The 57,328-nt window shown below is 59.3% G+C and carries 53 protein-coding genes and 3 tRNA genes (1 of these 56 cut by a window edge); 29 read left to right on the top strand and 27 right to left on the bottom strand.

Annotation, left to right across the window (positions count from 1 at the left end):
* The 3 genes in view from EII30_RS06365 to tagD are tightly spaced (at most 1 nt apart) and all read left to right on the top strand, a layout consistent with a single transcriptional unit that may run on beyond the window.
* Positions 1–607: the 3' portion of an HAD hydrolase-like protein gene (locus EII30_RS06365; RefSeq protein WP_124886497.1), read on the top strand. Its footprint begins 47 nt before the window's first position; the window shows 607 of its 654 coding nt (coding positions 48–654); the start codon falls outside the window, past its left edge; the stop codon is at positions 605–607.
* Entirely contained in the window at positions 604–828 is a 225-nt protein-coding gene (locus EII30_RS06360) for an SCO4848 family membrane protein (protein WP_124886496.1), read from the top strand. The genes EII30_RS06365 and EII30_RS06360 overlap by 4 nt, the downstream gene beginning before the upstream one ends.
* Before the next feature lies 1 nt (position 829).
* A complete protein-coding gene (tagD, locus tag EII30_RS06355; RefSeq protein WP_124886495.1) occupies positions 830–1,222 on the top strand; it encodes a glycerol-3-phosphate cytidylyltransferase in 393 nt (130 codons plus the stop codon).
* Positions 1,223–1,364: 142 nt separating this feature from the next.
* Here the strand turns inward: tagD and EII30_RS06350 are convergent, their stop codons facing one another.
* The 4 genes from EII30_RS06350 to EII30_RS06335 all read right to left on the bottom strand — a co-directional run bounded on the left by EII30_RS06350 (position 1,365) and on the right by EII30_RS06335 (position 5,246).
* The gene (locus EII30_RS06350) at positions 1,365–2,120 is read right to left on the bottom strand and encodes an amino acid ABC transporter ATP-binding protein (protein WP_124886518.1); all 756 of its coding nucleotides are present in this window, start codon (positions 2,118–2,120) and stop codon (positions 1,365–1,367) included.
* Positions 2,121–2,140: 20 nt separating this feature from the next.
* A complete protein-coding gene (locus EII30_RS06345; protein ID WP_124886494.1) occupies positions 2,141–3,151 on the bottom strand; it encodes an amino acid ABC transporter permease in 1,011 nt (336 codons plus the stop codon).
* 37 nt (positions 3,152–3,188) lie between these two features.
* Positions 3,189–4,088: an ABC transporter substrate-binding protein gene (locus tag EII30_RS06340; protein WP_124886493.1), complete on the bottom strand. Its 900-nt coding sequence runs from the start codon at positions 4,086–4,088 to the stop codon at positions 3,189–3,191.
* A gap of 411 nt (positions 4,089–4,499) precedes the next feature.
* Positions 4,500–5,246 (bottom strand): YggS family pyridoxal phosphate-dependent enzyme, encoded by a 747-nt coding sequence (locus EII30_RS06335; RefSeq protein WP_124886492.1) that lies wholly within the window; start codon positions 5,244–5,246, stop codon positions 4,500–4,502.
* A 161-nt stretch (positions 5,247–5,407) separates the two neighbouring features.
* On the opposite strand from EII30_RS06335, the gene EII30_RS06330 reads away from it, so the two are divergent.
* The gene (locus tag EII30_RS06330) at positions 5,408–7,165 is read left to right on the top strand and encodes an AMP-binding protein (RefSeq protein ID WP_124886491.1); all 1,758 of its coding nucleotides are present in this window, start codon (positions 5,408–5,410) and stop codon (positions 7,163–7,165) included.
* A gap of 143 nt (positions 7,166–7,308) precedes the next feature.
* Here the strand turns inward: EII30_RS06330 and EII30_RS06325 are convergent, their stop codons facing one another.
* The 9 genes from EII30_RS06325 to rpmH all read right to left on the bottom strand — a co-directional run bounded on the left by EII30_RS06325 (position 7,309) and on the right by rpmH (position 12,932).
* A complete protein-coding gene (locus EII30_RS06325; protein ID WP_124886490.1) occupies positions 7,309–7,548 on the bottom strand; it encodes an LPXTG cell wall anchor domain-containing protein in 240 nt (79 codons plus the stop codon).
* 40 nt (positions 7,549–7,588) lie between these two features.
* Positions 7,589–8,668 carry a ParB/RepB/Spo0J family partition protein gene (locus EII30_RS06320; protein ID WP_124886489.1) on the bottom strand — a complete coding sequence of 360 codons (1,080 nt, stop codon included), beginning with the start codon at positions 8,666–8,668 and terminating at the stop codon, positions 7,589–7,591.
* Positions 8,668–9,558 carry a ParA family protein gene (locus EII30_RS06315; RefSeq protein ID WP_124886488.1) on the bottom strand — a complete coding sequence of 297 codons (891 nt, stop codon included), beginning with the start codon at positions 9,556–9,558 and terminating at the stop codon, positions 8,668–8,670. The genes EII30_RS06320 and EII30_RS06315 overlap by 1 nt, the downstream gene beginning before the upstream one ends.
* Before the next feature lie 182 nt (positions 9,559–9,740).
* Positions 9,741–10,400, bottom strand: coding sequence for a 16S rRNA (guanine(527)-N(7))-methyltransferase RsmG (gene rsmG, locus EII30_RS06310; RefSeq protein WP_233569332.1), 660 nt, complete (start codon positions 10,398–10,400; stop codon positions 9,741–9,743).
* Positions 10,401–10,522: 122 nt separating this feature from the next.
* Positions 10,523–11,026, bottom strand: a complete 504-nt coding sequence (locus EII30_RS06305; RefSeq protein WP_124886486.1) for a R3H domain-containing nucleic acid-binding protein — start codon at positions 11,024–11,026, stop codon at positions 10,523–10,525.
* The gene (yidC, locus tag EII30_RS06300) at positions 11,026–11,985 is read right to left on the bottom strand and encodes a membrane protein insertase YidC (RefSeq protein WP_124886485.1); all 960 of its coding nucleotides are present in this window, start codon (positions 11,983–11,985) and stop codon (positions 11,026–11,028) included. The genes EII30_RS06305 and yidC overlap by 1 nt, the downstream gene beginning before the upstream one ends.
* Complete coding sequence (gene yidD, locus EII30_RS06295) at positions 11,985–12,296, bottom strand: membrane protein insertion efficiency factor YidD (RefSeq protein ID WP_124886484.1); 312 nt, start codon at positions 12,294–12,296, stop codon at positions 11,985–11,987. The genes yidC and yidD overlap by 1 nt, the downstream gene beginning before the upstream one ends.
* Positions 12,293–12,769 (bottom strand): ribonuclease P protein component, encoded by a 477-nt coding sequence (gene rnpA, locus EII30_RS06290; protein ID WP_255409819.1) that lies wholly within the window; start codon positions 12,767–12,769, stop codon positions 12,293–12,295. Before rnpA ends, yidD begins: the two co-directional genes overlap by 4 nt.
* 25 nt (positions 12,770–12,794) lie before the next feature.
* On the bottom strand, positions 12,795–12,932 hold the full coding sequence (gene rpmH / locus EII30_RS06285; protein ID WP_124886483.1) for a 50S ribosomal protein L34: 138 nt from the start codon (positions 12,930–12,932) through the stop codon (positions 12,795–12,797).
* A 358-nt stretch (positions 12,933–13,290) separates the two neighbouring features.
* Here rpmH and dnaA point away from each other — a divergent pair, with 358 nt between their 5' ends.
* The 9 genes from dnaA (at position 13,291) to EII30_RS06240 (ending at position 24,331) form a co-directional block, all read left to right on the top strand.
* Positions 13,291–15,036, top strand: a complete 1,746-nt coding sequence (gene dnaA / locus EII30_RS06280) for a chromosomal replication initiator protein DnaA (protein WP_124886482.1) — start codon at positions 13,291–13,293, stop codon at positions 15,034–15,036.
* 537 nt (positions 15,037–15,573) lie between these two features.
* Positions 15,574–16,716, top strand: coding sequence for a DNA polymerase III subunit beta (dnaN, locus tag EII30_RS06275; protein ID WP_124886481.1), 1,143 nt, complete (start codon positions 15,574–15,576; stop codon positions 16,714–16,716).
* A gap of 12 nt (positions 16,717–16,728) precedes the next feature.
* Positions 16,729–17,946, top strand: a complete 1,218-nt coding sequence (gene recF / locus EII30_RS06270; RefSeq protein ID WP_124886480.1) for a DNA replication/repair protein RecF — start codon at positions 16,729–16,731, stop codon at positions 17,944–17,946.
* Positions 17,943–18,623: a DUF721 domain-containing protein gene (locus tag EII30_RS06265; protein WP_124886479.1), complete on the top strand. Its 681-nt coding sequence runs from the start codon at positions 17,943–17,945 to the stop codon at positions 18,621–18,623. The genes recF and EII30_RS06265 overlap by 4 nt, the downstream gene beginning before the upstream one ends.
* Positions 18,624–18,801: 178 nt before the next feature.
* A complete protein-coding gene (gyrB, locus tag EII30_RS06260; RefSeq protein WP_124886478.1) occupies positions 18,802–20,787 on the top strand; it encodes a DNA topoisomerase (ATP-hydrolyzing) subunit B in 1,986 nt (661 codons plus the stop codon).
* The gene (gene gyrA / locus EII30_RS06255) at positions 20,765–23,416 is read left to right on the top strand and encodes a DNA gyrase subunit A (protein ID WP_124886477.1); all 2,652 of its coding nucleotides are present in this window, start codon (positions 20,765–20,767) and stop codon (positions 23,414–23,416) included. The genes gyrB and gyrA overlap by 23 nt, the downstream gene beginning before the upstream one ends.
* Positions 23,416–23,823 (top strand): DUF3566 domain-containing protein, encoded by a 408-nt coding sequence (locus EII30_RS06250; protein ID WP_124886476.1) that lies wholly within the window; start codon positions 23,416–23,418, stop codon positions 23,821–23,823. Before gyrA ends, EII30_RS06250 begins: the two co-directional genes overlap by 1 nt.
* A 292-nt stretch (positions 23,824–24,115) precedes the next feature.
* Positions 24,116–24,189: transfer RNA gene (locus EII30_RS06245), tRNA-Ile, on the top strand.
* A 69-nt stretch (positions 24,190–24,258) separates the two neighbouring features.
* Positions 24,259–24,331: transfer RNA gene (locus tag EII30_RS06240), tRNA-Ala, on the top strand.
* 202 nt (positions 24,332–24,533) lie between these two features.
* Here the strand turns inward: EII30_RS06240 and EII30_RS06235 are convergent.
* A complete protein-coding gene (locus EII30_RS06235; protein ID WP_124886475.1) occupies positions 24,534–24,896 on the bottom strand; it encodes a zinc ribbon domain-containing protein YjdM in 363 nt (120 codons plus the stop codon).
* 178 nt (positions 24,897–25,074) lie between these two features.
* On the opposite strand from EII30_RS06235, the gene EII30_RS06230 reads away from it, so the two are divergent.
* Positions 25,075–26,499 (top strand): deoxyribodipyrimidine photo-lyase, encoded by a 1,425-nt coding sequence (locus EII30_RS06230; RefSeq protein WP_124886474.1) that lies wholly within the window; start codon positions 25,075–25,077, stop codon positions 26,497–26,499.
* A 12-nt stretch (positions 26,500–26,511) separates the two neighbouring features.
* Positions 26,512–27,510: a TIGR01777 family oxidoreductase gene (locus EII30_RS06225; protein ID WP_124886473.1), complete on the top strand. Its 999-nt coding sequence runs from the start codon at positions 26,512–26,514 to the stop codon at positions 27,508–27,510.
* A 130-nt stretch (positions 27,511–27,640) separates the two neighbouring features.
* Here the strand turns inward: EII30_RS06225 and EII30_RS06220 are convergent, their stop codons facing one another.
* Positions 27,641–29,131, bottom strand: a complete 1,491-nt coding sequence (locus tag EII30_RS06220; protein ID WP_124886472.1) for a CdaR family transcriptional regulator — start codon at positions 29,129–29,131, stop codon at positions 27,641–27,643.
* A gap of 140 nt (positions 29,132–29,271) precedes the next feature.
* Here EII30_RS06220 and EII30_RS06215 point away from each other — a divergent pair, with 140 nt between their 5' ends.
* The 6 genes from EII30_RS06215 (at position 29,272) to EII30_RS06190 (ending at position 38,777) form a co-directional block, all read left to right on the top strand.
* Complete coding sequence (locus EII30_RS06215; protein WP_124886471.1) at positions 29,272–31,311, top strand: hydantoinase/oxoprolinase family protein; 2,040 nt, start codon at positions 29,272–29,274, stop codon at positions 31,309–31,311.
* A complete protein-coding gene (locus EII30_RS06210) occupies positions 31,308–33,275 on the top strand; it encodes a hydantoinase B/oxoprolinase family protein (RefSeq protein WP_124886470.1) in 1,968 nt (655 codons plus the stop codon). The genes EII30_RS06215 and EII30_RS06210 overlap by 4 nt, the downstream gene beginning before the upstream one ends.
* Before the next feature lie 201 nt (positions 33,276–33,476).
* The gene (locus EII30_RS06205; protein WP_124886469.1) at positions 33,477–34,850 is read left to right on the top strand and encodes a cytosine permease; all 1,374 of its coding nucleotides are present in this window, start codon (positions 33,477–33,479) and stop codon (positions 34,848–34,850) included.
* A gap of 83 nt (positions 34,851–34,933) precedes the next feature.
* The gene (locus tag EII30_RS06200; RefSeq protein WP_158608674.1) at positions 34,934–35,500 is read left to right on the top strand and encodes an exonuclease domain-containing protein; all 567 of its coding nucleotides are present in this window, start codon (positions 34,934–34,936) and stop codon (positions 35,498–35,500) included.
* Positions 35,501–35,820: 320 nt separating this feature from the next.
* The gene (locus EII30_RS06195) at positions 35,821–37,281 is read left to right on the top strand and encodes an aldehyde dehydrogenase (protein ID WP_199731589.1); all 1,461 of its coding nucleotides are present in this window, start codon (positions 35,821–35,823) and stop codon (positions 37,279–37,281) included.
* Positions 37,282–37,313: 32 nt separating this feature from the next.
* Entirely contained in the window at positions 37,314–38,777 is a 1,464-nt protein-coding gene (locus EII30_RS06190) for an FAD-binding oxidoreductase (RefSeq protein ID WP_124886515.1), read from the top strand.
* Positions 38,778–38,798: 21 nt separating this feature from the next.
* Here EII30_RS06190 and EII30_RS06185 read toward each other — a convergent pair whose 3' ends face one another.
* From EII30_RS06185 to EII30_RS06175, 3 genes are all read right to left on the bottom strand, one after another.
* Positions 38,799–39,797 (bottom strand): LacI family DNA-binding transcriptional regulator, encoded by a 999-nt coding sequence (locus EII30_RS06185; protein ID WP_124886467.1) that lies wholly within the window; start codon positions 39,795–39,797, stop codon positions 38,799–38,801.
* Between the two features lie 255 nt (positions 39,798–40,052).
* A complete protein-coding gene (locus EII30_RS06180; RefSeq protein WP_124886466.1) occupies positions 40,053–40,331 on the bottom strand; it encodes a helix-turn-helix domain-containing protein in 279 nt (92 codons plus the stop codon).
* A gap of 164 nt (positions 40,332–40,495) precedes the next feature.
* On the bottom strand, positions 40,496–41,368 hold the full coding sequence (locus tag EII30_RS06175; protein WP_124886465.1) for a cyclase family protein: 873 nt from the start codon (positions 41,366–41,368) through the stop codon (positions 40,496–40,498).
* 61 nt (positions 41,369–41,429) lie between these two features.
* Here EII30_RS06175 and EII30_RS09115 point away from each other — a divergent pair, with 61 nt between their 5' ends.
* Positions 41,430–42,182 carry an NUDIX hydrolase gene (locus tag EII30_RS09115; RefSeq protein ID WP_305029040.1) on the top strand — a complete coding sequence of 251 codons (753 nt, stop codon included), beginning with the start codon at positions 41,430–41,432 and terminating at the stop codon, positions 42,180–42,182.
* Between the two features lie 164 nt (positions 42,183–42,346).
* Here the strand turns inward: EII30_RS09115 and EII30_RS06165 are convergent, their stop codons facing one another.
* Positions 42,347–42,853, bottom strand: coding sequence for a DNA/RNA helicase (locus EII30_RS06165; protein ID WP_124886464.1), 507 nt, complete (start codon positions 42,851–42,853; stop codon positions 42,347–42,349).
* Positions 42,854–43,042: 189 nt separating this feature from the next.
* On the opposite strand from EII30_RS06165, the gene EII30_RS06160 reads away from it, so the two are divergent.
* The gene (locus tag EII30_RS06160) at positions 43,043–43,552 is read left to right on the top strand and encodes a peptidylprolyl isomerase (protein WP_124886463.1); all 510 of its coding nucleotides are present in this window, start codon (positions 43,043–43,045) and stop codon (positions 43,550–43,552) included.
* Positions 43,553–43,560: 8 nt separating this feature from the next.
* On the top strand, positions 43,561–44,460 hold the full coding sequence (locus tag EII30_RS06155; protein ID WP_124886462.1) for a rhomboid family intramembrane serine protease: 900 nt from the start codon (positions 43,561–43,563) through the stop codon (positions 44,458–44,460).
* A gap of 81 nt (positions 44,461–44,541) precedes the next feature.
* On the opposite strand, the gene EII30_RS06150 is transcribed toward EII30_RS06155, so the two are convergent.
* Positions 44,542–44,835, bottom strand: a complete 294-nt coding sequence (locus tag EII30_RS06150) for a cell division protein CrgA (RefSeq protein WP_124886461.1) — start codon at positions 44,833–44,835, stop codon at positions 44,542–44,544.
* A gap of 163 nt (positions 44,836–44,998) precedes the next feature.
* On the opposite strand from EII30_RS06150, the gene EII30_RS06145 reads away from it, so the two are divergent.
* Genes EII30_RS06145 through EII30_RS06135 form a run of 3 tightly spaced genes read left to right on the top strand, consistent with a single transcriptional unit; the run spans position 44,999 to position 46,676 of the window.
* Complete coding sequence (locus tag EII30_RS06145) at positions 44,999–45,796, top strand: class E sortase (protein WP_124886460.1); 798 nt, start codon at positions 44,999–45,001, stop codon at positions 45,794–45,796.
* Complete coding sequence (locus EII30_RS06140; RefSeq protein WP_124886459.1) at positions 45,796–46,023, top strand: hypothetical protein; 228 nt, start codon at positions 45,796–45,798, stop codon at positions 46,021–46,023. Before EII30_RS06145 ends, EII30_RS06140 begins: the two co-directional genes overlap by 1 nt.
* The gene (locus EII30_RS06135) at positions 46,020–46,676 is read left to right on the top strand and encodes an aminodeoxychorismate/anthranilate synthase component II (protein ID WP_124886458.1); all 657 of its coding nucleotides are present in this window, start codon (positions 46,020–46,022) and stop codon (positions 46,674–46,676) included. The genes EII30_RS06140 and EII30_RS06135 overlap by 4 nt, the downstream gene beginning before the upstream one ends.
* 70 nt (positions 46,677–46,746) lie before the next feature.
* On the opposite strand, the gene pknB is transcribed toward EII30_RS06135, so the two are convergent.
* Genes pknB through EII30_RS06100 form a run of 7 tightly spaced genes read right to left on the bottom strand, consistent with a single transcriptional unit; the run spans position 46,747 to position 55,932 of the window.
* Positions 46,747–48,492 carry a Stk1 family PASTA domain-containing Ser/Thr kinase gene (pknB, locus tag EII30_RS06130; RefSeq protein WP_124886457.1) on the bottom strand — a complete coding sequence of 582 codons (1,746 nt, stop codon included), beginning with the start codon at positions 48,490–48,492 and terminating at the stop codon, positions 46,747–46,749.
* 57 nt (positions 48,493–48,549) lie between these two features.
* On the bottom strand, positions 48,550–50,457 hold the full coding sequence (locus EII30_RS06125; protein ID WP_124886456.1) for a serine/threonine-protein kinase: 1,908 nt from the start codon (positions 50,455–50,457) through the stop codon (positions 48,550–48,552).
* Positions 50,454–51,935 (bottom strand): penicillin-binding protein 2, encoded by a 1,482-nt coding sequence (locus EII30_RS06120; RefSeq protein ID WP_124886455.1) that lies wholly within the window; start codon positions 51,933–51,935, stop codon positions 50,454–50,456. The genes EII30_RS06125 and EII30_RS06120 overlap by 4 nt, the downstream gene beginning before the upstream one ends.
* Positions 51,932–53,323, bottom strand: coding sequence for an FtsW/RodA/SpoVE family cell cycle protein (locus EII30_RS06115; RefSeq protein WP_124886454.1), 1,392 nt, complete (start codon positions 53,321–53,323; stop codon positions 51,932–51,934). The genes EII30_RS06120 and EII30_RS06115 overlap by 4 nt, the downstream gene beginning before the upstream one ends.
* A complete protein-coding gene (locus EII30_RS06110; protein WP_124886453.1) occupies positions 53,320–54,597 on the bottom strand; it encodes a PP2C family serine/threonine-protein phosphatase in 1,278 nt (425 codons plus the stop codon). The genes EII30_RS06115 and EII30_RS06110 overlap by 4 nt, the downstream gene beginning before the upstream one ends.
* Position 54,598: 1 nt before the next feature.
* Positions 54,599–55,225, bottom strand: coding sequence for an FHA domain-containing protein (locus tag EII30_RS06105; protein ID WP_124886452.1), 627 nt, complete (start codon positions 55,223–55,225; stop codon positions 54,599–54,601).
* Positions 55,222–55,932 carry a DUF3662 and FHA domain-containing protein gene (locus tag EII30_RS06100; RefSeq protein WP_124886451.1) on the bottom strand — a complete coding sequence of 237 codons (711 nt, stop codon included), beginning with the start codon at positions 55,930–55,932 and terminating at the stop codon, positions 55,222–55,224. Before EII30_RS06100 ends, EII30_RS06105 begins: the two co-directional genes overlap by 4 nt.
* 282 nt (positions 55,933–56,214) lie before the next feature.
* On the opposite strand from EII30_RS06100, the gene EII30_RS06095 reads away from it, so the two are divergent.
* Positions 56,215–56,298, top strand: a tRNA-Leu gene (locus EII30_RS06095).
* Positions 56,299–56,356: 58 nt separating this feature from the next.
* Positions 56,357–56,821 (top strand): hypothetical protein, encoded by a 465-nt coding sequence (locus EII30_RS06090; RefSeq protein ID WP_148090562.1) that lies wholly within the window; start codon positions 56,357–56,359, stop codon positions 56,819–56,821.
* The last annotated feature ends 507 nt before the right edge of the window (positions 56,822–57,328 follow it).

Raw genomic sequence — 57,328 nt, 5'->3', positions numbered from 1 at the left:
CTCCGGCGCCGAAATCTTTGAGCGGGTCACCCGGGTCGTTGAACTCCTCAAATATCCCGCGCTCGACCAGGCGCAGCTGCGGCGCTTTATCGGTCCGCCGCTAATCGAGAGCTTCGAGAAAATCGCGGGCATGTCCCCCGCCGACGCCAAGCTCGCAACCCAGCACACCCGCGCAATGGCGGAGGACCTGCCGCCCGACTACCTCGTCAGCCTCTACCCCGGCGTCGCTGAACTGATCCAGCAGCTGCACAGCCTCGGCGTGCCGCAGGCGGTTGCCAGCTCGAAGGCGCAGTGGCAGGTTGAGCGCGGGCTCGAACACTTCGGGCTCGCAGACTGCTTCGTGTCGCTGTGGGGTGCCGATATTCCGGCTGGGCGGATCCACAAACACGAGATGATCGCCGGCGCGGTCGCCGATTTAACCGCCGCCGGATTCGACGCCGCAGGCGGGGTGATGATCGGTGACCGGATCCACGACCTTGAGGGCGCTGCGCGGTGTGGGCTGCCAACCATCATCGTCGAGTGGGGATTCGGCGACGGTGAGAAAACCCCGGGAGCATACGGCAGAGCTAGCACCGCGGCAGAGCTTCAGCGTATGCTTGAACTATGACTATTTTGCTCGCTGTTTTGCTGCTCGTTAACGCCGTCTTCAACTTCGTTATCTGGCCGCCGTTCCTGCGCCGCGTGCGCAAAGACCAGCGCGCCTACGACGCCGAGGGCCGCGCAACAAGCTTCCTGAAGGTGCACGTCATCCTGATCGGCACCGCGTTCGCGATCGCGGGCGCCTCACTCGTTGGCGGCATTGCAGGCCTGTTAATCGAGAACCAGTAGCATGCGGCGGATCCTCACCTACGGCACCTTCGACCTCCTCCACTGGGGTCACATCAGGCTGCTGCAGCGCGCCCGCGCCTGCGGCGACTACCTTATTGTCGCCGTCTCAACCGAGGAGTTTAACCGCGGTAAGGGCAAAAAAACGTACCACGATTTTGAGACCCGCAAGAAGATGCTGGAGGCGGTGCGGTACGTCGACCTGGTGATCCCCGAGGAGAACTGGGAGCAGAAGATCGCGGACGTCAAAAAATACGAGGTTGACTCGGTTGTGATGGGTAGCGACTGGGCCGGGAACCCCAACTTTGAGGTGCTGCGCCCGCACTGCGAGGTTATCTACCTCGACCGCACAGAGGGGATCTCAACAACCAAGATTAAAGAGGAGCTTGGGCAGTAGCGAACCGCTGCCCCGCCGGCTAGTTACCGGTGAAGCAGCGGTTCTTGCGAGTGTGTGACGGTTAGCCCCGCGGGAAGCCAAGAAAGGGGGGAAAACAACTCCCCTCAGGGACTAACCGGCACAGTCTACTGCAGCACGCTAGTTACTTCAGCACCTTGCGCAGGAACGCCTTGGTGCGCTCCCGCTGCGGGTTGGTGAGCACCTGGGTTGGGTCACCAGCCTCAACCACAACGCCGCCGTCCATGAACACGAGCTTGTCGGCGACCTCGCGAGCGAAGCCCATCTCGTGGGTCACAACCACCATCGTCATGCCGGAGCGCGCGAGCTCCTTCATAACCTCTAGCACCTCACCCACAAGCTCCGGGTCGAGCGCGCTGGTTGGCTCATCAAACAGCATCAGCTTTGGTTTCATGGCGAGCGCCCGCGCGATCGCAACACGCTGCTGCTGACCGCCCGAGAGCTGTGACGGGTAGTAGTCGTGCCTGTCGGCGAGACCAACCTTCGCGAGCAGATCCATCGCCTCCGCTTTTAGCACGGTCTTTTCAGCCTTTTTGTGTAGCTGCGGCGCGATCATCACGTTCTCGAGCGCGGTCATGTGCGGGAACAGGTTGAAGCGCTGGAACACCATGCCGATGTCCTTACGCTGCGCAGCCGCCTCGCGCGGGTGTAGCTCATACAGTTTGCCGTTCTTTTCGCGGTAGCCAACCAGCTCACCGTCAACGAACAGCCTGCCAGCGTTAACCTCCTCCAGGTGGTTGATGCAGCGCAGGAAGGTTGACTTGCCGGAGCCAGACGGCCCCACCAGACACAGCACCTCGCCCGGCATAACCTCCAGGGAGATAGAGCGCAAAACCAGGTTTGATCCGTAGCTTTTCGAGACGCCCTCAGCTTTTACCATCGGGGTTACGGTTGTCACGGTTAACGCTCCTGTCCTGTTGCACCCGGTGCTGCAACACTGTCTGCGGTGTTGGTGGATCCGCCCGCCCCATCAAGCTCGGCAGCCTCGGGGAGCGTAATTACCCCCGTCGCAACCGTTGGCTTCATAACCTTTGGACGGTCGTTTGCGCCCTTTGCGAAGTGGCGCTCCAGGTAGTACTGACCGACCATCAGGATCGAGGTGACGGCGAGGTACCAAATGGAGGCGACGATCAGCATCGGCACCGGTTTGTAGGTGACCGCTGAAATATCGCGGGTTCTCGTGTATAGCTCGAGTGTGAACGGCACCGCGGTCACCAGCGATGTGGTTTTCAGCAGCGAGATGAATTCGTTGCCGGTTGGCGGGATGATAACGCGCATTGCCTGTGGCAGGACGATGCGGCTCATCGTGTGCCACCAGCCCAGACCGAGCGCGGTTGCGGCCTCGTTCTGTCCCTTATCAACCGAGATCAGACCGGCGCGAACAATCTCAGCCATGTAGGCTGACTCGTTCAAACCGAGACCCAGAATACAGAGAATGAACGCGTTCTTTAGAACCCCAGACACCTCGATCGACGCGAGCGGATCCAGTCCCGGGATGCCGAAATCGACGCTCTTGTAGATGGTTGCGAGCAGGCCCCAAAACACCAGCTGCACGTAAACCGGGGTGCCGCGGAACAGCCACAGGTAAACCCAGGCGACCGATCGCACAACCGTGTTTGGGGACATTCGCATAATCGCGAGGGTGACACCGACCGCGACCGCCAGGATCATTGACAGCACGGTGAGGACCAGGGTTACCCCAACGGCCTCCACAATGCGGCGATCAAACAGGTATTTGCCGACCTCTGGCCAGTCGTATGCCTGCCGCACAACGGCTGCGTCCCAGACGAACAGCACGGTCAGGATGACCAGCACAACCGCGAACACAATGCGGCCGGGTCGCTTTAGTTTAATCGCCTCAATCGGCTCAGTGTCGTAAAAAGGGGTTTTCTCGCCCGTTTTTTCACTCATCAGCTAATACACCTCTGCGGTTTTCACCTCTCGCGGTTTACTTGCCCGCGTTGATTGTTACCTTCTCGATTGCTCCGTCCTCAACACCGTGATCGCTGAGGATCTGCTCGTAGGTGCCGTCATCGAACAGGGACTGCAGAGCCAGTCGCACAGCCTCGGTCAGTTCGGTGTTCTTGTCGGTGACCAGACCGTAAGGTGCTGAGTCAAAGACGTCGCCGAGCTGCTCCAGCTTGCCACCGGTTTTTGCGATCGCGTCGAGCACAATCGGTGAGTCAGCGGTCATCACGTCAACATTGCCGAGCACGAGAGCCTGGGTTGCGTCCTCCTGTGCGTCAAACACCTTCATGTCAACGGCTGGTTTACCGGCTGCCTCACACTCCTCGGTGATTGCTGGAACCACGTCGGTGTGAGCGGTTGTACCGGTCTGCACAGAAATCTTCAGACCACACAGGTCGTCAGCCTTGAGGCCAGCGCCGCTGCTCTGTGCGTGCAGAATACCTGCCTCATAGTAGTCAACAAAGTCAACGGACTTCTGACGCTCAGCGTTGTCGGTGAATGATGATGATCCGAGGTGGTAGGTGCCGCCGGTGATCTGCGGGATGATCTGGTCAAACGCCGCAACCTCCCAGCGCACAGTCAAGCCGAGCTTCGCGCCAACAGCCTCAACCAGGTCAACCGCCCAACCCGCTGGCTTGTTGTTTGCGTCCTTGTACTCGTTTGGTGGGTAACCAAGGTCTGATCCGACAATCAGCTCACCGCCGTCACGAATATCCGCCGGCAGAGCAGCGCGTGCTGCCTCATCCACCTTCACGGACGCGACGGCATCGGTGCTGGTTTTCCCCTCACCCTCAGACGCGCTGTTGTCTGCGCAGGCGGTAATGCCGAACGCCAACGCCGCAGCCGCAATGAGCGCAGGTGCCTTGTATCGTAGTTTCATCTGATATCACTTCCTTGTGCTGTGCCCTATCTAAGAGCACCGCTCCGATTACCAACTTTTAAAAGAGCATCAAAACACTCTCATCAGCTACTTTAACTAAAAAGTGCGGCGGCTCGCCGGGTTTTTTCGGGCGGGGCGGGTGGATCCCCCATCAACCCCCTTGAAATTATTGATTTTTCGGGGATTTAGTCACCATTGCTAAAACATAACAATCGGATTACAAACACACCAGCAGGGATGTTCTCTATATCTAGTTACATAGAGTCTATATAACCAGGCTGGCGGGGCGGGCGGATCCGGGCAGCCCGGCATCGGGGCGCCCCGGCATCGAGGCACCCCAAGGAAACCCGGGCAGCCCGGCGCGGATCCAGCTGCTTAGCAAGCCCCCTGAGGCGGGGTGGGTGGATCCGCCTAGGAAACCCCTGGCCACCAGGTTGCGTCTGAGACGTTGCGCTTGCCGAAGATCGCGGTGCCGACGCGCACACAGTTCGCGCCCTCCTCGATCGCGACCTCGTAGTCGCCGGACATGCCCATCGACAGTTCGGCGGGGCCCAGCAGGTCCGCGTCGATGTCGCGCACCCGGTCGCGCACCGTGCGCAGCACCCGGAAACACTCGCGCACCCGCTCGGTGTCGCTGCTGAAGATTGCGAGCGTCATCAGGCCGCGAACCCGCAGCGCGCTGTACTGCGGCAGGGTTTTGATGAAGTCGACAGCGGCGTCGGGGGTAAGCCCGAACTTTGATTCCTCACCGCTGGTGTTAACCTGCACATAAACGTCGAGGCTGCGGCCGAGGCTCTGCAGGCGACGGTCGAGGGTTTCGGCGAGCCGGTCGCTGTCAAGCGCCTGGAACTCGCTGGCGAACTCGGCAACGTCCTTCGCCTTGTTGCGCTGCAGGTGGCCGATAACCGCCCACTCAACCTCAAGATCGGCGAGGTTTTGCCACTTGCGTTTCGCCTCCTGCACCTTGTTTTCGCCGAGCCGGTGCATACCCGCGGCGATGGCGTTGCGCAGCCCCTCCTCTGGAATCGTTTTGCTCACCGGCAGCAGCCGGATCTCGCTGAGGTCGCGGCCAGCACGCTCGGCCGCCGCCGCAATGTTTGCGTTCACCGCGGCAAGGTTTGCTCTGTACTCTTCAACACTCTTAACAGCTGATTCCATGCAGCTATTCTAGCGGCTGTTGGGCGGATCCCTAACCCAGGCGCTCACAGGTGGCTTGCTCGCGCCTCCACGCGCGGCTCGTTGGCCCGGATCCACTCCCCCTTCCTGGGGATTATCGACAAAACCGCCTGTTTCCGCCGGTGCTGTGAGACAATCTATATATGAATAGCAACGCATCAAACGCTTTCCGTGTCGCCCGCGATGAGCTGCTCGCGCTGTCTCCCGCCGAGCAGCGCACCAGTTTTGAGTTCCCGCGTGATCTTGAGGATTTCAACTGGGCGCACGACTGGTTTGACGTGATTGCGAAGGACAACGACCGGGTTGCGCTGCGCATCGCCGAGGTGGGAGGGGCCGACAACTCTTACACCTTTGCTGAGCTGTCTCGCCGCTCTAACCAGGTTGCGAACTGGCTGCTCGACCAGGGCGTGAAGCCCGGAGCCGTACTGATGCTGATGCTCGATAACCAGATTGAGCTGTGGGAGTTGATGCTCGCCGCCCTGAAAATCGGTGCAGTTATTTTGCCCACCTCGGTTGTGCTCGGCGAGCATGAGCTGGCGGATCGCGTCTCCCGCGGCAAGGTCAGCTGGGTTTTCGCGAGCCACGTCAACGCCGTAAAGTTCAACGATATTGCTGGCGACTGGCGCGGTGTGCTCGTCCACTCGGCGGCCGCTGACACCCTCTCCCCCGCCGCAAAAAAGGCGGCGAACGCCGATTTTTCTGAGTGGCTGCAGTATGACGATGCCGGATCCGCTAAGGACACCCCGGTTGCGAAGCTCGCCGCGGGCAAAGATCACGCGCTGCAGTATTTCACGTCAGGCACAACCAGCCTGCCGAAGATTGTTGTTCACGACCATATTTCTTACCCGGTCGGCCACCTCAGCACAATGGCTTGGATCGGCGTGAAACCGGGCGATGTGCACATGGTGATTAGCGCGCCCGGCTGGGGCAAACACGCCTGGTCCAGCTTCTTTGCACCGTGGCACGCGGAGGCGACAATCTACGTGCTCAACTATGCTCGCTTCGATGTTGATGAGCTGGTGGATCGCCTCGACAGCGCCGGAGTTAACACCTTCTGTGCTCCCCCAACGGTGTGGCGGATGCTGATCCAGCACGAGCTGCGCGTTAAACCACACGCCCTGCGTGAGGTTATTTCTGCCGGTGAGCCGCTTAATTCTGAGGTGATTTCGCAGATTAAACGCTGGTGGGGGCTGGAGATTCGCGACGGCTACGGCCAGACCGAAACGACCGCGCTGATCGGTAACCTGCCAGGCGACCGGATTGTTGCCGGCGCGATGGGCAGGCCGCTGCCCGGTAACAGCGTTATTTTGGCGGACCCGGTTACCGGCGATCCGCTCCCGGAATCCGGTGAGGTTGAGGGCGAGATCTGTCTGCCGCTGACCAGCCACCCGGTTAATCTGATGCCCGGTTATCTCGACAATCCTGAGGCGACCGCGAAGGCCACCCGCGGCGGGCTCTATCACACCGGCGATGTTGCTTCTCGTGGCGCAGACGGGCTGCTCACCTTTGTTGGCCGTACCGATGATGTTTTCAAGTCGAGCGATTTTAAGGTTTCACCGTTTGAGGTTGAGTCTGTGCTGCTGGAGCATCCAGCGGTTGCGGAGGCCGCTGTTGTTGGAGCACCTGACGAGACTCGCTTGAACATCACGAAAGCGTATGTTGCCGTCACAGCCGGGTTTGCGGAGGACGCTGACACTGCCCGCGCGATTCTCGCGCACGCCCGTGAGGCACTGCCACCCTACATGCGTGTGCGCCGTGTCGAGTTTTTTGTGCTGCCCAAGACCACCTCGGGCAAGATCCGCCGTGTTGAGCTGAGGCAGCGCGAAGAGGCTGCTTACAGCGCGGGCGAGCGGATCCGCACCGAGTGGCGCGAGAGCGACTTCCCCAACCTGAAGGGCTAGGCCCGGTACGGGGCGTATGCCCACGCAGGGATTTGGTCTCGGCGAGGCTACCTCACGGTGAGCTTAGCTCACCGCGAGGCTAGTTTAGCCGGGGTACCCGCTTAACCGGAGCTCCCCGCGCGTGCTAGGCTCGCGGTGCAAGATTAGACGGTTGTGTCTGGTCCGCCCGCTGCGCCGCCCTGCTCGGTTTCGGCTGCTGCTGCGGCCTGGGCTGCTTTGCGCTTCTTGCTGTTTCTCACACCGAAGAAGATCACGAGTGCCGCCAATACCAGCAGCACGATACCGGCGATGACGATGCCGGCGATCTGTGAACCGGTGTTTGCGAGGGTTCCGCCCGCGTTAAGCAGCTGGCTGACAAACTGTGTGCTGTTGAGTGTGTTCACGTTGTTCCTTCGTTTCGGGGGTTTTGTTCATTTTGCTGGACTATGACAGCCCCGGATCATCCAATTCTCGCAGAATCCGGTTGAGATCACCAGGGGTTGCAAAGTCGATCACGATCTGACCTTTTTTGGCGCCGAGTTTCACGGTTACTCGGGTGTTGAGCCGGTCACCCAGTCGCTCCCCCACTTCCGCGAGTGCGTGCTGTCTGCCACCCGCGCGAACACGCGCTTTCTTCTTTTTCGGTTCAGCGTTGGCCGCGTTCTCTGCCTCACGCACAGACAGGGACTCGTTAATGATCTTGTCTGCGAGTTTCTGCATCGCCTCCGGGTCACCGTCGAGCGATAGGATCGCGCGAGCGTGCCCTGCGGAGAGAACCCCGGCAGCAACCTTCGCCTGCACCGGCTCTGGCAACCGCAGCAGTCGGATCGTGTTGCTGATCTGCGGACGTGACCGCCCGATTTTCTTAGACAGCTCCTCCTGCGTGATACTAAAATCGGCCATCAGCTGCTGGTAGGCGGACGCCTCTTCTAGCGGGTTAAGTTCGGCGCGGTGCAGGTTCTCGAGCAGCGCGTCACGCAGCATGTTCTCGTCGCTGGTTTCACGGATCAGCGCAGGAATTGTGGTTTTCCCGGCTCTGCCGCTCGCCCGGAAGCGACGCTCACCCATAATCAGCTCAAACCCGGGCTCCCCCGCGGCCGGTTCTGGCGTGATCCGCCGCACAACAACCGGCTGGAAAACACCGAACTCTTTAATGCTGTGCGTCAGCTCGGCGAGCGCGGTCTCTTCAAACTCAGTGCGCGGCTGGACGCGGTTTGGCACAATGTCGGTCAGTTCCAGCTCGGTCAGTGTCGCGCCCGGCACCTCGCGCAGTGTCGAGTCTGCTGCCTCGCTGTTTTTCACAGCCGCTGCCGCCTTAGACGCGGCAATCACAGCCGCCGGCTGCGGGGTTTCGCGCTTTTTGTCGGCGGATCCGCCAGCGCCGCCTGCAGTGCCCGCTGCCTTATCTGCCTCGATTGTCTGACCCGGGAAGAACACATCTACGGGCCTGGTTGCACCGTTCGGTGCCTGCGGGATTAGCGCGCCAATGCCGCGCCCGAGCCCACCACGTTTTTTGCTTGCCATTAGTTGTCTCCTTCTGCTGGAATACCGCGGCTTGCAAACTCGTGCGCGGCTTCAAGGTATGCGATTGAACCAATATTTGTTGCGTCGTGCGCGAGCACTGTTTTGCCGAAGCTCGGTGCCTCACTAACCCGCACGGATCGCGGAATCTCAACGCGCAGTGTTTGCGCTGGGAAGTGCGTGCGCACCTCGTTCGCAACCTCGTGCGAGAGATTGGTGCGGCTGTCGAACATGGTTAAGAGGATTGTGCTGAGCGTCAGCCTCGGGTTCAGGTGCTGCTGAATCAGTTTAATGTTGTTGAGCAGTTGTGATAGCCCCTCCAGCGCGTAATACTCGCACTGGATCGGGATCAGCACCTCACCCGCGGCGGTGAAGGCGTTAATCGTGAGGAGGCCAAGGCTCGGCGGGCAGTCGATTAAAACATATTGGAACTGTTTTTCGGCGTCGCGCAGGAACTGCTCAATCGCCTCCTTCAACCTCACCTCACGACGGTCAAGCCCAACCAGCTCAATCTCTGCGCCAGCCAGGTGAATCGTTGACGGCACGCAGAACACATCCTCAGAATCTGAGCTGTTCTGCACAACATCCGCGAGTGACTTCTCGCCAATCAGCACCTCGTAGATGCTCGGTATTTCGGCGTGGTGGGGCACACCAAGAGCGGTTGAGGCGTTGCCCTGCGGATCCAAATCAATCACCAAAACTCTCGCACCCCGTCGTGCGAGCGCAGCAGCGAGGTTTACGGTTGTGGTTGTTTTACCGACCCCGCCCTTCTGGTTAGAAACCGAAATTACCCGTGTTTCTGCAGGGAGCGGAGTCTCAACACCCTGCAACCGTTTACGCCTGCGGATTTTATCTGCGATAGCGGATGCGAGTGGTGCACTGTTATCGTTCATAACTCCCCTAACTTTCTTTCAAGCATATTTAAACCTGCGGACATTTTATAACCAACGCTGACTGTTTAACCCGTTATCCACAGCCTCTAAACAGCGGTTTAGCTGGGCGGGTGACTGTTAACAACGGATCCCACACCGAGGCGCTGGGCTGCTGGGATCCACGAGCGCGGCACGCGACCGAGTTAGTCACTGTTCCTCTGCACTGTCGCACGAAACAGCCTGGTTTCCTCGGTGACGCCGGTTCCGAGCACCTCTATACCGCAGTCAACCAGCCGGTGTTTTCTGATCACCTTTTGGGCGTTATCAACCTCTGCGGCAACGTTCATACCCTTCAGGAACAGCAGTTCTCCCCCGTCCTTTGCGAGCGGTGCGGTCAGCGGAATGAGATTTTTTAGCGCGGTTACAGCGCGGGCTGTCACCTGATCCACCTCCCAAGCGCCGTGAAACTCCTCGGCTCGGCCGCGATAGACTGCGGCGTTGTCAAGTTCGAGGTTGACCAGCTGCTCGCTCAGCCAGGCGCAGCGGCGCTCCATCGGTTCAACGAGCCGCACCTCAACATCCGGGCGAATAATAGCGAGCACCAGACCGGGGAATCCACCGCCGGACCCAACGTCAGCGATCCTGCCGCCCGACTTTAGCTGCGGTGCGAGCAGAGCAGAATTGAGCAGGTGCCGAGTCCAGAGACGTGGTAGCTCCTGCGGACCGATCAGTCCAAGCTGCTCTCCCCGTTCAATCAGATCGGTCGCAAACGCCCGGAGTTTATCGATTCCCGCGCCCGCTAGTTCAACGGCGCAGTCTGGTTCAAGCTCTGGGCTGGTCTGCTTATGCTCTGAATGTTTCACGTGAAACATTTTACATTTCAGAACTGAGTTCCACCCAACATCACAGAAAACAGGTGACGAAAGCAGCGGCGGGAAGGGTTTATCACCCTCCCCGCCGAACAGCTAACTGTCTACGGATAGCATTAAGCGGATGTGATTACCAGCCTGCGATCACGGCCCTCACCGTGAGATTCTGAGTGGTAGCCGCGCTCCGCCACATAATCGTGCACAACCTTGCGCTCGTATGAGGACATTGCCGGCAGCTTAACCTCGGCCTTGCCCGCTGCGAGCTGCGCAATCGCCGCATCGACCTCGCGGTGGAGCTCCGCCTCACGGGCGGCGCGTGATCCACCAATGTCAAGAATCAGGCGGCTGAACTCACCGGTCTGCTGCTGCACAGCGAGCCGTGTGAGATCCTGCAGTGCCTGCACAACATCCGGGGTTGCGAACTGGATAAGCTCCTCTCCCCCGCCGGTGACAGAGATGGTTGCCCTGCCGTTTGCGACAGCGAGATCGAGGTCGCCATCAAAATCGGCAATGTCGAGCAGCGGCTCTAGGAAGTCTGCCGCCAAATCACCCTCGCGCTCAAGCGCCTCAAGTGACTGGTCCTGCTCGTCCGGTGCTGCTGCGGTTGTCTCGTTAGACACTATTTATTACCGCCCTTTCTCTTTGCACGCTTTGCGCTCATTGGCTGCTGACGCTGGCCCTGACGCTCCTGGCTAGCCTGTGCGCTCTCAACAGCGCGTGCCTCGTCCTCTGACAGTTTACCCTTTGCGAGCAGACGAGCCTGACGTGCACGCCATGCCTCACTGCCCGGGGTTGGCATTTTGTTGATAACAATCGCCTGCTGACCCATTGTCCAGAGGTTAGACGCGAACCAGTAGAGGTTCAGCGCGAGCGGGAACACAAAGCCGGAGAACAGGAACGCAAACGGAATGATGTAGAGCAGAATCTGCTGCTGACGGTACATCGGCGACGCCTTTGTCTCGTCAGAAACGTTCTTTGACATGATCTGCTTCTGGGTGAAGAACTGTGAGGCGACCATCAGGATCATAATCGCGCCGAGGAAGGCGGTAACCGCCCAGTTCTGCGACTCCCAGCCCTCACCGAAGTTCATGCGGATCGGCGCACCAAACAGCACCGCGTTGTTAAAGCTGTTTGTCAGGCGCTCTGTCATCAGGCCGACGCCGACGCTGCCCTCAGCTGCGGCGCGGAGCACGAAGTACATGGAGAAGAAGATCGGCATCTGCACGAGGATTGGCAGACACGACGCGAACGGGCTGGTGCCGTGCTTCTTGTAGAGACCCATCATCTCGCGCTGCATTGCCTCACGGGAGAACTGGTCGTTCTTGCCCTTGTACTTTGCCTGGATTTTGCGCATCTCCGGCGCAACTTCCATCATTTTGCGCTGTGATTTAATCTGGCGCACGGTCAGCGGAATAATCGCGGAACGAACCACGATCACAACGCCGATAATTGCAAGCAGCCAGGTTAAACCACTGTCGGGGTCCATGCCCAGGAACTCAAACAGGTTATGCCAGAGAGCTAAAACAGCCTCCACCAGCCACCTGAGCGGCCAGAAGATCGTCTGGAAAAACTCGTACATTAATGAATTTCCTTCCGGTTGCGCGGCCTTCTAAAGCCGTGCTTGGTTACTGTGTAAGTTTCGTTGGTTGCACGCGGCACATCGTCCACTCCCCCGCTGCTCCAGGGATTGCACCTGAGCAGACGCCACACAGTTAACCTGGTGGCTTGAAAGAACCCGCGATACTGGTATGCCTCTAAAGCGTATCGTGAACAGCTCGGATAATACCTACAAACTTGCCCATAAAGCGGAGAAATTAGTCTGCGATAAGCGATCATAAACGCAATTACCAGGTTGCTGGGAATCACCAACAGCCAGCGAAGCGTGGTCATACTGTCTCCCCCGCCGCTGTTGCCTGGTTGCTGCCACGACCGTCGCTGCCTGGCATGTCGTGCGTGGATCCACTGGTCGCCGTTTTTGGTGATCGGAACGGCCTAACGCGGTTCAGCTGCTTTAGCACAGAGTGCCTCAGCTCCTGATAGTCAACGGTTGCTGCCTGTGGAAAAACGCGGAATACCACGGTTGCACCGCTAAATCCCTCGCGCACCGCCTCGTCACAGATCGACTGCATTCTGCGCCTTACCAGATTGCGGGTTACCGCTTTACCAACGGCTTTTGTGATGATGAATCCAAAGCGCGGAGTGAGATCCACTGCCAATGTTTCACGTGAAACATTTTCGTTTTGATCACTCTCCGGGTACAACAAAACCGCGTGAGCTAGGCAGTGCTTGCCTCCCACGCGGTAACCGGTACGCACAACAGCGCGATAATCGGCGCCTCGCCTAATGCGATGCTTAGCCGCCACAGCGCATACCTGTTTGCTGCTTTAATTAGGCGCTGAGCTTAGCGCGACCCTTGCGGCGACGTGCAGCAAGGATTGCACGGCCGGCGCGGGTGCGCATACGCAGACGGAAGCCGTGCTTCTTAGCGCGACGGCGGTTATTTGGTTGGAAAGTACGCTTGCTCATAATTTCTCCGTAGAGTTACGAATTGAAGTTCACCAGTTTTTAGGCATGTCTAAATGAAACGTTGCCGTTACAGACATTCAACTCTATGCCAAAAGCCCCTCGCAAGTCAAACTGAAACAGCTATTTTTTGCGCCCTTTGCCGAGTTTTCCACAGTTATCCACAGATATTCGCAGTTTTCCACATTTTGTGGATATAAATTACAACATTGTTATTTACTTTTGGGATAAAGACCTAATATTACGCCAGCTTGCAAAGCTGTGGATAACTCTACTAGTCTATAAAAAGTTATCCACTTTTCGAGATAACTAGCAGCTAATGCTGGGGCAACTGACGTTATACGGCAGGTATTACATGACAATGGACAAGCAAATCTGGGATCGCACGATTGAGCTCGTGCGACAGAATCCCAGTGTTAATGCTGCCACCAGAACCCAGCTGTCAGTTGCTATCCCCCGCGGTATGGGCGGCGGCGCTCTCTACTTGGAGGTACCGCTCGAGTTCACAAAAACGATTATTGAGACGGTGCTGCGGGATCCGATTCTGCAGGCCTTCCAGGAGATCCCCGAGGCGCAAGACCTCAGCCACGTGCTTGTTCTCGTTAATCCCGCGTTAAATACCCAGTCAGGATCCGTTTCTGCGGGCAGTAACCAGGCTCAGGCGACACAGCCGCAGCCACCGCCGCCAGCGGATCCGCACCCCGCAGCCCCCACAACCCCCGCAAGCGCGCAGGCGCAACAACCCGCCGCAACCTACTGGTCAGGGGCCCAGAACGCTGCAGGCCAGAGTGGCGATTTGCCGCAAACCCGGCTAAAACCCGGGGATGAGGGCTCACTAGAAAGCTCAAACAACGGCCACAACGCACAGACGACAGATTTTTCAGACCCCCTCTCAGGCAGTGAGCTGCCCGGATCCACCGCGGCACAGACCACACAGTCACAGCAGCGTGGCGTGACAGAATCACCGATCAGTGAGCTTAAACCGGCAGGTGTCACAGTTTCTGCGACAAGGGATAACCATCAGGCGATTAGCACCAGGCCGGTAAACCCGAGCAAACCGCTGCTGAACCCGAACTACACCTTTGAGACCTTTGTGCCCGGCGACTCTAACCGTTTTGCCCGAGCAGCGGCGATGGCGGTGACGGAATCACCCGGTGACTCGTACAATCCGCTGTTTATTTACGGCTCTAGCGGGCTGGGTAAAACCCACCTGATGCACGCGATCGGCCATCAGGCGCTTGATTTGAACCCGGATTTGCGCGTGAAATACGTTGCAACCGAGGAGCTGGTTAACGACTTTATCAACTCAATCCACTCCACCGGCACCGAGTCGAACATTGAGGCGAGCAACGATTTTCAGGAGCGGTACCGCAATCTTGATATTTTGATGGTTGATGACGTGCAGTTCCTTGACGGGCGCACGGAGACGATTGAGGCTGTTTTCCACATCTTCAACCACCTGCACACGCACAATAAACAGGTTGTTTTCACGAGTGACGTGCACCCGAGTAAGCTGAGCGGTATTCCTGAGCGGTTGATTACCCGTTTTGAGTGGGGTTTGACGACGGATATTCAGGCGCCGAACCTCGAGACGCGCATTGTGATTCTGCAGAAAAAGGCAGAGCGCGAGAACATGTACATCCAGGATGACGCGGTTTTCGAGTTCATTGCCAGACACTTCACCTCCAGTGTTCGCGAGCTTGAGGGGCGCCTCACCAGGATCACCGCCTGGGCTGAGATTAACAACAAGGCGATCGATATCGACCTGGTGACAACCGTTTTGAAGGACGAGATTCCGCTCGAGCTGGTGCAGTCGATCCACCCGAAAGACATCATAAAAATCACGGCTGACCGCTTCAAAATCTCCGTTGATGACATGTGCGGTAAGTCTCGCGCACAGCAGATCACACTCCCCCGGCAAATCTCCATGTACCTCTGCCGCGACCTAACGGACCTGTCGCTGCCGAAGATCGGCCAGCTGTACGGCGGTCGCGACCACACAACGGTTATGCACGCGATCAACAAGATAACCGAGCTGGTTAAAAGCGATCGCCAAATCTACGAGCAAGTGAGCGAGCTCACCGAGCTGATCAAAAAAGAGCACTAGGCGGATCCGCCCGAAACAGCGCTGAGCGGATCCACTCACCACCGCGCCCACCAACCACCGCACCCGCGTAGTTTCCAGGCGCCGCTTCCCCGATGCGCCTAAAACAGCTAAACCACTCTCGCGAGGACCCGTTGATGCGCTGCCTAAAACTCCTAGCAAGCTCGCAGCTTTCGAGGGTTATTAACAGCACCTGTGGAAAACTTGTTGAAAACGGCTCTTTTTCGTGGATTACTTTTTTACCCCTGTGGAAAACGATTTCTGCCCTGTAATTTCATGGTAGTTTATCAACACGATATCCACACGGCTTCAACATGTTACAGTGGTGTAGTTACTTACAGAAATAAGGTATCCACCGAGTTATCCACATTTTCCACAGACGTAATAATAATAAAGAACAGTAACAAGCAGAGATTCACTTTTTCGCTAATTTTTTCGTTTCACGTGCCGGGTGAGTAGTGTTGCTGCTAAGGCTAGAATGGCGCGCTGGGCGTCTTTGTGGGAAGATTAAAACGTCAATTTTTTGTAATAGGGAGTGCAATGCGTTTTACAGTTAACCGAGACCTGTTTAAAGAGGCAGTCACCTTCGCTGTGCAAATGCTACCGGCTCGTAACCCCCAACCAGTACTGGGCGGTGTTCTGCTGGAGGCTCACGAGGAGAGCGTTGATCTTTCTATCTTCAACTTCGAGGTTTCGGCTCGCACATCGGTTGCCGCGCAGATCGCTGAGCCCGGTCGCGCGCTCGTTCCCGGTGCGCTGCTCGGCCAAATCGCACAAAAACTCCCTAACGCCGAGGTTGAGCTGTTCCTAACCGACGGTCGCGTCGAGGTTCGTTGCGGATCATCCTCCTACAACTTGCCGGCAATGCCCGTCGAGGAGTACCCAAGCGTCCCAGTAATCACAGAAACCACCGGTGAGGTCCCTGCTGCAGCGTTCAGAGAGGCAGTTGAGCAGGTAAGCAAAGCAGCATCAACCGACGATGTCACCCCGGTTATCACAAGTGTGCAGCTGTCAGTCAGCGAAAACAACCTGAAAATGACAGCAACCGACCGCTACCGTGTTGCGATTCGTGGCATCGACTGGGAAAACCACTCAGACCGCTCTGAGCTCTCGGTGCTTGTCCCCCATGGTTTCTTAAGCGGCGTCGCAAAACAGCTGAGCCACGCGGAAACCATCAAGATTGCCCTGCAGGGCGAGGGTGATCGCGAGCTGATCGGTTTCGCTGCCGACGGTAAAACCGTTACCTCACAGCTGATCACCGGTAACTACCCACCGGTTGAGCGCCTGTTCCCCGACAGTGTCGACCACTACGCGGTTGTTAATACACAGGATCTGATCGACGCGGTGGATCGCGTTGCCATTGTTGCTGACAGCGACGCGGCTCTGCGCTTCAGCTTCACCGAGGGTCAGGTGGCACTCGAGGGTATCGGCAGCGAAACAGCTCGCGCAAACGAGTCAGTTGACTGCCACCTCAACGGTCCAGACCAGTCCGTTGCGCTCCGTCCAAAGTTCCTGAAAGAGGGCCTCAGCGGTGCACGCAGTGAGTTCTGCAGGATCGGATTCACCAGCGGCGGTCAGGAAAACCGCCCAAGCCCGGTTCTCATCACCGGCCAGCACGGTCAGGACGCTCCCGTAGAAAACAGCTTCCGCTACCTGCTGCAGCCGGTGCTTAAGGTTGGCTAGGCTGATTAGTCTGTGCGGGTCACTAAGCTAGTCCTACGAAACTGGCGGAACTACCAAGAAGCAACCATCAGTCTTGGAGCGGGTCCGCAGCTTTTTCTCGGGCGCAACGGCCAGGGCAAAACCAATATTATCGAGGCGATCGGTTATTTTAACTCCCTCTCATCGCACCGTGTAGCCTCTGACGGCCCGCTAATGAGGGTCGGTGACACCAACACGGTCGTTAGAATGCGAGTGCTCTCAGGAACTCGAGAGGTGTCACTGGAGCTGGAGTTTAATCAGGGTCGACCGAAGCGCGCACAGATTAACGGCAACCGTGTGCAGCCGCGTGAGCTTACACGCTGGTTCACATCTGTGCTGTTTGCTCCTGAAGACCTTGCGATTGTCAAGGGGGATCCCGCTACCCGGCGGGCTTTCTTAGACGAGGCCATTGTCACCAGGGTTCCAGCTTTTGCCGCAACACTTAGGGATTACGCGCAGGTTGTAAAGCAGCGCAGCGCGCTATTGAAGAACGCACGAGCAAACAGTTATGGGTCACTCTCTGGTTCTAACCTTGCGATGTTGGATGTTTGGGATGAGCAACTGACCGATTTTGGCACCAGAATAATGGCGGAAAGACGCCGTTTAATCAGTGATCTTATGCCATATCTACGGGATTCATATCAGAATCTTGTTAATAATGATCACCGGCCCGAGCTGATGCTTGCGGAGACAGGCTCACTGTTACAACCCGGCTTTACTCCCGAGACATTTGTTGCGGGGGAGAGCGATACAAACTTTGATCATCTCTCAAATGTTTCACGTGAAACATTGATGAAAGATTTCACGGAGGCGCTAAAACAACGCCGCTCCGAGGAGTTTGACAGGGGGATGACTCTAGTTGGATCGCATAGAGACGAGCTGTTTATTGGATTGAACTCGCTGCCGGTTAAAGGCTACGCTTCCCACGGTGAATCCTGGTCGATGGCTCTGGCGTTAAAACTTGCGTTTGCGAATCTGGTCCGTGATGAGTCTACAACCGGCGATCCCGTGCTTATTCTCGATGATGTGTTCGCTGAATTAGACGGAGAGCGGCGCTCACGCCTGCTCGCAGCCGTTGGAGACTACGAGCAGATAATTGTTACCGCAGCAGTTGCCGCTGATGTTCCAAATAATCAACACTGGAATACAACAGAAATCTCACACGGTAGGGTGGTTTCGCCTGAAAACAGTGGGGAAGAGGGTGAGCTGTGACAGCGAATAATTCCGCGGATAATCGCCCAAAAATACCTTCATTACCAGACGGGCATATAGCAGACCAGTCGAGGCATATAACAGATAAACAGCGGCATATAACGGATCCGCAGCAACAGCCAACCGGCGAAGCAGCTAAACAGGGAAACGCAGCAGCTAAACAGCGAAAGACAGCGAGCAGCACGGATCCACGCCCCGAGGACTTTATTACCGAGATTTATCTGGAGTATAAGGGCAGTCGCGCAGGCAGGTTAAAAACCCGGGACCAGCGGCGGCGAGAGCGGATGCGCCGTAACCAGTCGTCGCAGCCGTTTGGGAAGGGCAGAGAGCCGAAGAAACTGTCGGCGGTTTTTTCCAGGGCAATTTCGGAGCGCGGCTGGCGTGAGGGTTTCGAGCAGGCGCAGGTTGTTGTGGAGTGGGAGAAAATTGTCGGCCCAACCAACGCGGCGCACACAAGGGTTCTCGGGATCAGACATACAACGCTTGAGGTGCAGTGCGATTCAACGACCTGGACGGCTGAGCTGAGAAGGCTCAGCAGGCACATTGTTGCGAGCATCAATCAGCGGTTCCCGGGCGCAAACATTACAGAGATGAAGATCTATGCGCCTGGTGTGCCGTCGTGGAAACACGGTATTAGGTCGGTGCCCGGGCGGGGTCAGCGGGACACCTACGGCTAGCTCCTCCGATTTCGGGGGAGGACGCCGCTCTAAATTTACCTCAAAACATCAAAAAACCAGGCTTAACAGCGTCTAACGCTGGTAAGATATAGGGATATGTACAAAGGGGCTGAATCAGCCCTTTAGGCGTTAATGCAGTGATTTACGCTGTAGCGTAGCAGAGGAAGAGTTCACAGGTATGACGACCACTGAACAGCAAAACTATGGGGCGGACGCGATCCAGGTGCTTGAGGGCCTGGAGGCTGTGCGGAAGCGCCCCGGTATGTATATTGGATCAACCGGGCCGCGCGGTCTGCACCACCTGGTGTATGAGATTGTCGACAACTCGGTTGATGAGGCGCTGGCTGGTTACTGTGACACGATTAACGTCAAGATTCTGGAAGACGGCGGGGTAGAGGTTAAAGACAACGGCCGCGGTATTCCGGTCGATATGCACCCAACCGAGGGCAAGTCAACCGTTGAGGTTGTGCTCACTGTGCTGCACGCGGGCGGTAAGTTCGGCGGCGGCGGTTACGCAGTCTCCGGTGGTCTGCACGGTGTTGGTTCCTCTGTTGTGAACGCGCTCAGTGAGCGTTTCGAGGTGAGCGTTGACAGGCAGGGCTACACCTGGAGAATGGACTTCACCAAGAGCGTCCCCAACGCACCGCTTGCGAAGGGTGAGGCGAGCGACAAAACCGGCACAACCGTGCGATTCTGGCCGAGCGCTGACATCTTCGAGACCGTAGAGTTCGACTACCAAACCCTAAAAACCAGGTTCCAGCAGATGGCGTTCCTCAATAAGGGGCTGCGGATCACGCTGACCGACCTGCGACCGCAGGAACAGGTTGAAAACGCTGAGGGGGAGCTTGAGACACCTCCGGCGCCGAGCGACGAGTTCTACTATGAGCGCGGTATCCAGGACTATGTTGAGCACCTCAACACCGTTAAACGCGCGGAGCTCGTCCACAACGACATCGTCTACTTTGAAGCTGAGGACACCAACAAGAAGGTCTCAGCGGAGATCGCGATGCAGTGGACAACCGCTTACTCAGAGAGTGTCCACACCTACGCGAACACGATTAACACCCACGAGGGCGGCACCCACGAGGAGGGTTTCAGGGCAGCGCTAACAACCCTGATTAACCGGTACGCACGCGACAAGAACCTGCTAAAGGAAAAAGACGACAACCTCTCCGGTGACGATGTGCGTGAGGGTTTGACCGCGGTTATCTCGGTGAAACTCGGTGAACCACAGTTTGAGGGCCAGACCAAAACCAAGCTCGGCAACACCGAGGCTAAGGGCTTTGTGCAGAAGGTTGTTAACGACCAGCTGGGGGACTGGCTGGAGCGCAACCCAAACGAGGCGAAGGCGATTATCCGCAAGGCTATCCAGGCGGCAACCGCGCGACTCGCGGCTCGTAAGGCTCGCGAGACCGCACGCCGCAAGGGCCTTTTGGAGTCCGGTGGCATGCCGGGCAAGCTGAGTGACTGCACCAGCAAGAACCCGGAGATTAGCGAGATCTTCATCGTCGAGGGTGATTCCGCGGGTGGATCCGCCAAAACAGGGCGCAACCCGGAGACGCAGGCGATTCTGCCACTGCGTGGCAAGATCCTCAACGTGGAAAAAGCTCGCCTCGATAAGGCGCTGAACAACGCAGAGGTGCAGGCGATGATTACTGCCTTCGGCGCGGGCATCGGCGAGGAGTTTGATCCCGAAAAAGCGCGCTATCACAAGATTGTTTTGATGGCTGACGCGGACGTTGACGGCCAGCACATCACAACGCTGCTGCTCACCCTGCTGTTCAGGTACATGCGCCCGCTGATTGAGCTCGGCTATGTCTATCTCGCGCAGCCGCCGCTCTACCGGATCAAGTGGGCAAACGCCGAACACGAGTTTGTGTTCAGCGACTCTGAGCGCGATCAGGCGCTCGAGAACGGCCAGGCAGCCGGTAAACGGCTGATGAAAGAGAGCGGTGTGCAGCGCTACAAAGGTCTTGGCGAAATGAACTACGAAGAGCTGTGGGACACAACCATGAACCCCGAAACTCGGACGCTGCTGCAGGTTAGTATGCAGGACGCTGCCGCGGCCGACGAGATTTTCGCCACCCTGATGGGCGAAGACGTAGAAGCTCGCAGAAACTTTATTCAGCAGAACGCGAAGGATGTGCGGTTCCTTGACATCTAACAACGAAACCCCAAACCCAGATCTCGAGGTGGATCTCACACCCAACGGTGATGTGATCGCCCCCGCCGAATCAGGCGAGGACCACAGCCACGGCCAGATTTCTCAGGTAGACCTGCAGATGGAGATGCAGCGCAGCTACCTGGACTACGCGATGAGCGTGATTGTTGGGCGTGCGCTGCCGGATGTGCGTGACGGTCTGAAGCCTGTTCACCGCCGGGTTATCTACACAATGTATGACGGCGGCTACCGTCCAGACAAGGCGTTCTCGAAGTGTACCCGTGTAATCGGTGATGTGATGGGTCAGTTCCACCCGCACGGTGACGGCGCTGTGTATGACACACTCGTCCGTCTTGTGCAGCCGTGGGCGCTCAGGTATCCGCTCGCACTCGGCCAGGGTAACTTCGGCAGCCCCGGAAACGACGGCGCCGCCGCACACCGATACACCGAGACGAAAATGGCCCCGCTCGCAATGGAAATGGTGCGGGACATTGACGAAGACACCGTTGATTTCCAAGACAACTATGACGGTCGCACAAAAGAGCCGACCGTGCTCACCAGCCGGTTCCCAAACCTGCTGGTTAACGGTTCGGTTGGTATCGCCGTTGGTATGGCGACAAATATTCCGCCGCACAACCTGCGCGAGGTGATTGAGGGCGCTAAATGGCACCTCGAAAACCCTGACGCCTCAAAAGAGGAGCTGCAGGAGGCACTGATCGAGCGGATCAAGGGCCCCGACTTCCCAACGGGGGCGCAGATTCTCGGAACCAAGGGGATCCGCGACGCCTATCGCACCGGCCGCGGGTCGATTACGATGCGCGCGATTGTCAACATCGAGGAGATTCAGGGGCGCACCTGCCTGGTTGTCACCGAGCTGCCGTACCAGGTCAACCCGGACAATCTCGCGATTAAAATCGCCGAGCTGGTAAAAGAGGGCAGGCTGCAGGGCATCGCCGATATTCGCGATGAAACCAGCGGTCGCACCGGTCAGCGCCTGGTGATTGTTTTGAAGCGTGACGCGGTTGCGAAGGTTGTGCTCAACAACCTCTACAAGCACACGCAGCTGCAAGACAACTTCGGCGCAAACATGCTCGCGATTGTTGACGGTGTGCCACGCACCCTGTCAATTGACGGTTTTATCACCCACTGGTCTGCCCACCAGATCAACGTGATTGTGCGCAGGACCCAGTTCCGGCTGCGCAAAGCAGAGGCTGAGGCGCATATTCAGCGCGGTTATTTGAAGGCGCTGGACGCACTTGACGCGGTGATTGCCCTGATCCGCAACTCACCAACCGTTGAGGAGGCAAGAAACGGCCTGATCGACCTTTTGGGCGTTGATGAGATTCAAGCGGATGCTATTCTGGCGCTGCAGCTGCGCAGGCTCGCGGCGCTTGAGCGGCAGAAGATTATGGATCTCGCGGCGAAGCTGGAGGCGCAGATTAAAGAGTTCGAGGGGATTCTTGCGTCACCGCAGCAGCAGCGGGAGATTATTGTTGCTGAGCTGGATGAGCTCGCGCGCCGCTACGGCGATGATCGTCGCACCGAGATTATGTACGGCTACGACGGTGATATGTCGCTGGAGGATCTGATCCCCGAGGAGGAGATGGTTATCACCGTCACCCGCGGCGGCTACATTAAGCGCACCAGAATTGATAACTACCGGTCACAGCACCGTGGAGGGAAGGGCGTGAAGGGCGCTTCCTTACGCGCCGACGATATTGTTGAGCACTTCTTTGTGACAACAACACACCACTGGCTGCTGTTCTTCACCGACACCGGTCGGGTTTACCGCGCGAAGGCGTGGGAGGCGCCGGAGGGCGGCCGTGACGCGAAAGGTCAGCACCTCGCGAACCTGCTCGCGCTCGCACCGGACGAGAATGTCACCCAGATTCTGGAGCTCGACGCCTACCACGAAGACAAGTATCTGCTGCTGGCAACCAAGGACGGCCTGGTGAAGAAAACCGCCCTGCCAGAGTACGACACCAACCGCACCGGCGGCATTATCGCGATTAAGCTGCGCGACGGTGACGAGCTGGTTTCGGCGCTGGTTGCCGGATCCGACGACGACGTGCTGTTGATTTCAAGGCACGGAATGAGTGTCCGTTTCACCGCAACCGATGAGGCGCTACGGCCGATGGGTCGCTCAACCAGCGGTGTGCGCGGCATGAAGTTCCGGGACGGCGACTCGCTGCTTGCCGCCGCGCGGGTAACCGACGACGGCTACGTTTTTGTTGTCACCGAGGGTGGATACGCGAAACGCACCGCCGCCGCAGAATACCGCGTGCAACAGCGCGGTGGTTTCGGCATCAAGGTTGCGAAACTGGATGATGCACGCGGTGACCTGGTAGGCGGCTGCATTGTTGACGAGAGCGACGAGGTGCTTGCTGTGCTGCAGAGCGGCAAGGTGGTTCGCTCAAGTGTTAATGAGGTTCCGGCCAAGGGTCGTAATACAATGGGTGTTGTCTTTGCGCGATTCCCAGAGGGTGACCGTATTATAGGCATTGCTCGCAACAGTGAGCGTAACCTTGAAGACGGTGCCGCGGCAGAAACCGTCGGCGCCGGTGACGAGCAGGGGGATGACGCGGCGAAAACGCTCGCGGCAGCCACCGAATCAACGATTAAGGAAGACTAATGAGTGAAACAGTTGCGGATCAGCTGGCACGAAAGGTTAAGCGTAAAGCACCGAGCAAGCAGGTGCGGCTGAAGCTTGTTTACGTTGACTTCTGGTCAGCGGTGAAGTTCTCGTTTGTTGCATCACTGTGCTGGGCGATTGTTCTGATTGTTGCGACACTGCTGGTTTACGCGGTGCTCAGCCTGAGCGGCGTGCTCGGTCAGGTTGATGCGCTGCTCGGCGACGTTGTCGGTAAAGATTTCGACCTGGGCTCACTAATCGGCCTGCCGCAGGTGCTCGCCTTCGCGATCGTTGTTGGCCTGCTCAACACAATCGTCGGCACCGCACTCGGTGCGATCGGCGCGCTCATCTACAACCTGCTGGTGCGCGCCCTCGGCGGCTTCCAGCTCGGGTTCACCAGCAACTAACCCGGTCTTTGACAGAAGCGGTGATTCACTTTTTGGGTGGATCACCGCTTCTTTCGCTGTCTGCGGATGTTTCCGCGCCCGCTACCCCCGGAGCTGTGTGAGATTCTAAGCGCTGGTTCGCTGCTCTGTAAGAGTTTCTAAGCCCGCTGCCGCGGTCCTGGGTAGCTGCCTCTCTCATCCCTGTTTGCCCCGGGTGGATCGCGCTGGTTACCGCGCATTTTAGACACGGCGGTGATTTGCTCGATTTGATTTGCACAACGGAGATTTTCTGTTGTATAGTTGTTGAGGTTAAGGGGCTATAGCTCAGGCGGTTAGAGCGCTTCACTGATAATGAAGAGGTCCCAGGTTCAAGTCCTGGTAGCCCCACACTGAAAAGTGTGATACACTTATCAGGTTGGTGAAATTCGAAAGAAGTCACCGGCAACAATTTAACACGGGTCCTTAGCTCAGTTGGTAGAGCGCTTGCTTTGCAAGCAAGATGTCGGGAGTTCGATTCTCCCAGGATCCACAAACGAAAAGCCCGGTTTCCCGGGCTTTTCTGCTATCTTAGGTGAGTCAGGCAGCGAGCCAACCCCGCTTCGGGATAGCCCGGGGGGTATTCCACTCCGGTTTTCGCTTCGGGGTTTTCGCTCTGGCGGCGGCTCGCTCCGGGTTGCCCGCTCCGGCTGGCCAGCCTTGCTACGGGACAGCCAGCCAGCGCTGCGGGGCGACTAGCCCTTCTTTACAACCGATGACTTCAGGTAGAGCTGACCAACGCCGGGGATCTTCGCCTCAATGTCGTGCCCGTTAACAGGGTTAGCGAGCAGGCGGATCCCGCGCACCTTGGTTCCGGCCTTAATTGAGTCTGATCCCTTCAGCTTCAATGACTTCACAACGGTGACACTGTCGCCGTCGCTCAGGACGTTACCGACTGCGTCACGGATGGCGTCAGAGTCGTCAGCGTCGGTGGAATCCGCAGCATCGGAGGCTGCGGGGATCCACTCGTGGCCGCACATGGGGCAGACAAGCAGGGTGCCGTTTTCGTAGGTGTAATCTTCGCTGCACTCAGGGCAGGCTGGAAGGGAAGTGTTCATGAGAATCCTTTGATTTATAAGTGTGGGCAACTAAATTATAGGGGAGCGGGGGAGTGGCACCGGTTCCAACGCAATGTTTCACGTGAAACACTTCGTCTGAGCCGGCTAGCTGGCAGCACCGCCCTAGTTCACCGGCTAGCTGGCAGCGCTGCCAGATTCGGTTGATAGTCTGGCTGGTATGACGGCGCTGGTCTGGTTTCGTGATGATCTTAGGATTGCAGACAATCCGGCACTGCACGCTGCTCTCGCAAACTCGGCAAAGCACGGCGGCAGGGTGATTGCCGTTTACATCCTTGAAACAGACACGCGACCGCTCGGGGCAGCCGCGAAGTGGTGGCTGCATCACTCGCTGCTGCAGTTGGGTGAGGCGCTTGCGAGCCTGGGGGTGCCATTAACGGTTGTCAGTGGATCCGCCAAAAGCCTGATACCTGAGCTGGTGAGTGTCGCAGCCTGCGGCGCTGTTTACTGGAACCGGCGCTATGGTGTGCAGAAGGACGCTGACCGGGTGCTGCGACAGCATTTGGAGAACAGCGGTGTGTGTGTAAACAGCTTTATTGGCAATCTGTTGGTTGAACCCTGGCAGATCTCCACGGCCCAGGGCGCACCATATCGCGTGTTCGGAGCGTTTTGGAGGTCAGTATCGGCGCTTCCTCCGCCACCGACAGTAGATATTCCAGCGCCTGCAACCGAGTTGCCCGGGTCGGCGGATAAGCCAAAATTCCCGGCTGAGAATAGCGCTGAGGATATCGCTGACAGTGACGTTAATCAAGCTCGGCTCAGCAGGGAGATAGCGGCTTTAGGTTTGCTCCCGGAGGGTGTCAGCTGGACAGCGGGTTTGGCTGCCAGGTGGCAACCCGGTGAGGCTGCGGCACAACAACAGTTGCATAGTTTTCTCGACGGGGGACTGCGGGGCTATGAAAAGCAGCGCGACTATCCTGCAATTAGCGCGACCTCTGAACTGTCACCGCATCTGCGCTGGGGAGAGATCAGTCCGCGAACTGTACTAAACGCCTGCCTAGCGCGATCCGCTGTGGCTAGGTCAACCGCTGAGAAAACCGGGATAGCGAAGTTTTTAAGCGAGCTGGGGTGGCGTGAGTTTGCGTGGCATACTCTGTTCCACAACCCGAGTTTGGCGACAGATCCGCTCGATAGCAGATTCTATAACATGCCATACCTGGAACCGGAGGCTGCGGGCTTGCGCGCGTGGCAGCGTGGCGAGACCGGTTTTGCGCTGGTTGATGCGGGTATGCGGGAGCTCTGGGAAACCGGTTTTATGCACAACCGCGTGCGAATGGTCACAGCCTCCTTCCTGACAAAGCACATGCTCTGTGATTGGCGCGTCGGAGAAGCGTGGTTTTGGGACACCCTCGTGGATGCCGACCCGGCAAGTAATCCCTTCAACTGGCAGTGGGTTGCTGGGTGCGGTGTTGACTCTGCTCCATACTTTCGGATTTTTAACCCCGAGAGCCAACAGAAACGATTTGATCCGGCCGGTGAGTACGTGAAATTGTGGTGCGGGGATGCAGCTGAACAGACAGAGAGGATCTTGGATTTGCCTGCCTCTCGAATGCGGGCGCTCGCGGCATACCAGTCTATAAAGTGAGAGGGAGAAACAATGCGTAGAGTAGTGATAGCCGGGGGCGGCGGGCTGTTGGGAAGCGCTCTGAGCAGAGAGCTCGAGGAGCGCGGTTACCGGGTACAGCACCTGGTGCGGGCGGAAAGCGCAGGCAATACCGGTGGTGGATCCGCGGTTAAGTCCGGTGGTGGATCCGCAAGCAGCGCCGGCAATGAATCCGGTGAAACCACCGGTGACACAGGTGCGTATGAGCGGCTGCTGTGGGATCCGAGCCGCGGGGAGCTCACTGATTCACACCTTGCAGGGGCTGCGGCGGTTGTGACGCTGAACGGCGCGAGTATTGGCAGATTACCGTGGACGAAATCGTATCGGCGAGAGTTAATCTCCTCTCGGCTGAACCCAACCACTACAGTAGCTAAAACGATTAACCGGCTCGGTAAAGCAGCACCGGCTGTGTGGCTGAGTGCCTCAGCGACAGGTTTCTACGGTTCCCAGCCGGGTGCGGAGCTGGGCGAACAGTCGAACGCCGGATCGATATTCCTGGCGCACCTCACCAGGCGCTGGGAGGCGGCCGCCGGCACGGCAGCAAGCAACACCAGGTTGGTATCTTTACGAACAGGTTTGGTTTTAGACCGAAACGCGATGCTAAAGCCGCTTGCGCTATTGGCGCGATTGGGTATCAACGGACCCGTCGGTTCTGGCGAGCAGTTTTGGCCGTGGATCTCCAAGCGAGACCACGTCAGGGCAATGGCCACGCTAATCGACAACGGTTCTGTGGCAGGCCCGGTTAATTTAGTTGCTCCTAGAGCAGCAACTGCTAACGAGATTGGGGGAGCCGTATCTGCCTGTTTGGGAAAGCCCTTTTTGGTTCCCGCTCCCGCTCCCGCACTGCGTGCTGTGCTGGGAAGAGATGCCGCTGACTCACTGCTGCTCGCAGACGCTCGGGTTATCCCGGAGGCGCTGTTGCGTGAGGGCTTCAAATTCCAAGATAGCTCGGTTGATGAGGTGATTGCTAGAGAGCTAGTCTCTGAGCGTTAACTACCCGGGTGGTGCTACGGGCCTGTGTAGTTCTAAGCTAGGAAAAGCCTGGGGTATTCGCGATCTACAGAGTGTTTCACGTGAAACACTGCGAAGATTCTCTGTCGACTCAGCACCGCGAGGGGGGTCTTTAAGAATCTGGGTTTCTCGCCGCGTAAATCTCGGGGGCAAAACTTGTTACCAGTCCGGCCAATAAAAACGGTGAGCTGAGCGAGTTTGTGCCGAGACTCTCGGCGGCGCGATCCAGGCGATAACGAACAGTGTTCGGGTGAATATGGAGTGCCTGTGCGGTACGATTTGTGTTCATATCGTTGGCGAGATACGCGATAACGGTTTCAAGATACTCCGGGTTTGCCCGCAGCTCAGCGGTGAAATCGGCGACCCGCGCCAGATAGGCGTGGCGACTAACCTGAGACCGTAGCCACTCGACGAGCTCCAGCTCGCTGTAGCCAACAACCGAGTGGGTGGGCGGATCCGCCAGCGCGGCGCCACGCTCCTGGGCAATCTCGAGAGCGGTTTCTGCTTCTGTCACCGCGAAGGGAAGATGGGTGAGGCTGCTATGGCTCGCTGAGATACCGCATGCCACACCCGGGATGGCCGCTATCAGTCGCTCGATAACAGTTTTGTTGTTGCTGGTTAGCGCGTGAACGGTTGCGGTGCTTTTGCCGGCGGGCATTGCGACGCCGACGATCAGCGGGCAGCGCTCGCCGACAAACGAGCCGCCGCGGGCCGTGCCGATGCCGTGTGCTGAGACACTGCTGTGGGCCGATTCGCCGCCGATGGTCGAGCCGCCACTGACCGGGATGCGCTCACCGATGGTGCCGTCAGCGCTGCGCGATCCAGCCGTGTTGCCGGTAAACTCGCTGCCGAGATACCCGGTGCCGGCCCCGTTCCCGTTGGCGCAGCGCAGCAGTAGTTTGCGAATATCGCGCGGGGTCTGCGCTGCCGCCTGACCGGTGAGTTGTTCGAGTGTGAGAAGGCGTAAACCCGACTCGCGATTAAATCCAAACTCTGCGAGGCGCAGCCAGTAGCGGGATTCCTGGCCGGCGCTGATGCCCTGTTCAAGCAGCTGCAGCAGCTGCCTGCCCTCGTCCGCAACGAGTGAGTCGGCGTGGCTTGCCATGCCGAGGGCGGCGCTCAATAGCAGCTCGGCGCTGTGCAAGAAGTCGGGGGAGATTTGTGGGGGAGTTTTTGCCGCAAAAACGAGCACGTAGCTGAGGTTAACGGTTTTGTGCTCGTGGATGCGCAGCTGCCAAGAGCCGACGGTGCCGGCGGTTTCGCCCGGATGCTCGAACAGAAAATTACAGAGCAGCTGCAGCGGCGCGGGGCCGATTGAACCGAGCACCTCACCCACGCTGTTCAGCAGCACAGTGTGGCACTGCACATAGTTGGAGATAGCGCCGAGCACGTAGCTGAGCTGGTTGCTGCCGGGCATCTCGGCGGCGGTCTGCTCAGCCCAGTCGCCCACGGAGAGAGGGTGCGTTACACCGCTGCTCCCGGATCCACGCCGGATCACGCTGCCGCCATCGAAAACGGCGCTGTTAGCTGGGAGAACACTGTTATTGCCAGGTAATTCTCCGCCGGTTTGCTGCGGCACCGCCGCAGAGAAACTCTGCACCATACGGTAAGTTTAGCCCGCGATTGTGTTTTTTACAAAGAGCTTCTGTAATTTTCTCAAATTACACATTGCGGTGGCGCCAGCACCTAAATTAGGTTGGTACTTACTATTCAACGCCGAACCACACCAAAGGAGGTTAGTAAATGTCAAAACTAAGAGTAGCGGTTGACGTTGGAGGCACCTTCACAGACGTCGCAATCTTTGATGACGATGCCCAAACCATGACCGTAACCAAGGTGCCGTCAACCCCGCACGATCCAATGCTTGCGGTGATGGACGGTGTAAAACGCGCCGAGATTGACCTCTCCGACGTGGTGCTGTTCTCACACGGCACAACCGTCGCAACCAACGCGCTAATCACCCGCAACTTCGCTTCAGCGGCGCTCGTCACAACCAAGGGATTCCGCGATGTCATCGAGATCCGCGACGGCACCAAAGACGATCTCTGGGACGCCTACAAAGACGTCACCGGGCCATACATTAAACGCCGCGACCGCTTCGAGGTGACCGAGCGCACCGACTACTCGGGCAACGTTATCACCAACCTGGACGAGGCGGAGGCGCGGAAACTCGCGGCGCTGTTGCGCAAACGCGGCACAACAACAATCGCGGTCTGTTTCATCAACTCCTTCGCAAACCCCGCCAACGAGCTGCGGATGCGGGAGATCCTGGAGGAGGAGATCCCCGGAGCAACTGTCACAACGTCTGCCGAGATCCTGCCAGAAATTTTCGAGTACGGCCGCTTTAACACCGCCGTCGCAAACGCGGTGCTCGCGCCGCTCGTCTCCGGCTACGTTAACCGGCTGGCAGAACAGCTGAAACTAAACGGCTATCGTGGCGACCTGCTGCTGCTCCACTCCGGCGGCGGCTCAATGACACCGCGCATGGTGCAGCGCTACCCGGTCAGGCTCGCCGCCTCGGGCATCGCGGCCGGCGCAATCTCCGCGAAACACATCGCCAACCAGTGCGGCTACGCAAACGCGGTCAGCCTCGACATGGGCGGCACCTCAACCGACATCGCGCTCGTTGCTGACGGTGAGCTGCGCGTCACCCAGGAGTGGGAGGTTGAATACGGCCACCCGATCATCTTCCCGTCAATCGAGGTGCTGACAATCGGCGCCGGTGGTGGATCCCTCGCCCACATCGACATCGCGGGCTCGCTGCGTAACGGTCCCCAGTCAGCGGGTGCGGATCCGGGACCGGCGTGCTACGATACCGGCGGCACCGAACCAACCAACACCGATGCCAACGTGATCCTTGGCAGGCTCGGAACCGATCTTGCGGGCGGCGCAAAAACACTGCGCAAAGAGCTCAGCGAGGAAGCGGTGAAGCGCGTTATCGCGGAGCCGCTCGGGCTTGGACTCGCGGAGGCGGCGGAGGCGATTATTAAGGTCGCGAACGCCAACATGGCTGACGCGGTGAGGCTGATCTCGATCCGCCGTGGATATGATCCACGCGATTTTGCCCTGCTCGCCTTCGGGGGCGCGGGCGCCCTGCACGGCGTCGATGTTGCGCGGGAGCTGAGCATCCCGACCGTGATTGTGCCACCGCACCCCGGTGTGACGGCGGCGGCCGGCTGTCTGCTCGTTGATATTCAACACGACCTGTCACAGATGCACTCCGGTAATGTCGCCGAAACCGACGCGGCCGAGCTGGAGGAGGCGTTTGTGAAGCTTGAACAGGAGGCGACCCTGCGCCTACAACACGAGGGTGTTAGCTCACAGGATGCGGTGCTGCAGCGACTCGTCTCAATGCGCTACACCGGTCAGTGGCGTTCGCTGGTTGTGCCGATGGGCACCGGCCCGGGCGCGCTGCAGGAGGCGGTTGAGGCGTTCCACCGGCAGCACGAGCGGGAGTTTGCGTTCCGCAACGACAAAGCAGCGGTTGAGCTTTACCAGCTGCAGCTGCGCGCGGTTGGACGCACTCCGAAACCAAACTTCGCTGCGGCACCGGTTGTGCCGGGCGGCCCGGGCGAACCAGAGCAGGTCAGGCCAGTGTACTTTGACGGCAGCTGGGTTGACACACCCGTCTACGACCGCGCGAAACTCGGCGCCGGAACAGCGCTTGACGGCCCCGCAATTATTAACCAGCTCGACGCGACAACCGTTGTGCCACCGAACACTCACGCTGAGATTGACGAGTGGCTAAACATCAGAATTCATCTTGAAGGGAGCAACCAGTGAACAACGCAGTAGATACTGGGCGAAAACTCGATCCAGTAACATTTGAGGTTCTGAAAAACGCCTTTGCCACCGCGGTGGATCTTATGAGCGAGCAGATTCTTCGAACCTGCTACTCCTTCGTCATCTACTCGCGCGACTTTTCATCAGCGCTCTGCGACGCAGAGGGCAACACGGTGATGCAGGGATCCGCCGACATTGCGGTGCACGTTGGCACACTGCACTTCCAGGCGAAAGCGGTGATGGAGGAGTTCGGCGACGACATCAACCCCGGCGACGTGTTTATGATTAACGACCCGTACCGCGGCGGCACCCACTTCAACGACGTGTCGTTTGTTCGGCCGATCTTCTCGGAGGGTGAGATTATCGCGTTCTCTCAAAACAAGGGGCACTGGGCTGACATCGGCGGTGTTGTCCCCGGATCCTTCTACGTTGACGCGCGCGACCACTTCGGTGAGGGCGTTAGAATCCCACCGGTGCGGATCTGGCATCGCGGCAAATTCCTGCACGATGTCGCCCAGCTGATCGTCTCAAACACTCGCGCACCCGAGATTGCGATGGGTGATCTGCACGCGCAGTCAGAAGCAACCGCGGTCTGTGAGCGGGAGCTTTTGCGGCTAGTGGATCGCTACGGCAAAGACACCGTTGTTGAGGCGATGCAGGAAACCCAGGATTATGTTGAGCGCACCGTTCTCGCGCAGATTCGAGAGCTGCCACGTGGCACCTGGGAGACCGTCGACTACCTGGACGCGGATCCAGCCCAGGGCGAGGGCCTTGTGCCGATTCGGGTGAAACTCACCCTCGACGAGACCGGGATCCACTACGATCTGAACGGTTCAGCGCCCGCGGTTGCCTCGTTCCTCAACTCGGGATACGGCACAACCCACTCGTCGCTCTACTCCGGCACCAAAACCTTCTTCCCGGAGGTGCCGCTCAACTCCGGTTTCTATCGCGCGGTCACCGCCGACATTGGCCCTGAGGGCACAGTCGTTAACGCCGGCTGGCCAAACGCGGTAACCGGTTTCTGTTCCGGCCCGCACGAGAAGATTATGAATGCCGTGTTCGAGCTGTGGTCGCAGATTATGCCGCAGCGGGCGATGGCGTGCGCGTTCAACCTCGAGTACCTGCTCGTTGGTGGCCGCGACGCCCGCGACAGCAGCAAACCGTACTTCATGTGGTACGACTGGATGGCCGGCGGCTGGGGTGGACGCTCCAGCAAAGACGGATCCAGTGCAACCGCGCCGGTGTTCGGTGCGGGCCTCGCGGTGCAGCCGCTGGAGGGGCAGGAGCGCCTCAGCCCGGTTGTGACAACCGAGCACTCCATCGCAACCGACTCGGGCGGCCCCGGACGCTTCCGCGGTGGCTGCGGTGTTAACAAAGGCGGCATCCTCACCGACGCCGAAAGCACTGTGATGAGCTACTGCTGTGACCGGTCACGCTCAATCACCTGGGGAATCGAGGGCGGCCTGCCATCCTCTCCACACGGTGTGTGGCTGAATCGCGGCACCCCCGACGAGCAGTACCTCGGCTCCGTATTCTCCTCGGTGCCGGTGAAAGCGGGTGACGAGTTCACGCGCCCGTCCGCTGGCGGCGGTGGCTTCGGGGATCCGCTGGAGCGCGACCCGGAGGCGGTGCTGGAGGACGTAATCGACGGTTACGTCTCGGTGGATCGCGCTGCGAAAGACTACGGTGTTGTGATCCGCGAGATTGATCCGGAGCTCGACCAGTACGAACTCGACGCCGAAGCCACCAAGCAGCAGCGGGAACACATCGCCGCAAACCGGCAGGAGTGGATGCAAACCGACCCGGAGCGGGTTGCTGAGCGCTACCGCGCCGGGGAGCTGGACGTGCTGGATGTGATCCGCCAGTACGGCGTTGTGCTCGACTGGGGAACCGGTGAGCTGTTCGCCGAATCGACCAGACAGTATCGTGACAGCCTGCGCGGTCGCACAATAACACGCTGGTAGACAGTGACGGCGGGGTGGGCTTCGGCTCACCCCGCTGCTTTATCAGGCATTCTTAACAAGCCCGCTGACCCGGGCCTTACCTGGCCTGTGCCAATTTTCGATAATCCCCGGTTCTGACCCCGGTTCCGATCCCGGTTCTGACCCCTAAATCTAAATCTCTATCCCTAACCTCTATCCCCAACTCAATGAGGAGCACTAATCATGTCCTTTAACCTAACCGGATCCAACTCCGACGTGGAGGCAACCGACGCCCTGGCACGGCAGGGCGATGATTCCGACCAGATGCGTCGCGGGCCGCTTACCATGGCGTTCTACGGTGTTATCAGCGCGATGTTCTTCGTCTACATCGGCGCGGCAATGGCGGCGGCGTACGGCACGCTCAACGCCTTTATCGGTATCGCGCTCACGATTGTCACCTACGCGCTAATCAACATGCTGCTTACCAAGTACGCAATCGCGAATCGTACAACGGTGGCGCTGTTCTCCCGCACAATCCTCGGCAAGTCAGGCGCTCAGATAGCGACCCTGATCTTTGCGCTGATCGCCATCTACTACGCCGTGTTTGAGGGCAGTATTGTGGCGTACGCGTTCCAGACCGCGTTCGGCGGCGAAACCTGGATGTGGTACCTGATCGTCGTCATCTACTCGACTCCGCTGGTGATCGGCGGGGTGCGGCGATTCCTCGACAAGCTCAACGCCTGGCTGATGCCACTCTACTGGGGAGGCTTCATTATCGCCGCAATCTGGGCGGTTGTGCAGTACGGCTATAACGACGAGTGGCTTACCCACCAGACCCCGCAGCTGGATTTGGCGATGGGTGGACCGGGCTGGCTCGCCACCTACGCGGGCTACATGGGCATCTGGATTATGATGATGTTCACTATGGACTTCGCTGCGCTCGGCAAGCGTAAGGACACCCGCTACCATCAGCGGATCACGTTCGGCCCGCTGTTTTATATCTTCGCTTACGGGGTTAACGGCTTCTTCGGGGTTTTCCTCACCTTTATGATCCCGGGCGTTGAAACCTCCGAGACCGGCATCGCGGCGGGACTTGTGCAGATGATGGGACTGTTCGGCCTGCTGGTTGTTTTCGCGTCACAGACCCGCATCAACACCGCCAACTACTACCTGGGAGCGGCAAACCTGCGCATCTTCGGTGAAAAGGTGCTGCGGCTGAAGCTGCCGAATGTGGTCTGGGTGATTATCACCTCGGTGATTATCTTCCTGATGATGCTGTTGCCGATTGTGCAGTATCTGTTGCTGGCGCTCGCCTGGCAGGGCGTGCTGGTAACCGCCTGGGTTGCTATCGCAGTCACCCACATTCTGCTGAATCGCGGTAAGCGGCAGGAGCACGCTGCGATCGGTGACGAGCACTACCGGGTGTTCAACCGCGCGGGCATGATCGCCTGGCTGGTTCCGACCGCAATCGGCATCGCGCTGATCCAGTTCGGCGGGGGAGCGGGCGCCACCTGGGGACCGATTGTGACGGCGGTGCTCGCCGCGATCCTCTACGCGGCTCTGCGCAAAACCACCAAGGTTGACACCGCGCTGATCAGAACCATCAACGTCGACTAGCGGCCGCTGCCGCACTCGCCACACGGAGTGTTTCGCGTGTTAAATCAGGCTCAGATCCGGCTGGGCTGGCTAAGATGTTTCACGTGAAACACTTCGTGGCGTTGGACTTCGAGACCGCTAACTCGCGGCCGGAGTCCGCGTGCGCCATCGGGCTTGCGAGATTTACCAGCGACGGCGGGATCACCACGATGCAGACGCTGCTCAAGCCACCGCAAGGAGCCGACTGGTTTGACGCGGGAAACATCGGGATCCACGGGATCCGCCCGGCAGACGTTGCAACGGCACCCAACTGGCAGGCCGCATCGCGCCAGATCGTCGAGTTTATCGGTGACAGTCCGATTGTCGCGCACAATATGGCATTTGATGGATCCGTGCTGGACGCTCTCAATCACGCCTACCGACTCGATCCGCTCACCAACCCCAGACACTGCACCCTGAAGCTCGCGCGCATTCTGCTGCACGACAAACTGCCGAGCAGAAGGCTGCCGAGCGTCTACCAGCACTATTTCGGAGTGCCGCTCGAACACCACCACGAGGCGCTCGCCGACGCGCTCGCCGCCGGCTATATTTTTGCCAGAATGCTGCAGGATCACGGCTTCGCGCAGTTGGCTGTGCTGTCGCCGCCGCACAGCTACATAGCGAAGCGATAGCCTGAAACAACGCTTAGAAGTTGCGCCAAACGCCGCCAAATCTATGCGTTCGTATCTAAGCGGTGGTAACTTTGTATCCACACACTCGCGGCAGCGGTGGTGAACAGTAATGAGGCACACGGTAATCCCTAGAACACTGTTTAACCGGGGTCAGAGCTCCGGGGCGGTGTCCGCCTGTGCCACAGTTCCGATCCGCGCAATCTCTCTCAGGCCAAACCCTGTGGCCTGCGCTTTTGCCGACCCCGGTGGTATCCACCCGCCGCTGCTTAGGCTTGCCGTGGCGTATGCCCGGCACAATCAAAAATCGAAAGGGAGTAACAATGTCACTGCAGATTCCAACCCCGATTGAACAGCTCTACATTGCCGGCGAGTTTACCGCTGGCACCTCCGGTGAGCGTTTTGAGGTGGTGAGCCCCGCGACGGGTGAGCAGCTTGCGGCGCTGCCGGTTCCTTCATCCGCCGATCTTGACCGCGCGGTTGCTGCTGCGAGAGCCGCCCAGCGGCAGTGGCGGAAGCTCTCGGTGTTTGACCGAGCCGCAGTCTGTCACCGCATCGGCGACAAAATCAAGGAGCACATTGAGGAGCTCGCGCTCCTACAAACCTACGAACAGGGCAAGCCGATAACCGAGTCGCGCGCCGACCTAAACGAGGCGGCGGAGCTCTTTCACCTGCACGCGGAGGATGCGAAACGGCTCTACGGTGAGACGCTGCCGTCGAGCGATCCACAAAAGCGGATGCACACCTGGCGGCAGGCGGTAGGCACCTGGGGGATTATCACACCGTGGAACTTCCCGGTTTTGATGTTTGCCGAGTTTGCCGCGCCCGGCCTCGCAACCGGTAACGCGCTGGTTGTAAAACCACCCATCACAACCTCGCTCGCGCTGCTGAAGCTCGCGTCACTGCTGGAGGATGCCGGGTTGCCCGCCGGGCTTGTCAGTATTCTGCCCGGTGAGGGCGAGTTTGGGGCGCAGTTGGTTGCGCACCCGGGCATTGACGCGATCGGGTTTATTGGATCCAGCGCAACCGGCGCGAAAATCCAGGCAACCGCCGGTTTGAAGCGCTCCGTGATGGAGTGCTCGGGTAACGGGCCGGTTGTTGTGCTCGACGACGCAAACCTGGAGCGCGCCGCAAAAGCTGCGGTAGATTCAGCGTTTTACTGCTCCGGTCAGGTGTGTTGCGCAACCGAGCGCGTGATTGTGCATCGGGACGCCCACGACGCCTTCGTTGCGGCCGCCCTCGACTACGCGGAGCGGACGGTGCGGCTGGGGGATCCACTCGCAGAAGAAACCAACCTGGGGCCGCTCAACAATGAGGGAGTCGCTGCGAAAATGGATCGCCACCTGGCGCAGGCTCGCGAGCTCGGCTTCGATATTCTCTGCGGCGGCGGCCGGGCGAGTGGCTACCCAACCGACCTCTACTACAACTTCACGATTGTTGACGGCGTTGCCGAGGATTCGCTGCTGTCGCGCGAGGAATCGTTCGGGCCAGTGCTGCCGATTATTACGGCGGCGGACGACGATGACGCGCTGCGGATCGCCAACGCGGATCCGCTCGGGCTGCAATCGGCGGTGTTCACCCGCGATATTGCCCGCGGTTATCGCTTCCTGGAGGAGATTGAGACCGGTCAGGTGCTGCTAAACGAGTCAAACGGTTGGTGGGATATCAACATGCCGTTCGGCGGCGCGGGCGGCAAAGGCACCGGTTGGGGGCGGATCGGTGGAATGTACACGCTGCACGATATGACGGATCTGCGCACCGCCGTGATCCACATCGGCGACTAGCTAGTTAGGATTGGAGAGTGGCTACAGGCAGCATGATTAACGGCAAAACCTCTCACTGGTGGCACCAGCTCGGGCAGCCGTCGCGGCGCCCGGGCCTGCCCGGTGATCTCACCGTCGATGTCGCGATTGTTGGCGCGGGATTTACCGGGTTGTGGACCGCCTACTACCTGAAACAGGCACGCCCGAACCTGAAAATCGCGGTGATTGAGCAGGAGCACGCCGGTTACGGAGCGAGCGGCAGAAACGGCGGCTGGCTCACCAACTCGATAACCGGCGGGCGGGAACAGTATCTTAAGCAGAGTGGTTTCGCGGCGTTTTTGCGGCGCAGCGGCCTCGGCAGGTTGCCCGGTGGTTTCGGCGGCGGTTTGGCGAGTGGATCCACCAGCGGCCCCGTCTCGCGCGACACCGTCGAGCGGTTCCAGACCCTGTTTAATCAGACGGTCACCGAGGTGATGCGGGTGGCGGAGCTGGAGGGGGTCGACGCCGATATTAAACGCGGCGGCGAGTTCAACGTCGCCTACACGCCCGCCCAGGAGGCGAGGCTGAGACGGTTTGCTGCAGCAGAGCAGCGGTGGCGGTCAACAGACCTGCAACTGCTTGAGGCATCTGAGGCGCGGGCGAAAATCAACGTCGCGGGGACACGCGCGGCGATCTGGCATCCGCACTGTGCCCGGATCCACCCGGCAAAACTGGTTAGCGGGCTCGCGGAGGCTGTTACGCGGCTCGGCGTCACAATCTACGAGGGGACGCGCGCCATAGAGCTTGAGAGCGGGCAGGTTATCACCGATCACGGCACTGTTCGGGCGGATTTTGTGGTGAGGGCGACGGAGGGGTTCACCGCGAACCTGAAGGGGCTGAAGCGGCTGTGGCTGCCGATGAACTCGTCGATGATCGCAACCGAACCGATCGCGCCGGAGATTTGGGATGAAATCGGCTGGCGTGAGGGGGAGACGCTCGGTGATTTCGCGCACGTCTACATGTACGCGCAGCGGACGGCTGACGACCGGATCGCGTTCGGCGGGCGCGGGGTGCCCTATCGGTACGGTTCCCGCACCGACAACGACGGCACAACACAGCCGGTCACCGCGCAAACCCTCGGCGATCTGCTGCGCAGGTTCTTCCCGCAGCTGCAAAACACCCGCATCGAACACCTCTGGTCGGGGGTTTTGGGCGTGCCACGGGACTGGTCGGCGACCGTCGGCCTCGACCGTAGCACCGGCATCGCCTGGGCTGGCGGCTATGTTGGCACGGGTGTCGCCGCAACAAACCTCGCCGGTCGTACCCTCACCGACCTGATTATCGGGGAGCGAAGCGAGTTAACCGAGATGCCGTGGGTGGATCATCGAGCCCGCCGTTGGGAGTTTGAGCCACTGCGCTGGATTGCCACGCGCGGCCTCTACACCGCATACGGGGTGGCGGATCGGCAAGAGTTTGCCGGTCGTAAAACCACCTCGCCCATCGCGAAGATCGCTGACGTGATAACCGGACGGCACTAGCGTTCGACCCGGCCGCCACCGCTAGGTAGATGCGCGCACAACCAGCTCGGGTTTGAGAGTGATCTGCCTGGTTTTGTCACGCGGACGCTCAATCGCGTTTAACAGCAGCTCAACAGAGGTTGCGCCAATTTTTTCGGCTGGCTGCCGCATCGTTGTCAACGGCACAATCGCAAACTCGGCGTAGCTGATGTCGTCGTACCCGATAACCGCAATATCCTCGGGAATCCTAATGTCTTTTGCGAACACAAGCGACTGCAGCATCCCCAGCGCAACCAGATCGTTGGCGGCAAACACCGCGTCGGGACGCTTCTCGACCGGTAGTTTTGCAATCTCCTGGCCGATCCGCTTTCCCTCTGTGACGGTTAGCGCCGTGGTCTCGATCATCCTCAGGGTCGCGTCGGGAACCTTCAACACCGCCTTCGCCGCGCCCTGCCAGCGGTCAGAGATCTGGCTGCTGGTTATCGGCCCGCCGACGAACGCGATCTTCCGCTTGCCGGTACCCAACAGGTGTTCAGCCGCGACTTCACCGCCGTAAATGTCGTCGCAGGCGACGGCGGAGAAGGCGCAGTTTGCTGCCCCGCGATCCACCAAAACAACCGGTGTTTTACCGTCTTTCAGGTGGCAGAGTGGCGACAGGTCATCACCGGTTGGGCTCACCAGAATCCCAGCAACCTGCTGCTCGGCAAACAGCGAGAGCAGCGTGTTTTCACGCTTCACATTCTCGTTGCTGGTGCCGACGAGCACGGTATAGCCGGACTCAAGCGCCCGATTCTGGGCACCCTGCGCGATCTCAGTGAAGAACGGGTTGGTGCCGTTTAACACGATCAGCCCGATTGTGTGGCTTTGACCGTTGCGCAGCTTCCGGGCGGCATCGTTGCGCACGTAGCCGAGCTGCGCGATCACGCTTTGCACGCGCTCTCTTGTCTCCGGGCTCACCTTCTCCGGAGTGTTTAACACGTTTGATACTGTTCCAACAGATACCTGTGCGCGCCTTGCTACGTCTCGAATGCTTGCGGTCATACGGCTTCTAACAAATGTTCTACGGACAGATACTCATATTGTAGCTGTGTCAAAACCAGAGAGACGGCGTTTAAACGTTTCATAAAACTTTCTGTGCGCTATGAGCGAGGCCGCATCTGCGACTTCCCGCGGGCAAATCCCGTCCCAAGCCCGAAATACCCGATCGGGCATTCATTATTGAACCGTTTCAGCGGTGGGCGGATCCGTCAGCCCCGCACCCGCTTTAGTTGAGGCGCAGCTCCCCCTCTTGCCGTGTTAACGTGCTTGAGCTTCGTTAGGTCCATGGTTACCGCCTGTGGCAGTGACGAGGCGCAGCCCGAGCGCGTTCGCGGAGGCAATCACCGCGCCGATGCTGGGGGAGCCGGCGCCGCGCTCAATATCGCGCAGTGTTTTATCGGAAATACCGGCCAGATCGGCGAGTTCCTGCTGGGTGAGTCTGTAGCTTTTGCGGGCACTACGAATCGCAGCACCGATGGCGGCCGCGTCACTGTACGCAGCGGACGGGCTCGCGGTTTCGGTCACTGACTGTGCCATTGTGTTCACCCCGCAATCTGTTTCGGAAACATTCTTCGGATTAGGGTTGTATGCACAGCTAATCTACCGCGATTTAGGCAGTTTCGGTAGTATTCTTCGGAAATTCGGGCAAATAGGCGATACTAGGATGCTTTAGCTTACTAATCCGAAATATGTTTCCGATTTTAGCGAGTCCGAAAGACAGCGCGAACGGGCGAACCATCGCAGCCGTCAAGACACAATGGCAGCGCGATAAGCTCGCCATAAACCGCCTGGGTGGCGGGCTCGTCGGCGGATCCGGAAACTCCCGAACCAGCAGTGGAGTCACGCACCAGCTGGTTCAGGCCGCGGAGGTTTTCGAGGATGAGACCGTTACGACCCAGCCAGAAATCGTGAACCGGGAGAGCCGGAACCGCTCCGCACGCGGTTACCGCACCCGGGTTAGCCTTGGCTGGGCGTGAGTCCTCAGCGCTCGCAGAGTCAGCGCTCGCCGAGTCTGGGCTTGCGGTGTCGGTTCCGAAAACCGTAACCCCAAGTTCGGCGAGCAGCCGCACCGTGCTTAGCGGCACAGCGGGGTGAAGAAAGTACCGGTCGATACCCCAAAAGCGGCACCAGTCAAAGGAGAATAAAACAGCGGAGGGGCCGCCAGAACCAGCGTCGGCGGTTGAGCCGCCAGATCCGCCAGAGCGAGATCCACCACCGCCAACACCGCCGCCGCGAAAACCACCAAGAGCCTCCCGCACACGGTGGGAGAGAGCCGCGTCGGCAATCTCGGGCGGGGAGGAGTCGGATCCACCCCGCAATAAGTCGGCGGCGTTAATCACTACGGCCTCGCAGATTAGCCGCGCTGGATCGACCGCGCTGACCGTCGGAGCACCGGGAACGGTGTGGCTCGGGGCGTCGAGGTGTGTGCCCGTGTGGCTGCCGAGGCTGAGCTCGGTGACCGCGCAGCCGTCGCTTGCGATAGTCGCCGCAGCAGCAAAGCGCACCGCCGGATCGCCCGGGTAGACGGGCATTCCCGGTGTGATCGGGTGGCTGAGATCGAACAGTTGCGACACAGCCTAATAATATCGGCACGCGCTGAGCTGTCACACATACAAAACCGATAGAGTTGAAGACATGGATATGAGGGTTGCAGCTTACGCGGTGATTGAGCGCCGCGGTGAAGTTCTGCTGACCCACTGGCGACGTGGACACATGCACGGATGGACGCTGCCCGGCGGAGGCATTGAAGAGGGCGAGGATCCACGTGACGCGGTTGTGCGCGAGGTTGCAGAAGAAACCGGGCTAGAGGCGAAGGTTGGGAAGCTGCTCGGCGTTGATTCGCGAGTGATGGTCAGAGAGGATGTTGGTGACGGGGAGGACCCGCGCCTGCACACGATCAGAATAATCTATCGGGCAAGGGCCGTTGACGGGCCGCTGATTAACGAGGTTGATGGATCCAGTGACGAGGCGCGCTGGGTGAAAATCTCGGAGCTGAAGAACATGCGGACACTGTCGCTGGTTGAGACCGGGCTGAAGTTTGCGGGCGTTATCGGGTCACCGCGATCCCGCCGCCGCAAACGCTCCGCGCTCGCCAGCAAACTGCACCTGAAACACGGGGGAAGGCAGTGCGCCAAGTACGCGCACAAGCAAAACGGTGGCAAACAGAACGGCGCTAAACAAAACAGCGCCAAGCAGAACAGCGCTAAACAAAACAGCGCCAAGCAGAACAGCGCTAAACAAAACAGCGCCAAGCAGAACAGCAAAGCGAACGGCGGCAAGCAGGGCGCGAAGCAGGCGCAGAAACACACCGTGAAGAACGGTGCGAAGGCGGCGCACGGATCCGCTGGCAAGGCCGCTGCGAAGCACAGCGTCAGAAACAGCAAATAGCGGGGCGGATCCACCAGGCACCGGGTCGATTTCGGTAAGGGCGCTGGCTCGCCAGCAAATAGCAAGCGGGGGCGATAGCCACGCTACCACCCCCGCTAAACGACTAGATCCGCTTAGGCTGCCAGCCTACACAGACAGCCTGGAACAGCTCTGACGCAGTCAGCCTACTCAGCTGACTCTGGAGCCACCCAGACGTCCTCATCGTCACGGAATGCCTGCCACAGTGAGTAACCGACCGCGGCCGCAGCTCCCAGACCGAGCAGCAGCGCAAAAACGCCACCGATTCGGCGACCACGACCGGACTTCTTCACCAGGCCGCGATCCTTACCAAATTTCTTCAGCGACTTCGCGAGATCCTTCTGATCCGCGTTCTCGAGGGTCGCAACCGCTTTGGTCAGCGCTGCACCGGCAACCGGGGTAACGCGGTTACCAACCCGACCGAAGAAGCCCTTAACCGCGCGAGTGCTTGACTCAACGGTTGGGCGAACAGTCTCGTAAGCGTTAGAAACCCGCGGTGCAATGTGGGTATCGCTGATGCTGCGAGCCTGGCGACCAGCCTCCTGCAGCACAGATCCGGCATGACCGAGCACAACGCGTTGCTCGTCAGCTACCTGGCCAGTGAGCTTGCGCAGCTTCTTCAGCGCCTTACGCTCTTTACGTGTTAATGCCATAAGTCTTCCTCCAAACGAGTTGTAGATTGCTCGTACCTCAACGGTACACGGTCAAACTGAACAATATCTAAGTTTTTCCGGAGTTTTAGGCGCAAAACGCGCAAAAGCATCGCCGCTGGGGCAGAAAAATATCCGCGGGCTGGGCGGATCCGCACCCAAACGCCGGAGCCGCAAAGTAGACTAAGAGCCATGACTATTCCAACAGCAAAAGCAACTATCTCAACCAATCACGGCGACATCGTCATCAACCTGTTTGGGGATCACGCGCCAAAAACAGTGAAGAACTTCATCGACCTGGCAGAAAAAGACTTCTACAAAGGTGTTATCTTCCACCGCATTATCCAGGGTTTCATGATTCAGGGCGGCGACCCAACCGGCACCGGCATGGGCGGCCCCGGATACCAGTTTGATGACGAGATCCACCCGGAGCTGAGCTTCAACCGTAAATACCTGCTCGCGATGGCGAACGCGGGTAAGCGCCGTGACATGATGGGGCGGATCACCGGCACCAACGGATCCCAGTTCTTCATCACAACCAGCGAACCAGGCTACCTGAACGGCAAGCACACAATCTTCGGCGAGGTTGCTGACGACGCATCGAAGGCGGTTGTTGACGCGATCGAGGCCGTTGAGACCGGCGCGCAGGATCGTCCACTCGAGGACGTTGTGATGAACAGCGTCACAATCGAAGCCCTCTAAGCACGCCTGTGAACCAGCCTCAGTACGGCGAAAAAGCGCAGTACGGCCCCAACGACGTCTGCTATCGGCACCCGCGCTCGCCGAGTTTCACGCTCTGCCAGCGCTGCGGCAAAACCATCTGCGTTGACTGCCAGATTCAGGCGCCGGTGGGGTTGCTCTGCCCGGACTGTCAGCGTGAACTGCAGCCGCCTGTGAGCGGGCAGGTTGCGCGAAAACTGCGCACAACCGGTAGGAGACTCAGCAGCGACTCGCGCCCGATTGTGTCATACACGCTGATCGGACTGTGTGTGCTGCTGTGGCTTGGGACCCTCAACATTGGCGCGCTGCGGGAGGCGCTGATTTACGCGCCAATCCACTCAACGCCGTTCGCGTTTGAGCCGTGGCGGATGATCACAACCACCTTCCTGCACGCAACCGCGGGCCCCTACCACCTGCTCGGCAACATGGTGACTCTGCTGCTGTTCGGGCCTGCGCTTGAGCGCGCGCTCGGCAAACTGCGCTTCATCCTGCTCTACCTGCTTTCCGGGTGGGGCGGATCCATCGCCGTTATGCTCTGGTCGCTCACAAGCATCAACACTCTCGCGTTCGTGCCGGTTGTTGGCGCCTCGGGAGCAACCTTCGGCATCCTCGCGGCAACGGTTGTTGTTTACAAGCGGCTCGAGATTGACGCGAGGTTCCTGCTGGTGCTGCTCGCGATCAACCTCGGGATCGGGTTCTTGCCCGGCAACAATATTTCCTGGCAGGCGCACGTTGGTGGCCTGCTCGTTGGAGCTGTGCTGATGAGCGGTTTTGCGCGCGGGCTCACCCGCAATTCGCGGGCGCAGTGGTTTGTTTGTGGATCCGTGATCCTCGCGTCCTTCGCGCTCTGCGGTCTCTACTACCTGCTGGTGCAGGGCAGTATCGGGTAGCGTAGACAAAGCAACGGGCGGGTGAAAACACCCGCCCGTTTTGCTGTTTTTAGGTCTCTCGCCGGACACTAGCGGCGGGCACTATCGCCAGCGCGTTGTCATCAGGAACCCGACCATGATCAGGCCGAACCCGACGAAGATGTTGCCGTTTCCGAGCTGTGGGATTGGCAGCGCCAGGTTTTGGCTGGTGATGTAGTAGAGCACGATCCAGACCAGGCCGAGCAGCATAAAGCCAAACATAACAGGCTTGAACCACACCTGGTTTGGGGCTGGCTCGCCGGTAGCACGGGCGTGCTCGGCGCGCTCGATCCTTGCCGCACGGCGCTCAGCAACCGCCTTTTGACGTTTTGAAAGCTTGTTATCATCTGCAGACATACCTAACATCTTAACCCGAAAATCTCATAGCTGGCTATTAAACCCCGCTAAAAGCTCCGAAAATGCGGCACGATCGGGCAATCTCGCTGGCCACCCGAGAAACACCCGCGCGGCAGCCTAAGCGGTTAGGCATATCGCAAGCTAAGCCCACTAGTATTGAAGAATGGCAAAAAAACGTGCTCCTTTGAGCCCCTTCACCGTTATCGGCGAGCTGCTGCTCGTCGGCGGGCTCGCGGTGTTCGGTTATATCCTTTGGCAGCCGTGGTACACCTCGACGGTTGTTGCTGCCGCGCAGAGCGAGATTGCGGGCGAGATTTCAGACCAGTGGGCGAAAGAGACTGATGAGAGTGCGGATCCGCAAGACACCGCCGTGATCACCGATCCGAACCTGGTGCCTGCTGCTGAGGTTCCCGGCTACGGCGAAACCTTTGGGGTGCTCTATGTGCCGGCGTTTGGCGGCACCTACGCTAACCAGATTGCGACCGGAACCCGCGGCGATGTGCTGGATGATTCAGCGCGCGGTATCGGTTACTACGAGGGCAGCGCAGCGCCTGGCGCGGCGGGTAACTTCGCGGTTGCCGCGCACCGCTCCGGTCCGCTGACAACGCCGTTCCACAACATCGACTTTTTAAAGGTCGGCGACCCGGTGTTTGTTGAGACGAAAGAGGGCTGGTACACCTACCGTTTCCGGTCCGCCGAGTATGTGCTGCCTGACACCCGCGACGTGTTAAACACCTTCCCGCGGGTTGCTGAAACCGGTCAGACACCGAGCGAGCGGATCCTGACGTTCACAACCTGCAACCCCAAAACCTTCGGCTGGGATGAGCGGATGATCGCCTACAGTGTTTTTGAGAGTTTCACGCCGCGCGCCGCGGGGGTGCCAGCCGAGCTTGCGGAGCTGAACCCAAACCTGGTTACCGCTAACGGCGGTAAGGTCAGCGAGAACGGAGACAGAGCGTAGTGTTTTCACTGATTTGGCGATTCTTTCCAGGGCCAGGCTGGTTGCGGGCGCTGGTGATTTTGGTTGTGCTCGCGCTGCTCGTGTGGGCGTTGATGATTTATGTTTACCCGCTGGTTGCGACACTGATCCCGAGCCCCGTCTCAGAGGTTGGTTTGGGGTTGAGCGGCGGCGAGGTTAGCGGCGGTGCCGTTAGCGGCAGCGGTTTGAAAGGCAGTTACGGAGTATGACAGACAGCGCCGAGACAAAGATCCTGGTGATTGACAACTATGACAGCTTTGTTTACACGCTCGTCAGCTATCTCGAACAGCTCGGGGCAAAAACCACGGTGATCCGCAATGATGCTGTGGCGGCGGATCCGGAATCGCTGCGCCGGGTGCTTGCGGAACATGACGGGGTGCTCGTCTCACCAGGCCCCGGCAACCCGAGTGAGGCGGGCGTTTCTATCCCGGTGATTAGGGCGGCAGCGGACATTGCGAAACCGATGCTCGGGGTTTGCCTCGGCCACCAGTCGCTCGGTGAGGCGTACGGCGCAACCGTGACGCACGCTGAGGAGCTGATGCACGGCAAGATTTCACACGTCAAACACACCGGTGATGACTTCTTTCACGGTGTGCCGGAGCGGTTTACGGCAACCCGCTATCACTCGCTCGCGGTGGTCAGTGACACCGTGCCCGCGGAGCTGGTTGTGACGGCCGCAACCGAGAGCGGCATTATTATGGCGATGCGTCACCGCGATCTGCCGCTCTACGGCGTGCAGTATCACCCGGAGTCGGTGCTCACCGAGTTCGGTTACCAGCAGCTCGGCAACTGGCTGGAGCTGGTTGGGTTAACCGGCGCGTCCGCAAAGGCTGCCGCGCTCACCCCGATTATTGAGGATTAGCGCCCCTCGCAGACTGCGGCGGTGTGGTCGCGGATCCATTCCCGCCTGAATCGACTGGGCGAGTTTGCGGCTAGTCTTCCTCTGCCGGCGGCGGTGTTGGCACCGCGGTCGGTTCAACGCCGGTGCAGTAGACGATGTTCACTTCGCTGCCCTGCGGCTGTTTGCCGACGAGTGACTGCTCGACGATCGGCAGTGACGGATCCGTCACCTCACAGGCGCGCGGCACCGGTGTCACGATCAGGCCGAGGCTGCCGAGCAGGTTGCGTGCCGCCTGCAGGCTCTGCCCTTTAACGTCCGGGATTGTCACCATGCCGCTGGCAACCTGCACCTTGACGGAGCTGCCCTTGGTTAGTTCTTTCCCGGTTTCTGGGTCGGAGCTGAGGATAATTCCGGCGCCGACGGTTGGATCGTCCGCCTCCGTTATCTGCCCGATTTTCAGGCCGACGGCGGCAAGCGCGGCCGCCGCGTCCGCCTGTGTCATGCCGACAATGTTTGGCACAGCAACCGACTCGGAGCCGGCGGAGATAAACAGCGTGACGGTGTCACCCTTGACGAGGGTTGTGCCGGCAGCGGGGTCGGTGCGGATCGCCTTCCCCTCCTCAATCTCGTCGCTCGCCTCTTGAATGGGCACGACTATTAGGTCAAGGTCCTCAAGCATGTCAATGGCCATTTCCTTTTCGACGCCGACAACGTCGGGCACGAGCCGGGAGTTGGCTGGCACAACTTCGCGGCCAGCAAAGTTGAGCGCCCAGAATGCGACGGCCGCAACCATTGCGACGATTGTGACAACGGCAGCCCAAATCCACAGCACCGGTGGACGTGACTGGTTGCGTGCAGGGGTTGTGTCGGCGAGCTGCTGCAGCGCCATCTCTGATTCTTGGGCGCTGCCCCCGTCAAGCAGTGAGGTGTCTTCGTCGGCGCCACCCGCGAGATCCGGCATCTGACCGGCGGCGGCGAGGCGTAGCGCCTCCCGGAACTCACCGGCGGTTTGGAATCGGCGGTTGCGATCCTTCGCGAGGGCGTGCAAAATAACCCGGTCAAACGGGGCGGTAACGCGCTCGTTAACCTTGCTCGGCGCAACCGGTCGCTCACTGACGTGCTGGTAGGCGACCGCAACAGCGCTGTCACCACGGAACGGCACCTTCCCGGCAACCATCTCGTAGAGCATCACGCCGGTTGAGTAGAGGTCGCTGCGCGAGTCAACGGTTTCACCCTTCGCCTGCTCGGGCGAGAAGTATGCGGCGGTGCCGAGGATTGTGGTTGTCTGCTGCAGCGTTGATGAGGTTTCGGAGACCGCGCGGGCGATTCCGAAGTCCATCACCTTCACGCGACCCTTCGAGGTCACCATAATGTTCGCCGGTTTAATATCCCGGTGAACGATCCCTGCACGGTGTGAATACTCGAGCGCGTCAAGCACATCGTAGGTGATCCTGGCAGCCTCGTCGAGGCTCACCTCACCGGACGCGAGATACTGTCGCAGGTTCTTGCCGTCAACATACTCCATCACGATGAACGGGATCTTTTTCGCGCCCGCCGCCGTTTGAATATAGTCGTCTCCGGCGTCAAGCACCCGCACAATCGACTGATGTGACATTCTGGCGGCCGACTGCGCCTCCTGCCGGAACCGCTCAATAAACGCCTCGTCGCCGGCGAGGTCGGCCTTCATAATCTTAATCGCGACGGTGCGACCGAGCTTGGTGTCAACACCCTTATAGACGGTCGCCATTCCACCCTGGCCAATAAACTCTTTAACCGTGTAGCGGCCAGCCAAGATTCGCCCGGAACGGGTCTCCGTGGTTTCTTCTGTCTCGGTCATTTCTGCCTCATCGGTGTGGTTTACTGCTGTCGGGTGCGGACCCGCGGTGCTTTGCTGTTACTCGTTCTCGCCGCTGCCGCCGCTGCCGGATCCGCCGTTACCGGATCCGCCGTTGTTGCCGCCCTGGTTGGCTGCGGTCACGGTGACGGTGGTTGCCTGTGACCAGCCGGACTGGCGATCACTAATACCCTCGCGGCCACAAACAACCGCGTAGCTGATGTTGATGGTACCGGCTCCGGTTGCGCGCACGGTTGTGCTCAGACCGGTGCCCGGTTCGCTAACCAGCTGGCCGCTGCCGGTAACCTGCACCTTGTACGCCTTCACCGAGGTGCCGGCAACACAAACAGCGCTCTGATCGGTCCAGGTGACGTTGAACTGCTCACCCTCTTTGACGGTTGCTGGCGCGGTTGGCACACCGGCCGGCTGCGCAGCGTCACCGTAGCGGGTGTTAATGCTGAGCGTAATCGGGGTTGTGAACGCAACATCCGAGCCGGTTGGTGAAACAGCGCCGACGAGGTCAACGAGTGAGTCCTCGGCTGGCTCACCCTGCACACAGGAAACATTGGTGAAGCCGAGCTGGGCGAGTTCAGCGCTCGCGGTGACACAGTTCTTGCCGATGTAAAGGGCCGGGTCAATGGTGCCGCTGGTTGGTGCGGCTGGTTTCTCAGGGGTTTTCTTCTTGGTGGTTGTGGTCGTATCTGAGGTGTTTGTGTCAGTGTTGTTGCCCTGCTGTGACATCACCGCGTAGAGGGTGCCGCCGCCGATCAGCAGCAGCAGCGCAATCAGGGCAACCAGCGGCCAAGTCCACCGTGATCGCTTCTTTTTTCCTTGCGGATCCGCCTCAGCGGCTGCTTCGTCACCACCGTGCAAGCCCAGCGCGGCAATACCGTCGGCCTGCTGACCGCCCGGCTGTGCGGGGGAGTTTGCCTGGGTTGGCGCAAACACCTGGGTTGCGTCGTCTGCCGCGTTCGCTGCGGCGGCTCCCGCCCCTGCGGCACCGAGGGCCGCGCCCGCTCCGGCGGCAACGGCTGTCTGCGGCATCACAGTGGTTGCTGCGTCATCAAGGTTTTGTGCTGGCATAACGGTGGTTGCCGCCTCTGCCTGCTTGCCAAGCACCGCAGGCACAGCGGCCGCCGCGGCGCTAATATCGCCGCGGTGCAGGGCGGTTGCCGCCTGCGCGAGTTTCGCGGCGCTTCCTGGGCGCTCCTCAGCGGTTTTTGCGAGGGAGGCGTAAACCAGGTTCCGCACGGGTGCGGGAACGGTTGCTGGCAGTTCAGGCGGGGTGTCGTTGATCTGCGCCATCGCGATCGCAACCTGCGAGTCGCCGGTGAACGGGCGCTTTCCGGCGAGGCACTCGTAGGCAACAATGCCGATTGAGTAAATGTCGGTTGAGGCTGTCGCCATCTGGCCGCTCGCCTGCTCTGGGGCGAGATACTGGACGGTTCCCATCACCTGCCCGGTTGCTGTTAGCGGCACCTGGTCCGCGATCCTGGCGATTCCAAAATCTGTGATTTTTACTCGACCATCGGGTGTAATCAGTAGGTTGCCGGGTTTGATATCGCGGTGGACGAGCCCGGCATCGTGTGCTGCCTGCAGGGACGTTGCGGTCTGTGCGACGATGCCCAGGACGCGATCCGCCGGCAGTTTACCCTCTCGCTCGATGATTGACGAGAGCGGCTCTCCGGGCACAAGCTCCATCACGATGAATGCGGAGCCCTGTTCTTCGCCGTAGTCGTAGACGTTCGCGATGCCCTCGTGGTTGACGAGCGCGGCGTGCCTCGCCTCGGCGCGGAACCGCTCTAAGAACCCGGGATCCCCCATGTACTCGTCTTTTAGGATCTTAATCGCGACGGTGCGGCCGATGATGCTGTCGTTTGCTTTCCAAACCTCCCCCATGCCGCCGACCGCGATACGAGAGCTCAGTTCGTACCGTCCGCCGAAAGTAATGCCCGCTGTTGGTCTCATTGGTTAAACACCGCTTCCATCACTCGCTTACTAATGTTTGTTGGGATGTCGTAACTTGACCCCTGGTAGTTGTGGGTCACACCGCCGCCGTCTTCAACAACGACCGCGATTGCAAGTTTTTTGTCGTCCTTTTCTGCAAACCCGGTAAACCAGAGGGTGTACGGGTTCGGTTGCCCGTTTGCTGCGGTGCCGTTTTCTGCTGTGCCGGTTTTCCCGGCGACGGCCACACCATCAATCGCGGCAAGTTTTGCTGTGCCGTTAGCGTCCGACACGGTTTTGCGCATCATATCACCCAGCACGGACGCGGTTGACTCAGAAATCGGGTTGCCGAGCACGGTTATTTCGCTCTCTTGTTCGGTGCGCAAATCGGGGCTGATGACCCGGTCAACGAGGGTTGGCTCAACCATTTTACCGCCGTTTGCGATGGTCGCTGAGACAATCGCCATCTGCAGCGGTGTTGCCCTAACATCGAGCTGCCCGATTGCGCTGAGCGCCTTTTGTGCGTCACCGTTCGGGGTTGGTGAGGCGCTCGCTGTCACCCGCATCGGGATTGTGAAGCTCTCATCGAAGCCGAACGATTTCGCGAGGTCTGAAACAGCGCCCGCCTCCATTGAGATCGCTAATTCCGCAAACGGAATATTGCACGAGCGGATCAGTGCGGTCTCCAGGCTAACCTTGTCACCGTTTTCACAAACCCCCTGTGAGGCGTTGCGCATAACACTGGAGCTGCCCGGCAGGGTGAGCTCTGCTTTATCGTCGAAGGTGCTGCTCGCGGTTGCTTTGCCTGATTCGATTGCGGCGGCGGCGGTCAGCAGTTTGTAGGTTGAACCGGGGTGGTAGGTGTCTCCGGCGATTGCGCGGTTAACCAGTGGCTTGCCCGGGTCCTCTTCGAGTGCCTGATAGTTGGTGATAATCGTGTTGTTGTCGTTGCCGGAGAGCAGGTTCGGGTCGTAGCTCGGGGTTGAGACGAGCGCGAGAATCTTGCCGGTTTCGTAGTCCATGACAACGACGGCACCGCGCATCTCACCGAGTGCCTCGTAGGCTGCCTGCTGGGCTACCGGGTCGAGGGTTAGCTCAACGGAGGATCCTTGCGGATCCTGCCCGGTGAGGATACGGCTGATCCGGTCAAAGAACTGTGAATTGTGCAGACCGCTGAGCTCGCTGTTGAGCGCCTGCTCGATCCCGGTGGCTCCCTGATAGTTAGAGAAGTAGCCGGTGACCGGGGCATATAGCGGCCCGTTCGCGTATTCGCGACGGAACTGGTAGAGGTCGTCGGTTGGGACGGCCGTGGCGATTGGCTCCCCTCCCACGAGGATTGTGCCGCGCTCCACCTTGAAAGCGTTGCGGGTTGTTCGCTCGTTGAGTGGGTTAGCGCGCAGTTCGTCCGCCTGTACAACCTGCACCGCTGTCAGCGCAACAAACAGTGCCACAAACATTAGCAGCACGGTGCGGGTGAGATTCTTCAGTGGTTTGTTCATGCGCGAATCACCAGCTTAGGTTTGTTTCGGACTGCGTTTGACATACGGATCAAAAGCGCCGAAATAATCCAGTTCGAAACCAGCGAGGATCCGCCCGCGGCGAGAAATGGCGCGGTTAGACCGGTGAGCGGGATCAGGCGGGTAACACCGCCGATCACAACGAAAACCTGTAGCGCGAGCGTGAACGCGAGTCCGGCGGAGAGGAGTTTGCCGAAGTCGTCGGAGCCGGCGAAGCTGATGCGCAGGCCGCGGCCAATGATCAGCAGGTAGCAGAGCACAACCACGAAGATGCCGACGAGGCCGAGCTCTTCTGCGAGGCTCGGGATAATGTAGTCGCTGCGGGAGAGAGGCGTGATCTGCGGGTAGCCGGCGCCGAGGCCGGTGCCGAGGGTGCCGCCGTTTGCCATGCCGAACAGACCCTGCACGAGCTGGTAGCTGGCGCCCTGTGCGTCACGGAAAGGGTCGAGCCAGTTTGCGAAACGTGAACCGACGTAGGGGAGCAGTCTGGCTGCGAGCAGTCCGCCGCTGACGAACAGCACACCGCCGAGCAGCACCCAGCTGACCCGGTTGGTTGCAACGTAGAGCATCGCGAGGAACAGGCCTAGCACGAGCACCGCTGTGCCGAGCTCGCGCTGCACAACGAGCACAGCCATCGCGATTGCCCAGACGACTAGCAGCGGATCGAGGTCACGGCCGCGCGGGAATCGCATCGGGCCGATTTTTTTGCCGACCATTGACAGCGCGTCACGGTTCCGCACTAGATACCCGGCAAAGAATATAGCGAGGCAGATCTTGGTGAGCTCAACCGGTTGGAAAGAGTATGGACCGATGCGGATCCACTGCCTAGCGCCGTTGATTTCTTGGCCGAGACCGGGAACCAGCGGCAGCAGCATGAACAGCAGCGCGAGCAGTCCGAATATATACGTGTATCGGTATAGCACCAGGTGGTTGCGCACGAACCACAGCACTATCGCGGCGATTGCGATTGCGACAATCGACCAGACGATCTGGCGGATGCTTGACGAACCGAAGCCGATCGGGTCGGATCCGCTGGTGTCAATGCGGTAGATCATGGCGATGCCGAGGCTGTTGAGGGCGACGGCGAGGGACAGGATGAGCGGATCCGCGTCAGGGGCGGTGTGCCGCACGATCAGGTGCAAACCGACCACCGCTGCAATATATACCGCTCCGGGAATTAACAGCGTTGTGGTGATGGTTTCGTAGACGGTGAGGTCGATGATGATGACCGCGGCAACGCCGATTGCTAGCGCGAACAGGGTGAGGAAGAACTCCATCATGCGCAACAGGTGCGGGGCACGCACGGCTGTGATGCGCGAGAGGATTGTCTCACTGCGCTGGGAATCTGCGAAGCTGCGGTCGGTTGTCATTCGCTGCTTCCAATCCGGGTGACGATTTCACGGGCGGCGGGCAGGGAGCTCGCCGTCAGTGTCCGCTCAACCTGGCGGCGCTCGTAGGCGCCGAGGCTGGTGAGCGGAATGTCGGTGTCTTCGGTGACACTGTAGAGCTTGATCGGGCCGAGTTCTTGTCGCACGCCCTGGTAGATGACGACGCTGTCTTCGTCGGCACCCACGAAGTACTGGGTTTGGGTCCAGCGGTAGCCGAGCAGGATAATACCGAGGATGACGAGCGCGCCGAACACGGATCCTAGGATCCAGAAGATTCTGCGCCGCCAGTTTTGCCGCTTGGTTTCTGCGATCAGCTCGGCGAGGTACTCGTCGACGCGCGGCTCGAACTGGCTTTCGGCGATAACCGGCGGCTTCCGCTTTGGCCGGCGGCGGCTCATAATCCGCGCACGGGCGGTGTTTGTGGTCTCAAGATCGCTCTTGCCGTTGGCGGCGGATCCAACAAACCGCGCCTTTGGCAGCGCGGCGGTGCTCTGCGGCCCGGTTGCGTTGTCAACCTCTGCCGCTGGCACCTCGGCGACGCGGACGAGCGCGACGGTGACGTTGTCGGGGGCGCCGTTTTCGAGGGCGCGGTCGATGAGTATGTCGACGCCGCTTTGCAGGTCACCGGTGTCGGCGATGTCGGCGGCGATTACTTTCTCGTCAACGTAGCCGCAGAGTCCGTCAGAACAGAGCAGGTAGATGTCGCCCGGCAGCGGATCAATCACCTCGGTGTCAACGTTTGGCTCGGTGTCGACGTTGCCGAGCACGCGCATCAGTACGGAACGCCGCGGGTGGGTTTTCGCTTCTTCCTCGGTGATTTGGCCGCTGTCGACGAGGCGCTGCACGAAGGTGTGGTCGCTGGTTAGTTGGCGCAGTTTGCCGTCGCGGAAACGGTACAGCCTGGAGTCGCCGATGTGCGCAACACCGAGCTGGTCTTTGATTGTGAAGAACCCGGTGAAGGTTGTTCCGAGCCCGGCTAGTTCTGGGCGTTCAGCGGCTGTGTCTGAGAGTTTCCGGTTTGCCGACAGCAGCTGATCCTCCAGCGCCGCGGCTGCCTCGCTCGCGGTTTCGAAGGGGCTGGTGTCGATTTCGGCGACGTGTTTGGTGGTTAGCGCTGAGGCGACGTCACCGCCGGCGTGGCCGCCCATGCCGTCGGCGACGAAGAACAGCCGCACCCCGGCGAACCCGGAGTCCTGGTTGTTGCTGCGCACCATTCCAACGTGCGAGCCGATTGCGCTTTCATACTTGTATGTCACGTTATGGCCTCAGCTCGAAGGTGGTTGTGCCGATTGTGACGGGCGTGAATGTTGGCAGCGGCACGGTGCCGGTGATGCGTTTCCCGTCAACCTTGGTGCCGTTTGTGGAGTCGAGGTCGGTCAGCTCCCAGCCGCTGTTTGAGCGCCCGTTTTCTGAACGGCTCAGCTGCGCGTGCCGGGTTGAGGTGTATTCGTCGACGATCACCAGCGTTGACTGCGGTGACCGGCCGATTGTCACGGTTTCCTCGTCGAGGGTTATCGCGGTGCCGTTTGCAACACCGGAGGTGATCATCAGCGTCCGCGCGGGGCCTGCTGTGCCGGCGCTCGGCAGCTCATCAGCTCCGAGGCCCGCACCGTATCCGGCGGTGTCGCCCGCTGGGTCTGGGTGGGCGGATCCACCCACCCCCTGCGCGGGGGTTGTTGGGGAGCTAACCTGCCCGGCGGCGGCGAGCTGCGGGGCGGGAACCCCCTGCGGCGGGGTGTTACCTGCGCCGTTGCCACGATCCTGCAGGCGCTTCACGGGGGCACCAAACAGGTCGCTGCGCAGCGCGTACATCACTGCGAGCACGAAAATCCACAGCACCAGCACGAAGGCGAGCCTGAGAATCAGGTAGGTAAGTTCGGTCATGCACCCTCCCAAAAGCCGGTCTTTGCTTGAGGTGTTGTGGTTTCGGGAGCTGGCACGAGGCGGTAGCGCAGCGCAGTCTCACCGATTGTGATGATGGTCTCTGGCTGCAGCTGCACCTCGCGGAACCGCTGCCCGTTAATCTTTGAGCCGTTGGTGGATCCGAGATCCCTCGCGATAACCCGTTTCCCGCTCCAGATAATCTCCAGGTGTTTGCGGGAGGCGCCGGCGTCTGTGATGCGGATTTGCGCGTCGGTTCCGCGGCCGACGGTCTGTGAGCCCTGGCGGAGCAGGTGGCGTTTGCCGTTAACGTCGATCGCAGGAACCCAGGTGACTTTGCTGTCTGGTTTGTGGGCGACAACCTCGATTGTGCCTGCGGTGATGAAGTTTTTTGGCGCGATTGTCGTGACCGCGGGGCCGAGCAGATGGTAGCCCTGCTGGTTTGCGTGCCCGATGATGACGTTCTCTAGCTCGTCGCTGAGCGTAGTGCCGAGGGAGGCGAGCCGGTCGCTGTCGGCCTGTGACATCTGGATTGTGAACTGGTTTGGCGCGAGCACACGGTCGCGATCCACAACATAGGAGTTGATGTCCATCTCACGCTTGATTGCGGCAGCGATCTCTACCGGCTGCACCCCGCTTTTGAAGGTGCGGGCAAAGGCGCTGTTGACGGCGCGTTCGAGACCGCGTTCAAGGCTGCTCATAAAGCCCATGCGGTGCTCCTTCCGTCGTAACTGTTTTGCAATTTAGGGACTTTGCGCCCGGAGGCTTGCTGGTGTTTTGTGCACGCCAGCAGCGCCCCTGGCTGTTTTTGGGGATAATGGCACTTTACCGCTCTAACCTCAAAAATGCACAGTTTTAAGCCCGCTTTTAGTGAATTGGTATGAGGTTGTTACATAGTGGCTCGCGGTGCCTACCGCGTTTCGCGCAGCAAAAGTTGTGTTCTTCGCGGTTATTTGATACTGTTTGATGGTTGTCAAAATGAATTGGCAGACGCGCGAGTGGCGGAATTGGTAGACGCGCTGGCTTCAGGTGCCAGTGCCCGCAAGGGCGTGGGGGTTCAAGTCCCCCCTCGCGCACAACCTGAATCATCTCTAAAACTGGCCTTGATCGGTGTTTTTGCCTTGGGGAGCAGCAGTGTTCGAGATCCGCCCAACCGGTCGCATGAAGTCTCTGATCCTGGCCCTCATCTTTGCCGCGGTGATCGCTGCGGCTGTCACCCGCTCATGGCTGGTTTTGGCTATCTGCGCGGCAGTGGTTTTGCTGGTTACTGTCTGGTGGTGTTTCTTCGCCAAAATCTCACTGACTGTGACCCCTGGGCGGATCCGCATCCTCGCCCCGCTATACAGCCGCACCGTCGAGCTTGGCTCCGATACCGAGGTGAGCCTGAAAACAGATGACGGCGTAAACCACGGTCTTGTCAACTGGCCGATCACCGGACGAGTGAGCTCACCCGCTGGTTTGCGTCTCAACATGGGTGGATCCGGCACCGCCGTGACCGTGCGCGGTGCGGCGGGGGAGCTGGTCACCGTCGTCTTTTGCGACAGCGCTGCTGCGCAAGACTACGCGGACACTGTGAAAGAGGCTGCGGGGCGGTTGTAGTTGTCTGCGCCGAGGAATTTCTCTCTTGGTGGGGCGATTTCCATATCGACTTTCACGGCATCGATCGATTCTACTAATCCCGCAACCTCCTGATTCTATATAGTTTAGGCGGGTCTATCCAGTCCAAGTGCTATAAGCCGTGGTGTCGCCAATGATTGAGCTATCTAGAAGCCCAGACTCTTGATATTCTACAAATGTGTGTTTTTGCACGCCTTGGCAGGTGGATTGAAAGGTGCCATGATTGGCTATTTTTAATCTAAGCTCAATACATACTGTAAACCCCGGTCAGTTTGGTTATGCGGACTGTTGTCAGTTCTGAAAAATTGTGAAGTTGTGAATAATGTTTAACGCAAGAAGCTCTATCGATGAGGGTCTAATGCACTTGTCACGTTGCCTTAATCCGATTATTCAGGAGGGTCTGGCCTGACCCCTGTTTTTAGATCCGGCTGTTTTTAGAGTCCAGAATGTAGACTGCCAGCATTAACTGGCATCACTTGAAAGGACAAC

Origin of the sequence: Leucobacter sp. OH1287, from assembly GCF_003859945.1 — a bacterium.
GTDB lineage: Bacteria > Actinomycetota > Actinomycetes > Actinomycetales > Microbacteriaceae > Canibacter.
This window is presented reverse-complemented; position numbering and strand designations above follow the sequence as displayed.

Excerpts from the sequence above, each read along its gene's own strand:
- EII30_RS06250 (WP_124886476.1), top strand. The coding sequence starts at position 23,416 with ATGAGTGAAACAGTTGCGGATCAGCTGGCACGAAAGGTTAAGCGTAAA.
- dnaA (WP_124886482.1), top strand. The coding sequence starts at position 13,291 with ATGGACAAGCAAATCTGGGATCGCACGATTGAGCTCGTGCGACAGAAT.
- EII30_RS06205 (WP_124886469.1), top strand. The coding sequence starts at position 33,477 with ATGTCCTTTAACCTAACCGGATCCAACTCCGACGTGGAGGCAACCGAC.
- EII30_RS06125 (WP_124886456.1), bottom strand. The coding sequence starts at position 50,457 with ATGAGACCAACAGCGGGCATTACTTTCGGCGGACGGTACGAACTGAGC.
- EII30_RS06120 (WP_124886455.1), bottom strand. The coding sequence starts at position 51,935 with ATGAACAAACCACTGAAGAATCTCACCCGCACCGTGCTGCTAATGTTT.
- EII30_RS06350 (WP_124886518.1), bottom strand. The coding sequence starts at position 2,120 with ATGGTAAAAGCTGAGGGCGTCTCGAAAAGCTACGGATCAAACCTGGTT.
- EII30_RS06185 (WP_124886467.1), bottom strand. The coding sequence starts at position 39,797 with ATGACCGCAAGCATTCGAGACGTAGCAAGGCGCGCACAGGTATCTGTT.
- EII30_RS06190 (WP_124886515.1), top strand. The coding sequence starts at position 37,314 with ATGATTAACGGCAAAACCTCTCACTGGTGGCACCAGCTCGGGCAGCCG.
- EII30_RS06195 (WP_199731589.1), top strand. The coding sequence starts at position 35,821 with ATGTCACTGCAGATTCCAACCCCGATTGAACAGCTCTACATTGCCGGC.
- dnaN (WP_124886481.1), top strand. The coding sequence starts at position 15,574 with ATGCGTTTTACAGTTAACCGAGACCTGTTTAAAGAGGCAGTCACCTTC.
- EII30_RS06115 (WP_124886454.1), bottom strand. The coding sequence starts at position 53,323 with ATGACAACCGACCGCAGCTTCGCAGATTCCCAGCGCAGTGAGACAATC.
- EII30_RS06220 (WP_124886472.1), bottom strand. The coding sequence starts at position 29,131 with ATGGTGCAGAGTTTCTCTGCGGCGGTGCCGCAGCAAACCGGCGGAGAA.
- EII30_RS06145 (WP_124886460.1), top strand. The coding sequence starts at position 44,999 with ATGGCAAAAAAACGTGCTCCTTTGAGCCCCTTCACCGTTATCGGCGAG.
- EII30_RS09115 (WP_305029040.1), top strand. The coding sequence starts at position 41,430 with ATGGATATGAGGGTTGCAGCTTACGCGGTGATTGAGCGCCGCGGTGAA.
- EII30_RS06335 (WP_124886492.1), bottom strand. The coding sequence starts at position 5,246 with ATGGAATCAGCTGTTAAGAGTGTTGAAGAGTACAGAGCAAACCTTGCC.
- rpmH (WP_124886483.1), bottom strand. The coding sequence starts at position 12,932 with ATGAGCAAGCGTACTTTCCAACCAAATAACCGCCGTCGCGCTAAGAAG.
- EII30_RS06320 (WP_124886489.1), bottom strand. The coding sequence starts at position 8,668 with ATGGCAAGCAAAAAACGTGGTGGGCTCGGGCGCGGCATTGGCGCGCTA.
- EII30_RS06230 (WP_124886474.1), top strand. The coding sequence starts at position 25,075 with ATGACGGCGCTGGTCTGGTTTCGTGATGATCTTAGGATTGCAGACAAT.
- tagD (WP_124886495.1), top strand. The coding sequence starts at position 830 with ATGCGGCGGATCCTCACCTACGGCACCTTCGACCTCCTCCACTGGGGT.
- EII30_RS06330 (WP_124886491.1), top strand. The coding sequence starts at position 5,408 with ATGAATAGCAACGCATCAAACGCTTTCCGTGTCGCCCGCGATGAGCTG.
- EII30_RS06215 (WP_124886471.1), top strand. The coding sequence starts at position 29,272 with ATGTCAAAACTAAGAGTAGCGGTTGACGTTGGAGGCACCTTCACAGAC.
- EII30_RS06160 (WP_124886463.1), top strand. The coding sequence starts at position 43,043 with ATGACTATTCCAACAGCAAAAGCAACTATCTCAACCAATCACGGCGAC.
- EII30_RS06345 (WP_124886494.1), bottom strand. The coding sequence starts at position 3,151 with ATGAGTGAAAAAACGGGCGAGAAAACCCCTTTTTACGACACTGAGCCG.
- gyrB (WP_124886478.1), top strand. The coding sequence starts at position 18,802 with ATGACGACCACTGAACAGCAAAACTATGGGGCGGACGCGATCCAGGTG.
- EII30_RS06360 (WP_124886496.1), top strand. The coding sequence starts at position 604 with ATGACTATTTTGCTCGCTGTTTTGCTGCTCGTTAACGCCGTCTTCAAC.
- EII30_RS06150 (WP_124886461.1), bottom strand. The coding sequence starts at position 44,835 with ATGTCTGCAGATGATAACAAGCTTTCAAAACGTCAAAAGGCGGTTGCT.
- EII30_RS06315 (WP_124886488.1), bottom strand. The coding sequence starts at position 9,558 with ATGAACGATAACAGTGCACCACTCGCATCCGCTATCGCAGATAAAATC.
- pknB (WP_124886457.1), bottom strand. The coding sequence starts at position 48,492 with ATGACCGAGACAGAAGAAACCACGGAGACCCGTTCCGGGCGAATCTTG.
- gyrA (WP_124886477.1), top strand. The coding sequence starts at position 20,765 with ATGTGCGGTTCCTTGACATCTAACAACGAAACCCCAAACCCAGATCTC.
- EII30_RS06180 (WP_124886466.1), bottom strand. The coding sequence starts at position 40,331 with ATGGCACAGTCAGTGACCGAAACCGCGAGCCCGTCCGCTGCGTACAGT.
- EII30_RS06135 (WP_124886458.1), top strand. The coding sequence starts at position 46,020 with ATGACAGACAGCGCCGAGACAAAGATCCTGGTGATTGACAACTATGAC.
- EII30_RS06165 (WP_124886464.1), bottom strand. The coding sequence starts at position 42,853 with ATGGCATTAACACGTAAAGAGCGTAAGGCGCTGAAGAAGCTGCGCAAG.
- EII30_RS06225 (WP_124886473.1), top strand. The coding sequence starts at position 26,512 with ATGCGTAGAGTAGTGATAGCCGGGGGCGGCGGGCTGTTGGGAAGCGCT.
- yidD (WP_124886484.1), bottom strand. The coding sequence starts at position 12,296 with ATGACCACGCTTCGCTGGCTGTTGGTGATTCCCAGCAACCTGGTAATT.
- EII30_RS06100 (WP_124886451.1), bottom strand. The coding sequence starts at position 55,932 with ATGGGCTTTATGAGCAGCCTTGAACGCGGTCTCGAACGCGCCGTCAAC.
- EII30_RS06340 (WP_124886493.1), bottom strand. The coding sequence starts at position 4,088 with ATGAAACTACGATACAAGGCACCTGCGCTCATTGCGGCTGCGGCGTTG.
- yidC (WP_124886485.1), bottom strand. The coding sequence starts at position 11,985 with ATGTACGAGTTTTTCCAGACGATCTTCTGGCCGCTCAGGTGGCTGGTG.
- EII30_RS06105 (WP_124886452.1), bottom strand. The coding sequence starts at position 55,225 with ATGACCGAACTTACCTACCTGATTCTCAGGCTCGCCTTCGTGCTGGTG.
- EII30_RS06235 (WP_124886475.1), bottom strand. The coding sequence starts at position 24,896 with ATGAACACTTCCCTTCCAGCCTGCCCTGAGTGCAGCGAAGATTACACC.